Source organism: Leifsonia araucanica (assembly GCF_051161895.1).
GTDB lineage: Bacteria > Actinomycetota > Actinomycetes > Actinomycetales > Microbacteriaceae > Leifsonia.
Genome location: NZ_JBMBTW010000002.1, coordinates 3,543,772 through 3,600,073 on the forward strand (window position 1 = coordinate 3,543,772; position 56,302 = coordinate 3,600,073).

53 protein-coding genes (2 of these 53 running past the window's edge) are annotated in these 56,302 nt (G+C 69.3%); 37 read left to right on the forward strand and 16 right to left on the reverse strand.

Annotated elements, in window-relative coordinates; genetic code table 11:
* Window positions 1–789, reverse strand: the 5' portion of a protein-coding gene (locus tag ACN6M5_RS17115) for an ABC transporter permease (protein WP_434951683.1). The gene continues 765 nt to the left of window position 1, outside the view; the window shows 789 of its 1,554 coding nt (coding positions 1–789); it begins with the start codon at window positions 787–789; the stop codon falls past the left edge of the window.
* 178 nt (window positions 790–967) lie between these two features.
* Here ACN6M5_RS17115 and ACN6M5_RS17120 point away from each other — a divergent pair, with 178 nt between their 5' ends.
* The 7 genes from ACN6M5_RS17120 (at window position 968) to ACN6M5_RS17150 (ending at window position 6,389) form a co-directional block, all read left to right on the forward strand.
* Window positions 968–1,723, forward strand: coding sequence for a response regulator transcription factor (locus ACN6M5_RS17120; protein WP_179150878.1), 756 nt, complete (start codon window positions 968–970; stop codon window positions 1,721–1,723).
* Window positions 1,720–3,282, forward strand: coding sequence for a sensor histidine kinase (locus tag ACN6M5_RS17125; protein ID WP_434951685.1), 1,563 nt, complete (start codon window positions 1,720–1,722; stop codon window positions 3,280–3,282). The genes ACN6M5_RS17120 and ACN6M5_RS17125 overlap by 4 nt, the downstream gene beginning before the upstream one ends.
* Window positions 3,279–4,055, forward strand: a complete 777-nt coding sequence (locus ACN6M5_RS17130) for an alpha/beta fold hydrolase (RefSeq protein ID WP_434951688.1) — start codon at window positions 3,279–3,281, stop codon at window positions 4,053–4,055. Before ACN6M5_RS17125 ends, ACN6M5_RS17130 begins: the two co-directional genes overlap by 4 nt.
* Before the next feature lie 255 nt (window positions 4,056–4,310).
* Window positions 4,311–4,826: a 50S ribosomal protein L10 gene (gene rplJ / locus ACN6M5_RS17135; protein ID WP_085371184.1), complete on the forward strand. Its 516-nt coding sequence runs from the start codon at window positions 4,311–4,313 to the stop codon at window positions 4,824–4,826.
* Window positions 4,827–4,886: 60 nt separating this feature from the next.
* Window positions 4,887–5,273: a 50S ribosomal protein L7/L12 gene (gene rplL / locus ACN6M5_RS17140; protein WP_085371183.1), complete on the forward strand. Its 387-nt coding sequence runs from the start codon at window positions 4,887–4,889 to the stop codon at window positions 5,271–5,273.
* A 232-nt stretch (window positions 5,274–5,505) separates the two neighbouring features.
* A complete protein-coding gene (locus ACN6M5_RS17145; protein ID WP_179150873.1) occupies window positions 5,506–5,649 on the forward strand; it encodes a hypothetical protein in 144 nt (47 codons plus the stop codon).
* Between the two features lie 98 nt (window positions 5,650–5,747).
* Window positions 5,748–6,389, forward strand: a complete 642-nt coding sequence (locus tag ACN6M5_RS17150) for a class I SAM-dependent DNA methyltransferase (RefSeq protein WP_434951691.1) — start codon at window positions 5,748–5,750, stop codon at window positions 6,387–6,389.
* Between the two features lie 47 nt (window positions 6,390–6,436).
* Here ACN6M5_RS17150 and ACN6M5_RS17155 read toward each other — a convergent pair whose 3' ends face one another.
* On the reverse strand, window positions 6,437–7,960 hold the full coding sequence (locus ACN6M5_RS17155; RefSeq protein WP_434951693.1) for an amino acid permease: 1,524 nt from the start codon (window positions 7,958–7,960) through the stop codon (window positions 6,437–6,439).
* Between the two features lie 92 nt (window positions 7,961–8,052).
* Between ACN6M5_RS17155 and ACN6M5_RS17160 the strand changes: the two genes are divergently transcribed.
* Window positions 8,053–8,520 carry a MarR family winged helix-turn-helix transcriptional regulator gene (locus ACN6M5_RS17160; protein ID WP_085370975.1) on the forward strand — a complete coding sequence of 156 codons (468 nt, stop codon included), beginning with the start codon at window positions 8,053–8,055 and terminating at the stop codon, window positions 8,518–8,520.
* Between the two features lie 91 nt (window positions 8,521–8,611).
* Complete coding sequence (locus ACN6M5_RS17165) at window positions 8,612–9,850, forward strand: MFS transporter (RefSeq protein WP_085370976.1); 1,239 nt, start codon at window positions 8,612–8,614, stop codon at window positions 9,848–9,850.
* A 215-nt stretch (window positions 9,851–10,065) separates the two neighbouring features.
* Here the strand turns inward: ACN6M5_RS17165 and ACN6M5_RS17170 are convergent, their stop codons facing one another.
* From ACN6M5_RS17170 to ACN6M5_RS17190, 5 genes are all read right to left on the reverse strand, one after another.
* Complete coding sequence (locus ACN6M5_RS17170; protein ID WP_434951696.1) at window positions 10,066–11,073, reverse strand: LacI family DNA-binding transcriptional regulator; 1,008 nt, start codon at window positions 11,071–11,073, stop codon at window positions 10,066–10,068.
* 15 nt (window positions 11,074–11,088) lie between these two features.
* Complete coding sequence (locus tag ACN6M5_RS17175) at window positions 11,089–11,337, reverse strand: hypothetical protein (RefSeq protein ID WP_085370978.1); 249 nt, start codon at window positions 11,335–11,337, stop codon at window positions 11,089–11,091.
* A 4-nt stretch (window positions 11,338–11,341) separates the two neighbouring features.
* A complete protein-coding gene (locus ACN6M5_RS17180; protein ID WP_434951698.1) occupies window positions 11,342–12,256 on the reverse strand; it encodes a carbohydrate ABC transporter permease in 915 nt (304 codons plus the stop codon).
* Window positions 12,256–13,290: a carbohydrate ABC transporter permease gene (locus tag ACN6M5_RS17185; protein WP_085370980.1), complete on the reverse strand. Its 1,035-nt coding sequence runs from the start codon at window positions 13,288–13,290 to the stop codon at window positions 12,256–12,258. The genes ACN6M5_RS17180 and ACN6M5_RS17185 overlap by 1 nt, the downstream gene beginning before the upstream one ends.
* Window positions 13,291–13,372: 82 nt before the next feature.
* On the reverse strand, window positions 13,373–14,656 hold the full coding sequence (locus tag ACN6M5_RS17190) for an ABC transporter substrate-binding protein (RefSeq protein ID WP_085370981.1): 1,284 nt from the start codon (window positions 14,654–14,656) through the stop codon (window positions 13,373–13,375).
* 136 nt (window positions 14,657–14,792) lie between these two features.
* Between ACN6M5_RS17190 and ACN6M5_RS17195 the strand changes: the two genes are divergently transcribed.
* The gene (locus tag ACN6M5_RS17195) at window positions 14,793–16,679 is read left to right on the forward strand and encodes an ABC transporter ATP-binding protein (protein ID WP_434951701.1); all 1,887 of its coding nucleotides are present in this window, start codon (window positions 14,793–14,795) and stop codon (window positions 16,677–16,679) included.
* Between the two features lie 77 nt (window positions 16,680–16,756).
* Window positions 16,757–18,037, forward strand: coding sequence for an Nramp family divalent metal transporter (locus tag ACN6M5_RS17200; protein ID WP_434951703.1), 1,281 nt, complete (start codon window positions 16,757–16,759; stop codon window positions 18,035–18,037).
* 31 nt (window positions 18,038–18,068) lie between these two features.
* Here the strand turns inward: ACN6M5_RS17200 and ACN6M5_RS17205 are convergent, their stop codons facing one another.
* Complete coding sequence (locus ACN6M5_RS17205) at window positions 18,069–18,737, reverse strand: metal-dependent transcriptional regulator (RefSeq protein ID WP_434951705.1); 669 nt, start codon at window positions 18,735–18,737, stop codon at window positions 18,069–18,071.
* A 49-nt stretch (window positions 18,738–18,786) separates the two neighbouring features.
* Between ACN6M5_RS17205 and ACN6M5_RS17210 the strand changes: the two genes are divergently transcribed.
* The 9 genes from ACN6M5_RS17210 (at window position 18,787) to ACN6M5_RS17250 (ending at window position 26,854) form a co-directional block, all read left to right on the forward strand.
* The gene (locus tag ACN6M5_RS17210) at window positions 18,787–20,151 is read left to right on the forward strand and encodes a cystathionine beta-synthase (RefSeq protein ID WP_434951707.1); all 1,365 of its coding nucleotides are present in this window, start codon (window positions 18,787–18,789) and stop codon (window positions 20,149–20,151) included.
* A gap of 32 nt (window positions 20,152–20,183) precedes the next feature.
* A complete protein-coding gene (locus ACN6M5_RS17215; protein ID WP_085370985.1) occupies window positions 20,184–21,323 on the forward strand; it encodes a cystathionine gamma-synthase in 1,140 nt (379 codons plus the stop codon).
* Between the two features lie 67 nt (window positions 21,324–21,390).
* Window positions 21,391–21,807, forward strand: coding sequence for a VOC family protein (locus ACN6M5_RS17220; RefSeq protein ID WP_434951709.1), 417 nt, complete (start codon window positions 21,391–21,393; stop codon window positions 21,805–21,807).
* Window positions 21,807–22,493, forward strand: coding sequence for an alpha/beta fold hydrolase (locus ACN6M5_RS17225; RefSeq protein WP_434951711.1), 687 nt, complete (start codon window positions 21,807–21,809; stop codon window positions 22,491–22,493). The genes ACN6M5_RS17220 and ACN6M5_RS17225 overlap by 1 nt, the downstream gene beginning before the upstream one ends.
* Window positions 22,494–22,817: 324 nt before the next feature.
* Complete coding sequence (locus tag ACN6M5_RS17230) at window positions 22,818–24,110, forward strand: calcium:cation antiporter family protein (protein WP_434951713.1); 1,293 nt, start codon at window positions 22,818–22,820, stop codon at window positions 24,108–24,110.
* A gap of 83 nt (window positions 24,111–24,193) precedes the next feature.
* Window positions 24,194–25,339, forward strand: coding sequence for a glutamate--cysteine ligase (locus tag ACN6M5_RS17235; RefSeq protein ID WP_434951715.1), 1,146 nt, complete (start codon window positions 24,194–24,196; stop codon window positions 25,337–25,339).
* Between the two features lie 86 nt (window positions 25,340–25,425).
* The gene (locus ACN6M5_RS17240; RefSeq protein WP_085370989.1) at window positions 25,426–25,860 is read left to right on the forward strand and encodes a VOC family protein; all 435 of its coding nucleotides are present in this window, start codon (window positions 25,426–25,428) and stop codon (window positions 25,858–25,860) included.
* A gap of 5 nt (window positions 25,861–25,865) precedes the next feature.
* Window positions 25,866–26,507 carry a winged helix-turn-helix transcriptional regulator gene (locus ACN6M5_RS17245; protein WP_085370990.1) on the forward strand — a complete coding sequence of 214 codons (642 nt, stop codon included), beginning with the start codon at window positions 25,866–25,868 and terminating at the stop codon, window positions 26,505–26,507.
* 68 nt (window positions 26,508–26,575) lie between these two features.
* On the forward strand, window positions 26,576–26,854 hold the full coding sequence (locus tag ACN6M5_RS17250) for a hypothetical protein (protein ID WP_085370991.1): 279 nt from the start codon (window positions 26,576–26,578) through the stop codon (window positions 26,852–26,854).
* 30 nt (window positions 26,855–26,884) lie between these two features.
* Here ACN6M5_RS17250 and ACN6M5_RS17255 read toward each other — a convergent pair whose 3' ends face one another.
* Complete coding sequence (locus ACN6M5_RS17255) at window positions 26,885–27,826, reverse strand: helix-turn-helix domain-containing protein (RefSeq protein WP_434951718.1); 942 nt, start codon at window positions 27,824–27,826, stop codon at window positions 26,885–26,887.
* A 101-nt stretch (window positions 27,827–27,927) separates the two neighbouring features.
* Here ACN6M5_RS17255 and ACN6M5_RS17260 point away from each other — a divergent pair, with 101 nt between their 5' ends.
* Both ACN6M5_RS17260 and ACN6M5_RS17265 read left to right on the forward strand, forming a co-directional pair.
* Window positions 27,928–29,250, forward strand: coding sequence for an APC family permease (locus ACN6M5_RS17260; protein ID WP_085370993.1), 1,323 nt, complete (start codon window positions 27,928–27,930; stop codon window positions 29,248–29,250).
* A gap of 7 nt (window positions 29,251–29,257) precedes the next feature.
* The gene (locus tag ACN6M5_RS17265; protein WP_434951720.1) at window positions 29,258–30,277 is read left to right on the forward strand and encodes a LacI family DNA-binding transcriptional regulator; all 1,020 of its coding nucleotides are present in this window, start codon (window positions 29,258–29,260) and stop codon (window positions 30,275–30,277) included.
* Between the two features lie 5 nt (window positions 30,278–30,282).
* Here ACN6M5_RS17265 and soxR read toward each other — a convergent pair whose 3' ends face one another.
* Window positions 30,283–30,747: a redox-sensitive transcriptional activator SoxR gene (gene soxR, locus ACN6M5_RS17270; RefSeq protein WP_434951722.1), complete on the reverse strand. Its 465-nt coding sequence runs from the start codon at window positions 30,745–30,747 to the stop codon at window positions 30,283–30,285.
* A gap of 36 nt (window positions 30,748–30,783) precedes the next feature.
* On the opposite strand from soxR, the gene ACN6M5_RS17275 reads away from it, so the two are divergent.
* Together ACN6M5_RS17275 and ACN6M5_RS17280 are read left to right on the forward strand one after the other, a co-directional pair.
* Window positions 30,784–32,199, forward strand: coding sequence for an MFS transporter (locus ACN6M5_RS17275; RefSeq protein WP_168688693.1), 1,416 nt, complete (start codon window positions 30,784–30,786; stop codon window positions 32,197–32,199).
* A gap of 184 nt (window positions 32,200–32,383) precedes the next feature.
* Complete coding sequence (locus ACN6M5_RS17280; protein ID WP_256922111.1) at window positions 32,384–32,803, forward strand: DUF5684 domain-containing protein; 420 nt, start codon at window positions 32,384–32,386, stop codon at window positions 32,801–32,803.
* Between the two features lie 87 nt (window positions 32,804–32,890).
* On the opposite strand, the gene ACN6M5_RS17285 is transcribed toward ACN6M5_RS17280, so the two are convergent.
* Window positions 32,891–34,243, reverse strand: a complete 1,353-nt coding sequence (locus tag ACN6M5_RS17285) for an MFS transporter (RefSeq protein WP_434951725.1) — start codon at window positions 34,241–34,243, stop codon at window positions 32,891–32,893.
* Between the two features lie 142 nt (window positions 34,244–34,385).
* Here ACN6M5_RS17285 and ACN6M5_RS17290 point away from each other — a divergent pair, with 142 nt between their 5' ends.
* Window positions 34,386–35,252: a shikimate dehydrogenase gene (locus tag ACN6M5_RS17290; RefSeq protein ID WP_434951727.1), complete on the forward strand. Its 867-nt coding sequence runs from the start codon at window positions 34,386–34,388 to the stop codon at window positions 35,250–35,252.
* On the forward strand, window positions 35,252–37,114 hold the full coding sequence (locus ACN6M5_RS17295) for a bifunctional sugar phosphate isomerase/epimerase/4-hydroxyphenylpyruvate dioxygenase family protein (protein ID WP_434951729.1): 1,863 nt from the start codon (window positions 35,252–35,254) through the stop codon (window positions 37,112–37,114). Before ACN6M5_RS17290 ends, ACN6M5_RS17295 begins: the two co-directional genes overlap by 1 nt.
* Window positions 37,115–37,156: 42 nt before the next feature.
* On the opposite strand, the gene xylB is transcribed toward ACN6M5_RS17295, so the two are convergent.
* The 4 genes from xylB to ACN6M5_RS17315 all read right to left on the reverse strand — a co-directional run bounded on the left by xylB (window position 37,157) and on the right by ACN6M5_RS17315 (window position 42,250).
* Window positions 37,157–38,590, reverse strand: coding sequence for a xylulokinase (xylB, locus tag ACN6M5_RS17300; protein ID WP_434951731.1), 1,434 nt, complete (start codon window positions 38,588–38,590; stop codon window positions 37,157–37,159).
* Window positions 38,591–38,687: 97 nt separating this feature from the next.
* A complete protein-coding gene (gene xylA / locus ACN6M5_RS17305; RefSeq protein WP_085371001.1) occupies window positions 38,688–39,878 on the reverse strand; it encodes a xylose isomerase in 1,191 nt (396 codons plus the stop codon).
* A gap of 11 nt (window positions 39,879–39,889) precedes the next feature.
* Complete coding sequence (locus ACN6M5_RS17310) at window positions 39,890–41,146, reverse strand: endo-1,4-beta-xylanase (RefSeq protein WP_434951734.1); 1,257 nt, start codon at window positions 41,144–41,146, stop codon at window positions 39,890–39,892.
* A gap of 75 nt (window positions 41,147–41,221) precedes the next feature.
* On the reverse strand, window positions 41,222–42,250 hold the full coding sequence (locus tag ACN6M5_RS17315) for a LacI family DNA-binding transcriptional regulator (RefSeq protein ID WP_434951736.1): 1,029 nt from the start codon (window positions 42,248–42,250) through the stop codon (window positions 41,222–41,224).
* 167 nt (window positions 42,251–42,417) lie between these two features.
* Here ACN6M5_RS17315 and ACN6M5_RS17320 point away from each other — a divergent pair, with 167 nt between their 5' ends.
* The 4 genes from ACN6M5_RS17320 to ACN6M5_RS17335 all read left to right on the forward strand — a co-directional run bounded on the left by ACN6M5_RS17320 (window position 42,418) and on the right by ACN6M5_RS17335 (window position 48,167).
* Complete coding sequence (locus ACN6M5_RS17320; RefSeq protein ID WP_434951738.1) at window positions 42,418–43,707, forward strand: ABC transporter substrate-binding protein; 1,290 nt, start codon at window positions 42,418–42,420, stop codon at window positions 43,705–43,707.
* Window positions 43,708–43,716: 9 nt separating this feature from the next.
* Window positions 43,717–44,748, forward strand: a complete 1,032-nt coding sequence (locus ACN6M5_RS17325) for a carbohydrate ABC transporter permease (protein WP_434951740.1) — start codon at window positions 43,717–43,719, stop codon at window positions 44,746–44,748.
* Entirely contained in the window at window positions 44,748–45,644 is an 897-nt protein-coding gene (locus ACN6M5_RS17330; protein WP_434951742.1) for a carbohydrate ABC transporter permease, read from the forward strand. Before ACN6M5_RS17325 ends, ACN6M5_RS17330 begins: the two co-directional genes overlap by 1 nt.
* Window positions 45,645–45,746: 102 nt before the next feature.
* Window positions 45,747–48,167 carry a beta-xylosidase/alpha-l-arabinosidase gene (locus tag ACN6M5_RS17335; RefSeq protein WP_434951744.1) on the forward strand — a complete coding sequence of 807 codons (2,421 nt, stop codon included), beginning with the start codon at window positions 45,747–45,749 and terminating at the stop codon, window positions 48,165–48,167.
* Between the two features lie 13 nt (window positions 48,168–48,180).
* Here the strand turns inward: ACN6M5_RS17335 and ACN6M5_RS17340 are convergent, their stop codons facing one another.
* Window positions 48,181–49,149, reverse strand: a complete 969-nt coding sequence (locus ACN6M5_RS17340) for an acetylxylan esterase (RefSeq protein WP_168688702.1) — start codon at window positions 49,147–49,149, stop codon at window positions 48,181–48,183.
* Between the two features lie 76 nt (window positions 49,150–49,225).
* Here ACN6M5_RS17340 and ACN6M5_RS17345 point away from each other — a divergent pair, with 76 nt between their 5' ends.
* From ACN6M5_RS17345 to ACN6M5_RS17375, 7 genes are all read left to right on the forward strand, one after another.
* A complete protein-coding gene (locus ACN6M5_RS17345; protein ID WP_434951747.1) occupies window positions 49,226–50,233 on the forward strand; it encodes a LacI family DNA-binding transcriptional regulator in 1,008 nt (335 codons plus the stop codon).
* Between the two features lie 104 nt (window positions 50,234–50,337).
* Window positions 50,338–51,561, forward strand: coding sequence for a Gfo/Idh/MocA family protein (locus tag ACN6M5_RS17350; protein WP_434951749.1), 1,224 nt, complete (start codon window positions 50,338–50,340; stop codon window positions 51,559–51,561).
* The gene (locus ACN6M5_RS17355; RefSeq protein WP_434951751.1) at window positions 51,558–52,250 is read left to right on the forward strand and encodes a ThuA domain-containing protein; all 693 of its coding nucleotides are present in this window, start codon (window positions 51,558–51,560) and stop codon (window positions 52,248–52,250) included. Before ACN6M5_RS17350 ends, ACN6M5_RS17355 begins: the two co-directional genes overlap by 4 nt.
* Window positions 52,235–53,332, forward strand: a complete 1,098-nt coding sequence (locus ACN6M5_RS17360; protein ID WP_434951753.1) for a Gfo/Idh/MocA family protein — start codon at window positions 52,235–52,237, stop codon at window positions 53,330–53,332. Before ACN6M5_RS17355 ends, ACN6M5_RS17360 begins: the two co-directional genes overlap by 16 nt.
* Before the next feature lie 40 nt (window positions 53,333–53,372).
* Window positions 53,373–54,545, forward strand: a complete 1,173-nt coding sequence (locus ACN6M5_RS17365) for an ROK family protein (RefSeq protein ID WP_085371013.1) — start codon at window positions 53,373–53,375, stop codon at window positions 54,543–54,545.
* Window positions 54,546–54,714: 169 nt separating this feature from the next.
* Entirely contained in the window at window positions 54,715–55,944 is a 1,230-nt protein-coding gene (locus ACN6M5_RS17370; RefSeq protein WP_434951755.1) for a multidrug effflux MFS transporter, read from the forward strand.
* 124 nt (window positions 55,945–56,068) lie between these two features.
* Window positions 56,069–56,302, forward strand: the beginning of a protein-coding gene (locus tag ACN6M5_RS17375) for a phosphatase PAP2 family protein (protein ID WP_434951757.1). It continues 444 nt past the right edge of the window; the window shows 234 of its 678 coding nt (coding positions 1–234); it begins with the start codon at window positions 56,069–56,071; the stop codon falls past the right edge of the window.

Sequence of the window (56,302 nt, forward strand, 5' to 3'; positions counted from 1 at the left end):
CGTGGTCGAGTCGCTGCCCGTGGCGGCGACGATGCCGACGACCTTGAAGTCCGTGCCGCCGATGGTCACGGTGTCTCCGACCGCCTTGCTGCCGGTTTTGGCGTACGCCTGGTCGAGCACGACCACGTCCTTGCCGGTGTCGGACGCCGTGAACGCGCGCCCGCTGGACAGCGTCACCGAGGAGAGCGGGCCGACCGACTTGCCTGCCGGGTCGAGTCCGAGCACGGAGAAGGAGTCGACGCTGAACGAGCTTCCGCCCGCTCCGTCTGCGCCGCCGGTCGGTGCGGGACTCGGAACGGCCGCTCCTCCGCCTGTGCCGCCGGCCTGCCGCTCCTCGCGCAGCTGCTGGAAGTTGGGGAGCGTGCCGGAGAAGCTCGTGTTGGTGAGCGAGAGCACAGCCGCAGCGGCCGAGACGTTCTGGACCTTCTTGACCGTCGTCAGCGTTGTCGCATCCATCACCGTCGCGCCGCGGGTGGGTTCGAGACGGGAGGTGTTCACCGTGCGGCCTGCTCCGGTGTCCGTTCCCGCGCCCGCGCCGAAGTCGAACCGCGGACCTCCACCCTCGGCCTGGCCGGTGGTGGCGCTCTGCGCGGTGGCCGGCTCGCTGACAGTGATGTCCGTGCCCACGCCGTAGACCGACTGGAGCACGCTCGCCTGCGCGGCCTTCACCCCGGCCGAGACGGAGTTGACGATGATGACGAGCGCGATCGCGAGGGCCATGCCGACCGCGATGATCACTGTCTGTTTGCGGCGATTGATGAGCTCGCGCCGCAGATAAGTCCCGAACATTGTGCTTCCGTCTCTCTCGGGTTGGTCAAGGGGGCGATCTGGACGTTAGGAGCGCGGATTAGGGCACGGCTATGGCATGGCTATGGTTTGGCTGTGGGCCACTGCAGCCCCTCACAGATTTCCCATAGCTTTCGCATAGCCGACATCAAGTGCGCTCCTCATAATGGGAAAGGTGACCATGAACTCGCGTGCCGCCTCCGGCACCACCAGCCAGCCAAGAAGCCTCCTGCGCCGCGCGGACGGCAGCGCGATCCGCGTGCTCGTCGTCGACGACGAGGCCACGCTGACGGACTTGCTCTCGATGGCCCTGCACTACGAGGACTGGGACGTGAAGACCGCATCCAACGGCCAGCAGGCGCTGCAGCTCTCGCGCGAATTCAAGCCGGACGTCGTCGTGCTCGACATCATGCTCCCCGACATCGACGGGCTGCAGGTGCTGTCCAGGATGCGCGCGGACGGCAACGAGGCCCCCGTCCTCTTCCTCACGGCGAAGGACTCGCTGGACGACCGCATCGCCGGGCTCACCGCCGGGGGAGACGACTACGTCACCAAGCCGTTCAGCCTCGAAGAGCTGGTCGCCCGCCTGCGCGGCCTGCTGCGCCGCTCGCGCGCCGCCGTCGCCGACGAGAACGACCCCGTGCTGATCGTCGGCGACCTCGTCCTCGACGAGGACAGCTACGAGGTGCACCGCGACGGCCAGCAGATCCAGCTGACCGCCACCGAGTTCGAGCTGCTGCGGTTCCTGATGCGCAACCCGCGTCGTGTGCTCAGCAAGACCCAGATCCTGGACCGCGTGTGGAGTTACGACTTCGGCGGCTCGTCCAGCGTTGTCGAGCTCTACATCTCCTACCTGCGCAAGAAGATCGACTCCGGTAGGGCGCCGATGATCCACACGGTGCGCGGCGCCGGCTACATGGTCAAGGCGGCGCAATGACGTCAGCCCGCGCGACGGGCACACCGACAGAGTCAGGCGGGCGGTCGCTCTTCTCGCGCATCCGGCCGTTCCGTTCCTGGACCATCCGCAGCCGCGTCGTCCTCGTGGTCGTCGCGATGCTCGCGGTGCTCGGCGCGGTGATCGGCACGATCAGCGTCGTCGCTCTGCAGAGCTACCTGATGACCAGGCTCGACGGGCAGCTGACGAGCGCGGTCGCGCGCGGCCAGAGCGCGGCGGACCGGGCGTACGGCCCGGCCCCGACCGGCCCGGACGCGACGCGGATCGTGAACACCCCCGGCCAGCCGGTCGGGACGTTCGGCGTGGTGCGCAGCGGCAGCATGCTGCTCTACCCGGCCATCCTCGGCACCCGCCCTTCCGGATCGTCGACCGATCCGGCAGCGCCGCAGGTGGTCACCATCGCGACGAGGGACCTCATCTCCATGCCGGCGGACGGCAAGCCGCGCACGGTGGACCTCGGCTCGTCGCTCGGCGAGTACCGGGTGGCCGGCGCCGAGCTCATCAACGGCGACAGCGTCATCATCGGCCTCCCGCTCAGCGAGGTGAACGCCACCGTCTCCCAGCTCACGCTGGTGATCGCGCTGGTCACGCTCGCCGGGCTGATCTTCGCGTTCCTGATCGCGAGCTTCGTCGTGCGGCTGGCGATGCGCCCGCTCGCGCGGGTGGCGGGCACCGCCCAGCAGGTGGCGGAGATGCCCCTCGACCGCGGCGACGTCGCCCTCTCCGTGCGCGTCCCGGAGGCGGACACCGACCCGCACACCGAGGTCGGCACCGTGGGATCCGCCCTCAACCGGATGCTCGGCCACGTCGCCTCCGCGCTGACCGCCCGCCAGGCGAGCGAGCAGAAGGTGCGGCAGTTCGTCGCGGACGCCAGCCACGAGCTGCGCACGCCGCTCGCCTCCATCCGGGGCTACGCGGAGCTGACCAGGCGCTCGCCGCACGAGCTGCCCGCCGACGTCACTCGCTCGCTCGGCCGGATCGAGTCGGAGGCCACCAGGATGACCTCCCTGGTCGAGGACCTGCTGCTGCTCGCCAGGCTCGACGAGGGCCGCGAGCTCGACCGCGATCCGGTGGACCTCTCCATGCTGCTGATCGACGCGCTGAGCGACGCGCACGCCGCAGGGCCGGACCACACCTGGTCGATCGTCCTGCCGGAGGAGCCCGTCGAAGTGATCGGCGACCAGCCGCGCCTGCACCAGGTGGTCACGAACCTGCTGGCGAACGCGCGCGTCCACACGCCGGAGGGGACGAAGGTGGTCGCCGAGCTCGCCGTCGACGAGGCGGCAGACCGCGCCATCATCTCCATCACGGACGACGGCCCCGGCATCCCGGACGAACTGCGGTCGACCCTGTTCGAGCGGTTCGCCCGCGGAGACAGCTCCCGCAACCGTGCCACGGGCTCCACCGGTCTCGGCCTCGCCATCGTGAGCGCGGTGGTGGATGCGCACGGCGGCGAACTGGCCGTGCGCAGCGAGCCGGGAGAGACCGTCTTCTCCGTCTCGCTGCCGCTCGCGCATCCGGACGGCGAGGAGACACCGTGACCCCGGGCATCCTGGCCACCGCCACCTACGGCCGGGTGGATGCGCCACCGCTGCTGTTCATCCGCGCCCTCCCCGCCGAGGTGGACAACCCGCGCGGTGTCGACCGCATCATGGAGCGCCTGATCCTGCGCGGCCCTGCCGGCGTCAGCCGCGTCCACGCCGTCGGACGACCCGCGTATCTGCCCACCGACTTCGACATGCCGGAGATCGCCGACATCTACGCCCGCTATCTGCGCGAGCACTTCGACCGACCCGTCGCGCTGATGGGCCTGTCGACGGGAGCGAGCGTCGCGCTGCAGCTCGCCGCCGATCACCCGACGCTCGTGAAATCGCTCGTCGTCGCCGCAGGTTCCGGACGGCTCAGCGCGCGCGGCAGGGCCATCCAGCGCCGCTACGTCTCGCTGCTCACGGCCGCCGACCGGCGTGCGTACGCCGAGCTGGCCAGCGCCACCATGAACTCGAAGCACTTCGACGGAGTGGTCAGACTCGCCAGCAGGATCGCTCCCAAACCGGACGACCCGGAGAGCCTGATCGCCCTCGTCCGCGCCGAAGACCGCTACGACATGCTCGGACGGGCGCACCGCATCACCGCTCCCACGCTCATCCTCTCCGGTGAGCGCGACGTGTTCTACCCGCCGACGCTCGGACGGGAGACCGCGGAACGCATCCGGCGCGCCAGCCAGATCGTCTACCGCGGCCGTGCGCACGGCGGGGTGCCGCTGCACCCGCACTTCGCGCGGGACATCGCCGGATTCCTCAGCGCGCACGCGTGAGCGGCGGCTTCGCCGGCCGGATTTGCGCGAGCACCGCGCATCCCGTACTCTGTACGAAGCCAAAGACCGCTGGTTGTCGTGCTCGCACGACGAGAAGTTCCACTCAGGTGGGCGCCCGCGCAGGTGTATGAAGCAGTTCTCGCAGGTTCTCCTGCGTCGCCAGCTCCGTGCCTCTGCGCCGGAGCTTTTTTCATGCCGGCGGTCTGGGCGCACATCGCTCCCGCGGTGTGCGACGTAGATATAGAGGAGTAGGCCATGGCGAACAAGGAAGCCACGGTTGCCGAACTCGAGAACCTGTTCACGAGCTCGACCGCCGTTCTGCTGACCGAGTACCGCGGTCTCACTGTTGCTCAGCTCAAGACGCTGCGCAAGTCCATCAGTGAGCACGCGACGTACGCCGTGGTGAAGAACACGCTGACCAAGATCGCTGCCAACAAGGCCGGGATCTCGTCGTTCGATGAGGAGCTCGTTGGCCCCTCCGCGATCGCTTTCGTCCACGGTGACCCTGTCGCCGTCGCGAAGTCGCTGCGTGACTTCACCAAGGCAAACCCTCTCCTGGTGGTCAAGGGCGGTTACTTCGACGGTAACCCGCTGACCGCAGAAGAGGTAGGCAAGCTCGCCGACCTCGAGTCCCGTGAGGTTCTGCTGGCCAAGCTGGCCGGCGCCTTCAAGGCCTCGCTGTTCGGAGCCGCATATCTGTTCAACGCACCGCTGTCGCAGGCCGTTCGCACGGTCGACGCGCTGCGTGAGAAGCAGGAGTCCGCTGCGTAATCCATCCCCCGGGATGCGTTACCAGCGGTGAGTACACGAGAAAAATCTAAGGAGAAAATCATGGCAAAGCTGTCGACTGACGAGCTGCTCGAGGCGTTCAAGGAGCTCACCCTGATCGAGCTCAGCGAGTTCGTGAAGAAGTTCGAGGAGACCTTCGAGGTCACCGCCGCCGCCCCCGTCGCCGTTGCTGCGGCCGGTGCAGGCGCTGCCGCTCCCGCGGAAGAGGTCGAGGAGAAGGACTCCTTCGACGTCGTCCTCGAGGCTGCCGGTGACAAGAAGATCCAGGTCATCAAGGAGGTGCGCGCCCTCACCAGCCTCGGCCTCGGTGAGGCGAAGGCCCTCGTTGACGGCGCTCCGAGCACCGTGCTCGAAGGCGCCAACAAGGAGACCGCAGACAAGGCAAAGGCACAGCTCGAAGAGGCTGGCGCCACCATCACCCTCAAGTAGTCGGCGCCCCATCGGGGCTCTTTCTACCGCAGGCTGACTGCCGTAACGCGACGCGGACTCCTCGCAAGACGAGTATCCGCGTTGTGAAGGGCGTCGCCCCCGCAACGGGGCGACGCCCTTCGTGCGTTTAACGACGCCGATCGACGTGGATGCTCGACCACCCACCGCGTCCGATCGCGCCTGCTTGCGTGCATCGGTGTGCAAGGACGCACAACCGTAAGGAAGAACCACGATGAACCGATCCAGGTGGCGTGCATACGCCGCATACTGGCGCGACCTGACCGTCGCAACCCTGTCGGGTGAGACCAGGGAGAGTTCAGCTCACCCGCCGGATCTCTACCGCAGCACCGCTCTGTACGAGCGGTTCCTGCGGTAGCCCCCGACCCCATGAGAACGCCCCCGGTTACTGTGTCCATCGCAGGTGGCCGGGGGCGTTTCCCTTTTCCCGGTAGACCTTCTCTCTAGACTGCTGGCATGACCGAGCATCCGGATGTGATCGCCACCAGAAACGCGTACGACACGGTCGCCGTCGACTACGCGGCGCTGCTGCGGGACGAGCTGGCGGGGAAGACGCTCGACCGGGCGATGCTGGCCGCATTCGCGGAGCACGTCCTGGCGGACGGCGGGGGAGAGGTGGCCGACCTGGGCTGCGGTCCCGGACGGGTGACGGTGCACCTCGCCGGGCTCGGGCTCGACGCGTTCGGCATCGACCTGTCTCCGGCGATGGTCGAGGTCGCCAGGGAGAGCTATCCGGAGCTGCTGTTCGAGGTGGGCACGATGGCGGCGCTCGACCTCCCGGATGCTGCGCTCGCCGGCGCGGTCGCCTGGTATTCGATCATCCACACGCCGCCCGAGCGGCAGCACATCCTGTTCGCGGAGTTCGCCAGAGTGGTGCGGCCCGGCGGGTGGCTACTGCTGGCGTTCCAGGTGGGCGACGATGTCGTCGCCCTGCGCCATGCGTACGGCCACGACCTGGAACTGGATGCGTACCGCCAGTCGCCCGACCGCATCCGGAGCCTGCTGACCGACGCGGGCTTCACCGAGCACACCCGCCTCGTGCGCGCCCCCGAGCATCCCGAGAAGGTGCCCCAGGCCTACCTGCTGGCCCGCCGCTGACGACGAGACACCAGTAACTGCTGCGCATCCCGGGCGTTTCGCGACAGTTACTGGTATCTCGGCGGCTCTGCGGTGGGGATGGGGCCGGTGGGGGTGAGGTCGGTGGAGGGAAGCGCGCGGGCGGCCCTGGCCGCGGCGACGAGGGCGACGCGGCGGCGCACGCCGAACCAGCCGAGGACGAGGGCGGGGATGACGACTACCACCGCCGTGCCGAAGGTGAACGTGCCGGTGGGGTAGTCGAGCAGGATGAGGACGGCGACCGTTCCGAGGAAGCCGAGCGTGAGGTACGCCGTGAACGGCGCTCCCGGCAGCCGGAACGACGGGCGCCGGACGAGGCCGCCGATGGAGAGCCTGCGCAGCCGGATCTGGCACAGCACGATCACGCCCCAGGCGGTGAGGGTGCCGAGCGCCGTGAGGTTGATGCCGATCTCGAACGCGTCCTCGGGGACGACGGCGTTGAGCCCCACGCCGAGCAGCGCCATCGCGCCGGTGATCAGGATGCCGCCGTACGGCACCCCGTGCCTGCTCAGTTTCGTGGTGGAGACCGGGGCGGTGCCGCGGAGCGCGAGCGACCGCGCGATGCGTCCGGTGGAGTAGAGGCCGGCGTTGAGCGACGAGAGCGCAGCGGTCAGGACGACCATGTTCATCACGACGTCCGCCCCCTCGACCCCGATGGAGGCGAAGAACGTGACGAACGGGCTCGTGCCCTTCTCGAACGCCGTGTACGGCAGGAGCAGCGACAGCAGGGTGATCGAGCCGACGTAGAACAGGGCGATGCGCAGGATGACCGAGTTGATGGCGCGGGGCATCGTCTTCTGCGGGTCGGGGGTCTCTCCCGCCGCCATGCCGACGAGTTCGATCGCCCCGTAGGCGAAGACGACGCCCTGGATGACGAGGACCGCGGGGAGCACGCCGTTCGGGAAGAACCCCCCGCTCTCGGCGAAGAGCGCGAAGCCGGGGGTGCGCCCGTCGATGGGGGTGCCGAAGACGACGAAGAGGATGCCGATGACCAGGAACGAGACGAGGGCGGCCACCTTGATGATGGAGAACCAGAACTCGAGCTCGCCGAACACCTTCACGGACAGCAGGTTGAGCAGCAGCACCACGACCAGGGCGGCGAGGGCGAAGATCCACTGCGGCACGACGGCGAAGAACTCCACGTACGTGCCGAAGAACGAGAGGTAGAGCGCGATGGCTGTGATGTCGACGATGGCGATCATCGCCCAGTAGATCCAGTACGACCATCCGGCAACGAAGGCGAGCTTCTCCCCGAAGAACTCCCTGGCGTACGAGACGAACGAGCCGGAGTCCGGCCGGTGCAGCACCAGTTCGCCGAGCGCACGCAGGATGAAGAACGCGAACAGGCCGCAGATCGCGTAGACGATGAGCAGGCTCGGCCCGGCGGAGGCCAGGCGTCCGCCTGCGCCGAGGAAGAGGCCGGTGCCGATGGCCCCGCCCACCGCGATCATCTGGATGTGTCGGCGCTTGAGGCCCTTCTCGTACGAGCCTGCGTCGTCCTGGGCGGCGAGCAGTTCGGCGGTCTCGTGCGGGGTGCGTCGGGTGCTGGGCATCTGAACATTAAACACGACACTAAAACCTAGCCATTTGAAATACTGAAACGAAATCAGTTGATTTATATAGCGTGGCTATATATAATCGAAGCATGACACACAGCACCCCCAGTGATCTCCGGGAGACCCTCGGCGATCTCGTCGTCGCGAGTCACCGGCTGACACGCCTCGCCGCCCGCGTCACGGGCAACACCGAGTCGCCCGCCACCTGGCGCACGCTCAGCGTCCTGCAGTCCTCCGGCGCCATGCGCCTCGGCGAGCTCGCCGCGCACAGCAGAGTCTCGCAGCCCACCATGACCAAGCTCGTCCGCAATCTGGTCGAGGCGGAGTGGGTCAAGCGCATCGCAGACACCGACGACGCCCGCGCCTGGCAGATCGCCGTCACGCCGAAGGGCGAGAAGGCGCTGCAGAACTGGCGCGACGAACTCTCCGGCGCCCTCGTGCCGATGTTCGACGACCTCACGGACGACGAGCTGGCCGCCCTGCGCGCCACCGTGCGCATCATCGGATCGCGCGTCGGCCTCGCCGCACCGGCCGAGGCGCTCGCCACCGCCCCGTAACGCATCCCTCGCCGCCGTCGGCACCGTCCGCATACCCGGCACCGTCACCACTTCACGCTTCCCCACCGACCAATCGGAGCCCATCACCTCTATGTCCCACGACAAACCAAGCAACCTCCTCAAGCAGCCGAGTGCCGTCTGGGCCGTCGCCTTCGCGTCGGTCATCGCCTTCATGGGCATCGGCCTCGTCGACCCGATCCTCCCCGCCATCGCCAAGAGCCTGGAGGCCACCCCGACGGAGACGGAGATGCTGTTCACCAGCTACCTCCTGATCACCGGGATCGCGATGTTCTTCAGCAGCTGGATCTCCAGCAGGATCGGCGCCAAGAAGACGCTGCTGATCGGCCTGGCGCTCATCGTGCTGTTCGCGCTCGCCGCCGGTCTCTCGCAGAACGTCGAGTCGATCATCGGCTTCCGCGCAGGATGGGGGCTCGGCAACGCGCTCTTCATCTCCACCGCCCTCGCCACCATCGTGGGAGCGGCGGCCGGAGGCACGTCGTCGGCGATCATCCTGTACGAGGCGGCTCTCGGTCTCGGCATCGCGATCGGTCCGCTGCTCGGCGGCCTGCTCGGAAGCTGGAGCTGGCGCGGACCGTTCTTCGGCACGGCGACGCTGATGGCGGTCGGCTTCATCGCCATCGTCCTGATGCTGAAGAAGTCGCCGGAGAAACCGCAGCCCACCAGCATCTCCGCGCCGTTCAAGGCGCTCGCCAAGCCGGCGCTCGGCTTCCTCGCCGCTGCCGCCCTGTTCTACAACATCGGCTTCTTCGTGCTGCTCGCGTACACGCCGTTCGCCCTGGTGCCGCTCGGGATGGGCAGCGCGATCTCGCTGGGACTGGTCTTCTTCGGCTGGGGCGTCGCCCTCGCGATCACCTCGGTCTGGGGCGCACCGCTGCTGACCAGCAGGCTGCCGCGCACCAGGGTGCTCTGGATCGTGATGCCGCTGCTCGCCATCGACCTGGCCGTCGCCGGGCTCCTGATCGGCTCGCTCGTCGGACTGATCGTCTGCGTGATCGTCGGCGGTCTGCTGCTCGGCGTGCTGAACACGGTGCTCACCGAGTGCGTGATGGAGGCGACGGACCTGCCGCGCTCCGTCGCATCCAGTGCGTACTCCGGTGTGCGCTTCCTCGGCGGCGCCATCGCCCCGCCGGCGGCGACCCTCCTGGCCGACACGATCTCGCCGGCCACCCCGTTCTTCGCCGGTGCCGTCTCCGTGCTCGTCGCGGTGATCCTGGTGGTGGTCGGCCACCGTCACCTCAAGCGCGTCGACGGCGTCGAGGAGACGACGATCGAAGAGGCGGAGGCCGTCTCGATCGGAGACGCCGCGTAGCGGGAACGCCCGCGAATTCGAAGAGCCGCCCTGTTCCTAGGCAGGGCGGCTCTTCCCGTTCCCGAGTTAGGAGCTCGAGAACAGGCGACATCGACAGCAGTTGATCGCGCCTACCCGAAAGGCACGATCAGCCGGACGTTCGCTCGGCTATTCTTTCAGATCGCTCAGCCCGCGACCTACTACGTTGTAACGCCGCGCGTGTCGGGGGTGCGCCCTCAGCGCGGCGGGGAGGTGGAACCGCGCAGCTTCAGCGTCGCGGTCGACCGCACGGACCGGCTGCGCGGCTGACCGCCCGCCAGCTCGTCCAGCAGGATGCGCGCGGCGACGGAACCCTGGTCGAACGGGTCCTGCGCCATCGTCGTCAGCTGGAACGACGCGGCGAAATCGTGGTCGTCGATCCCGATCACGGACAGGTCGCCCGGTACGGACAGGCCGTGGTCCGCCGCGGCGAGCATGGCTCCCATCGCCATCTCGTCCGAACCGGCGAAGACCGCCGTCGGCCGGGGGCCCGGCCGGTCGAGCAGGGCGTTCATCGCCGAGCGCCCGAGCGGGAGGGAGAACCCGCCCGGGATGACCCACTCCGGGCGCACGGGGAGGCCCGCATCCCGCATCGCCTGCTGGAAACCGTGCAGGCGGCCGATCGGGACCTGCCTGTTCAGGCCCTCCTCGTCCTCGCCGCCGATGTGCGCGATGTCGGTGTGACCGAGCCCGATCAGGTGCTCCGTCGCGGTGCGCGCCGTCGCGCGCTCGTCGATTCCGACGCTGCGCAGGCCCTTCACCGGGCCGCCGACGACGATGGTCGGATGGCCGAGCGAGGCGAGCTGGTGGCGCTCATCCGGCGTGAAGTCAAGGCAGAGGGCGAGCAGAGCATCCGTCCTCTTGCGCAGGATGCTGCGGTGGAAGACCCGCTCCCTGTCGCCGCGGTGGCCGCCCAGGTTGAACAGGATCATGTCGTAGCTGGCGGAGCGCAGCTCGGCGTCCACGCCCTCCAGCACGGAGGTGTAGAACCAGCGGCTCACGGACGGCACGACGACGCCCATCGCCAGCGTGCGCCCGCTCGCCAGCCCGGAAGCGCTCGACGACGCGACGTAGCCCAGCTCGTCCGCTGCCCTCCGCACCGCGGCACGCGTCTTGTCCGACACGTTCGGCAGCCCCCGGAGCGCGCGCGAAACCGTCGCGGTCGAGACGCCCGTCGCGCGCGCGACCTCGTCGATCCCTGCCATGCCGTTCCCCGTCGGTCAGGAGCCCTGGTGGGGCTGAGTGACGCGCTCCCCGTCCTCCGCCGGCAGGCGCGAGGCGACGATGCGCCGCCGCGCCTGCCAGAGGAGCACGAGGATGAGGACGAGAGCCAGCAGCGTCAGCGCCCAGCCGAGGGCGTCGACACCGGTCAGCTCGCAGACGATCGTGACGATCAGGAACGCGAACGCGAAGAACCCGGCGATGCCGATACCGACATCGACCAGTTCGAGCGAATCGTCCCAGCGCATGTGATCAGCCTTTCACACCACCGGCGGTGAGCCCGGCGACGATACGGCGCTGGAAGATCAGCACCAGGATGACCAGAGGGACCGTCACGATCGTTCCGGCCGCCATGACGGCGGTGTACGGCTCCTGGTGCGGCTGGCTGCCGGCGAAGGAGGCGATGGCGACGGTGACGGGCTGCGTGGCGTCACTCGACAGCTGGCTGGAGATCAGGTACTCGTTCCACGAGGAGATGAACGCCAGGATCGCTGTCGTGAAGACGGCGGGAGCCGCCAGCGGGAGGATGATCTTCCGGAAGGCCTGAGCCTGCGTGCACCCGTCGATCCTCGCCGCCTCCTCGAGGTCCCACGGCATCTCGCGGAAGAACGAGGTGAGCGTGTAGACCGTGAGCGGCAGCACGAACGAGATGCTCGGGATGATTAGAGCCTGGTACGTGCCCATCCAGCCGATGTTCGTGAACAGCTGGAACAGCGGCGTGATGAGCGCGACGCCCGGGAACATGGATGCGCCGAGGATGAGCCCGAGCACGATGCCCTTGAACTTGAAGTCCAGGCGGGCGAGTGCGTACGCGGCGAACGTTCCGACCAGCAGGGCGATGATCGTGACGCAGGCTCCGATGAACAGCGAGTTCAGGAGCGCCTGGCCGAGATGGTTGCCGAGCTTGGTGGAGAACGCCGTCGCGTAGTTGTCCCAGGTGAAGTGGGTGAACCACGGCGTGGTGTCGAACGTGTATCCGACATCGCGGAACGAGGTCACGACCATCCAGTAGAACGGGAGGAGGCACCACAGCACGATGATGATCGCGCTGACGCCGGTGCGGATGCCCGCGTTGCGCTGGCGCGACTTCGCCTTGGACCTCTGCTTGGTGCGGGGGAGTGCTTTCGCCTCCGCTGTGGCCGCTGCCGGCCCTGCGACGGTGGTCATCACTTCGCTCCCTTCTGCTGGGCTTCCTGCGTTCTGACCACGTTGGTCCCGAGGAACCTGACGAAGATGAACGCGACGAGGAAGATGAGGATGAACGTGATCGTCGACAGGGCGGAGGCGCTGTTGAAGCCCTGCCTGATCTGATCGACCACGAGGATCGAGAGGGTGGTCGTGGCATTACCGGTGCCACCACCTCCGCCGGTGAGGATCGCTGGCAGGTCGTAGATGCGGAGGGCGTCGAGCACGCGGAACAGCACGGCCACGAGGAGCGCGGGCTTCACCAGCGGCATCGTGACACGCCAGAACCGCTGCCAGGTGGTGGCGCCGTCGACCTTGGCGGCCTCGTACACCTCCTCCGGGATGATCTGCAGTCCGGCCAGGATGAGCAGCGCCATGAACGGCGTGGTCTTCCAGGTGTCGGCGATGATCACCGCGAACCGGGATGCCCATTCGTCGCTCGTCCAGAGGATGTGCGCTCCGAGCACGGCGTTGGCGATTCCGGCGACCGAGAAGATGAAGTACCAGAGCTTCGCGGTGACGGCGGTGGGGATGGCCCACGGCACCAGGATGGCGGCACGGACGAGGCCGCGGCCGCGGAACGTGCGGTTCATGATGAAGGCGAACCACATCCCGAGCACCGTCTCCAGGACCACCGTGGTGACGGTGAAGAAGAAGGTGACGAAGACGGCGTTCCAGAACTGCGATCCCAGGTTGCCCGGCGGGCAGGTGATGGTCTCGCCGTTCGGGCCTGCGCACTGCTGGAACAGCCAGTGCGCGTAGTTCTGGAAGCCGGCGAAGCCGCCCTGGACGAACAGGCCGGTCGCCGGGTCGAGTCCGGCGTCCTTCTGGAACGACATGATGATCGCGCTGACCACCGGGTAGCCGATGACGATCGCGAGCAGGACGAGGGTGGGGAGGATGAGGTAGAGCGCCCAGCGACTCTGCTGACGGCGGTTCTTCTTCACCCCAGCGCGCACTTGCGGCGACTTGGGGCTGCGGGTTCCTGGCGGGGCGACGACGTTCGACGTTGACATGTGAGGCCTCCGAGACGATTTCAGGGGAAGAGGGACCGGGCGGCGGGAGAGTTCCCGCCGCCCGGTGGCCGCATCCGGTCGGTTATCCGGCGCTCGCGGTCTTGATGGCCGCAGCCATGTCCTTCAGCGCCTGGTCGACCGACTTGTCACCCTTCAGCGCTGCGTAGGAGTTGTCCTGCACCGCCTTGGTGATGGCCGGGTAGAACGGCGAGACGGGACGCGGGACCGCGTTCTCGATCGACGTCTTCAGGGTCGACAGGTACGGCAGCTGGGTGTTCAGGCCGGCGTCGTCGTACAGCGACGACAGCACGGGTGCCAGCGAGCCCTGGGTCACGAAGAACTTCTGGGTCTCTTCGCTCTGCAGGAACTTCAGGAACGAGAACGCCGTCGCCTTGTGCTTCGAGTAGACGCTGATCGCCGCGTTGTGGCCGCCCAGGCTGGACACGCCGGGCTTGTCGGCGGTGACGCCGGGAAGCGGAGCGATGCCGAAGGTGTCCTTCACGGTCGAGCTTCCGTCGGTCTTGGCCAGGTTGTAGACGTACGGCCAGTTGCGCAGGAAGAGGAGCTTGCCTGCCTCGAACGCCTGGCGTCCCTGCTCCTCCTGGTACGTGATGGCCTCTGCCGGGATCTGCCCGTTCTTGAAGCCGTCCGTCAGCCGGGTGAGACCGGCGTTGGCTTCGGAGCTGTCCACGGTGACCGTCTTGCCGTCGTCGCCGACGATGGTGCCGCCGTTGGTGTTGATGGCTTCAGCCACGTTCACCGTGAGGCCCTCGTACTTGGCGAACTGACCGGCGTAGCAGCCGATGCCCTTCGCCTTGGCGATGTCGCAGTCCTTGAGCATCTCGTCCCAGGTCTTCGGCGGGGTCGGCACGAGGTCCTTGCGATAGTAGAGGATGCCACCGTCCGAGGTCTGCGGCGCCGCGTACTGCGTGCCGTTGTACGTGCCGGACTTGACGGTCGGGGCCAGGAGCGCCGAGTTGTCCATCTTGAGGTCGCCGGTCAGCGGCTGCAGCCAGCCCTTGGCCGCGAACTCTCCTGTCCAGACCACGTCGACATCGACCACGTCGTATCCGGAGTCCTTGGCCTGGAAGTGCTGGACCAGGTCGTCGTGCTGCTGGTCTGCCTGGTCGGACTGCTCCTTGAAGGTGACCTTCTCGTCCGGGTGGGCTGCGTTCCACTTGTCGACGAGGGGGCGGACGACGTTGGAGTTGTCCTTGCCCTGAACGTAGGTGATCGGGCCTTTCCCTGTCAGGTTGGCGCTGGCGTCTCCGCCCCCGCTGCCCCCTGAACCACCACCGGTGCATCCCGCCAGCGCGAGGCCGACGACGGCCACTCCGGCGATCACCGAGAGACGTGCTGCTTTCATTTCACTCCTCGTTGAGCTCTTGGTGCGGACGCGGGCGCGCCCGAGACGGACGCTACCCCCGTCGTGGGGTGGAATGCAAGCGTTTACGTCAAGCGCTTGCATCACGGTTGGGTCACGCCGGGGCTACGCTGAAACCATGAGCGGGATGCGCGGCATGGCCGGCGGTGGAGGCGGCGGTCGTGGCCGGGTCAGCGGCGGCGACGCCGAGGCGCAGCGGGCTCTGAACGCGACGGCCCCGAAGATCCCGAACCTGTTCCGCCGCATCACGACGCTGTTCGCGCCACACCGCACGGCGATCATCGTCACGATGGTGCTCGTGCTCATCGGAGCAGCGCTATCGGTCGTTCCTCCTCTTCTCACTCAGAGGGCGTTCGACGAGGGCCTGTTCCCGAAGAGCGGGAAGCCCGACATGGAGGCGCTGATCACGATCGTCGTCGTGATGATCGTGGTGTTCGTCGGCTCGGCGCTGCTCGGCGTCTGGCAGACGTACCTGACCGCCTCGGTGGGCAACAAGGTGATGGGGGCGCTCCGCGTCCGGCTGTTCTCCCACCTCCAGTCGATGGAGCTCAGCTTCTTCACGAAGACCAAGACGGGCATCATCCAGTCGCGGCTGCAGAACGACGTGGGCGGGGTGGCGAACGTCCTCACCAACACCATGTCGAGCATCCTGGGCAACACGGTCACGGTGATCGCGGCGTTCGTGGCGATGATCCTGCTCAACTGGCAGCTGACCATCGTGGCCGTCATCCTGATGCCGATCCTGGTGATCGCGCAGCGCAGGGTCGGCCAGGTGCGCGCGCGGATCGCGACCAAGACGCAGGAGTCGCTGTCGGACATGACGGCGATCACGCAGGAGACCCTGAGCGTGTCCGGCATCCTGCTGTCGAAGAGCTTCAACAGGCAGGCGGCGGAGGTCGGCAGGTACTCCGACGAGAACGCCAACCAGATCCGCCTGCAGGTGTCGCAGTCGATGAGCGGCCAGTGGTTCTTCGCGATGGTGAACATCTTCCTGTCGTCCATCCCCGCCATCGTCTACCTGGTCTCCGGCTGGCTGGTGCTGGGCGGCGCGACCGACATCACGGCCGGGACGATCGTGGCGTTCACCACGGTGCAGGCCAGGCTGCTCTTCCCCCTGCTCGCGCTGATGAGGGTCGCGCTCGACCTCCAGACCTCCGGGGCCCTGTTCGCCCGCATCTTCGAGTACCTCGATCTGAAGCCCGCCATCGCCGACCAGCCGGATGCGGTCCCCGTCGACCCGGCGCGCGACCTCGGCCGCATCGAGTTCGACCACGTCGTGTTCCGCTATCCGGATGCGCGCGACGGAGAGCGGAACACCCTCGACGACGTGTCGTTCGTGATCAGGCCCGGCGAGTTCGCGGCGTTCGTCGGCCCGTCCGGCGCGGGCAAGACCACCGTCTCGTACCTCATCCCGCGCTTCTACGACGCGACGAGCGGGCGCATCCTGTTCGGCGACACGGACATCCGGTCGCTGCAGCAGGACTCTCTGGTGTCGCACATCGGCGTCGTCAGCCAGGAGACCTACCTCTTCCACGCCACCATCGGGGAGAACCTGCGATACGCCCGCCCGGATGCGACGCAGGAGGAGATCGAGGAGGCGACGAGGAAGGCGAACATCCACGACACCATCGCCGGATTCCCCGACGGCTACGACACGGTGGTCGGCGAGCGCGGCTACCGGCTGTCCGGCGGGGAGAAGCAGCGCATCGCCATCGCGCGGGTGCTGCTGAAGGACCCGGAGGTGCTGATCCTCGACGAGGCGACCAGCGCCCTCGACTCCATCTCGGAGCGCGTGGTGCAGCAGGCGCTGGACACCGCATCCCGGGGCAGGACCACCATCGCCATCGCCCACCGGTTGTCGACCATCGTCGCTGCCGACGTCATCTTCGTGATCGACCACGGCCGGCTGGTCGAGCGCGGCACGCACCGGGAGCTGCTGGAGCAGGGCGGCGTATACGCCAGGCTCTACCGCGAGCAGACGGAGGGCGCGCTGCTCGACGACTGACGCCTTCTCGCCACCACGCCGCCACCCTTCACGCCGCCAGTGTTAGGCTGTGCTAACAATCGGGTTAGGGGCGTGGGATGGCGGAGGCCGTGGAGACGACGGAGTCGCGTCCGGCGCGCGCCCGGCGTTCATTCGCCCGGCGCCCATCGTCCCGGCTGTTCCTGCTGCTCGGACCCGCGTTCGTCGCAGCCATCGCGTACGTCGACCCCGGCAACGTCGCCGCCAACCTCACCGCGGGAGCGCAGTACGGCTACCTCCTGGTCTGGGTGCTCGTCGCGGCGAACGTGATCGCCGTGTTCGTGCAGTACCAGTCGGCGAAGCTCGGCATCGTGACCGGCCGCAGCCTGCCCGAACTGCTCGGCTCCCGGCTCGGCACCGGCGGGCGGCGCGCCTTCTGGGTGCAGGCGGAGCTGGTCGCGGCGGCGACCGACCTGGCGGAGGTGATCGGCGGAGCCATCGCGCTCAACCTGCTGTTCGGGCTGCCGCTCCCGCTCGGCGGCCTGGTGGTCGGCGTGGTCGCCATCGGCATCCTCGCCGTGCAGTCGCGCCGAGGCCAGCGCCCGTTCGAGGCGGTCATCCTGGGACTCCTCGGCGTGATCTCCGTCGGCTTCCTCGCCGGGCTGTTCGTGAGCCCGGTGGACTGGGGTGCTGCGGCGGGCGGCCTGGTGCCGCGCTTCGACGGGGCTCCGACGGTGCTGCTGGCGGCGAGCATGCTCGGAGCGACCGTCATGCCGCACGCGATCTACCTGCACTCCGCACTCGCCAGGGACAGGCACGGCCACGCCTCGACCCCGGATGCGCGACGCACCCTCCTCCGCGCGACCCGCGTCGATGTGGTCGCGGCCCTCGTGCTCGCCGGCGCCGTCAACATCGCGATGCTCCTGCTCGCCGCGGCCTCCCTCGGCGGGGCGGACGGAACGGACACGATCGAGGGGGCGCACGCGGCCATCACGGCGGCGCTCGGACCGGTGGTGGGGATCGCGTTCGCGGTCGGGCTGCTGGCGTCCGGGCTCGCATCCACGTCGGTGGGGAGCTACGCGGGGGCGACGATCATGGCGGGGCTGCTGACGGTGCGCATCCCGTTGCTGACGCGGCGCATCGTCACGCTCATCCCGGCCATCGTGATCCTGGCGCTCGGCGTCGAGCCGACCTGGGCGCTCGTGATCAGCCAGGTGTTCCTGAGCCTCGGCATCCCGTTCGCGATGATCCCGCTGCTGCGGCTGACCGCGTCGAAGGACGTGATGGGCGACCGCGCGGACAGCGTGTGGATGCGCGTGGCCGGGATCGGGATCGCGGCGCTCGTCGTCGTGCTCAACGTCGCGCTGGTGGTGCTGACGGTGGCGCAGTGGGTCGGCTGATGCCGCCCGGCCGCTGAATCAGGCCGCTGAGTCAGGCTTCTGTCACCCACACCGCGCCGGCGGCCGTCTCGCCCAGCACGACCTCCGCGCCTGCCAGCCGCACGGTGATGTCCCCGGCGAACTGGCGGTGCTCGTCGACGCTCAGCTCGGCGTCCGGCACGATGCCGCGGTCGGCCAGGTAGCGGAGGATCGCCGGGTCCGCGTCCGAGATGCGCGACACCGTCAGGGGGACGCCGGTGTGCGCGGCGAGCATGGGCGTCGCGTCCGGTCTGTGCGCGATGCCGTCCGCGCTCGGGATGGGGTCGCCGTGCGGATCGCGGGACGGGTAGCCGAGCCTGCGGTCGATGCGCTCGACCAGCTCGTCGGAGACGGCGTGCTCCAGCACCTCCGCCTCGTCGTGCACCTCGTCCCAGCCGTAGCCGAGCTCCTCCACCAGGAACGTCTCGATGAGCCGGTGCCTGCGCACCATCGCGACCGCGTGGCGGCGGCCCGCGTCCGTCAGCTCGATGCCGCCGTAGGGCTCGTGCACGAGCATCCCCTGGTCGGCGAGACGGCGGATGCCGTCGGAGATGGTGGCGGCGCGGACGCCGAGGCGTTCGGCGAGCTGCTTGACCGTGATGGGCGTCTCCGCCCATTCGGTCGCGGACCAGATGACTTTGAGGTAATCCTGGGCCACGGTCGAGAGGTCGGACACTGGCATGTCGTAATTCTACGGGCGGTGCGCACGCGGCACTGTTACGGTTGGTCGCGTGAATTACGCAGAGACCATCATCGACTTGGTCGGCGACACTCCGCTCGTGAAGCTCAACAGGCTGACCGACGGAATCGCGGCGACGGTGCTCGTCAAACTCGAGTACCTGAACCCCGGAGGTTCGTCGAAGGACCGCATTGCAACCCGCATCATCGACGCTGCGGAGAAAGAGGGGCTCCTGAAGCCCGGCGGGACGATTGTCGAACCGACGAGCGGCAACACCGGCGTCGGGCTCGCGCTCGTCGCCCAGCAGCGCGGATACAAGTGCGTCTTCGTGCTGCCGGACAAGGTGGGGGAGGACAAGCGCAACGTCCTCACCGCATACGGAGCGGAGATCGTGGTCACGCCGACCTCGGTGGCGCCGGAGCATCCCGACTCCTACTACAGCGTCTCCGACCGGCTGGCGGCCGAGATCCCCGGGGCGTTCAAGCCCAACCAGTACTTCAACCCGAACGGGCCGCGCAGCCACTACGAGACCACCGGGCCGGAGATCTGGCGCGACACCGACCAGAAGGTGACCCACGTGGTCATCGGCGTCGGCACCGGCGGCACGATCAGCGGCACGGGGAAGTTTCTCAAGGAGGCGTCCGACGGCGCCGTGCGCGTGATCGGCGCAGACCCGGAGGGCTCGGTCTACTCCGGCGGCACCGGACGCCCGTACCTCGTCGAGGGTGTCGGAGAGGACTTCTGGCCGGGCGCATACGACCCGACCGTGGTGGACGAGGTCATCGCGATCTCCGATGCGGAGTCGTTCCACGTCACCCGGCGGCTCGCCCGCGAGGAGGGCATCCTGGTCGGCGGTTCGAGCGGCATGGCCGTCGCAGCGGCGCTCAAGGCCGCGAAAGACCTGTCGGCGGACGACATCGTCGTGGTCATCCTCCCGGACGGCGGACGCGGCTACCTCGCCAAGATCTTCAACGACAAGTGGATGCGGTCCTACGGCTTCAGCGACGTCCCGGACGAGGCGACGGTGCACGACGTCATCAAGACGAAGAGCGGCGCACTGCCCGACCTGGTGCACACGCACCCCTCGGAGACCGTGCGCGACGCCATCCAGATCATGAACACGTACGGCGTCTCGCAGTTGCCGGTCCTCACGGCGGAGCCGCCCGTGGTGATGGGCGAGGTGGCGGGAGCACTCGACGAGACCTCGCTGGTCGACGCCGTGTTCAGCGGTCGCGCCCAGATGACCGACGACGTCGGCGCGCACATCGGCGCTCCGTTCCAGCTGATCGGCATCAACGAGCCGGTCAGCGCGGCGCGCGCGGCCCTCGCCACCGCGAACGCCCTCCTGGTCACGGAAGACGGCAAACCCGTCGCCGTGCTCACCAGGCAGGACCTCCTCAACTTCCTCAGCGAATGACAACCGACTCCAGAAAGACAGCAGACAGACCCATGAAGTTCGCAACCAACGCCATCCACGTCGGCCAGGAGTTCGACCCGACGACGGGCGCGATCATCCCGCCGATCTACCAGACGTCGACGTTCGTCCAGGACGGTGTCGGCGGCCTGCGCGGCGGCTACGAGTACAGCAGGGGCGGCAACCCGACGCGCACCTCGCTGGAGACGCTGCTCGCCGCGCTGGAGGGTGGAGTGAGCGCGCTGTCGTTCGCGTCCGGACTCGCGGCGGAGGACGCGCTGCTGCGCGCCGTCTTGAAGCCGGGCGACCACGTCGTGCTCGGCAACGACGTCTACGGGGGAACCCACCGGCTGATCAACCGCATCCACGGTGCGTGGGACATCCGCAACACCACGGTCGACCTCACCGACCTGGATGCGGTCCGCACCGCGCTGCAGGCCGACGGCACGAAGGTGCTCTGGATCGAGACGCCGAGCAACCCGCTGATGAAGGTGAGCGACATCGCCGCCCTGGCCGAGCTCGGCCACGCGGTCGGAGCGCTCGTGGTCGTGGACAACACGTTCGCGTCCCCTGCGCTGCAGCAGCCGCTGTCGCTCGGGGCCGACGTGGTCGCGCACTCGACCACCAAGTACCTCGGCGGCCACTCCGACGTGCTCGGCGGGGCGCTCGTCTTCGCCGACGAGGAGCTCGCGGGCCGGGTGCAGTTCATCCAGTTCGCGGCCGGCGCCGTGTCGTCCCCGATGGATGCGTGGCTCACCACGCGCGGCATCAAGACCCTCGCTGTGCGCATGCAGCGCCACACCGAGAACGCGCAGGCCATCGCGGAGGCCCTGGTCGGCCGCGACGGCATCGACGCCGTCTACTACCCCGGCCTGCCCAGCCACCCCGGCCACGAGCTGGCCGCGCGCCAGATGAGCGGCTTCGGCGGGATGCTCTCCGTCGCCCTCAGCGGCGGTGCAGCGGCGGCGCGCAGCTTCGCGGAGTCGACGGAGGTGTTCCAGCTCGCGGAGTCCCTCGGCGGCGTCGAGTCCCTGATCGGCTACCCGAGCGAGATGACGCACGCCTCGGTGCGCGGCACGGAACTCGAGGTGCCGGACAACGTCATCCGGCTCTCCGTCGGCATCGAGGACGTCTCCGACCTGCTCGCCGACATCGACCAGGCGCTGTCCCGCTAGGCGGTGGCGCCCGCTCGGCGGCTGCGCCCGCTCGCCGCATGTCGGCGGCGGGCGCTAGCGTCGAGCCATGGAACAGCGAGTGAGTTTGATCACGTTGGGTGTTGCCGACCTGGAGCGGGCGCGGCGCTTCTACGAGGAGGGCTTGGGCTGGACACCGACGCAGGCGCTCGACGGCGTCTGCTTCTACCAGCTGCCGGGGATCGCGCTCGGCCTGTTCGGCAGGGATGACCTCGCCGAGGACGCGAAGCATCCGATCGACGGCACGTTCAGCGGCATCACCATCGCCATCAACCAGCCGTCCGAGGAGGCCGTCGACCGGGTGTTCGCCGAGGCGGAGGCCGCGGGGGCGAGCATCCTGAAGCCGGCGGAGCGCGTGTTCTGGGGCGGATACTCCGGATACTTCGCCGACCTCGACGGTCACGTCTGGGAGGTCGCGTACAACCCGGACTGGACCGTCAACGACGACGGAACGCTCACCATCTGATGCGGTACGTGCTTCTGCCGGGGGCGGGTGGGGCCGCATTCGTCTGGCATCGCGTGGTGGAGCAGCTGACCGCCAGGGGGCTGGATGCGGTGGCCGTCGAGTTCGTGACCGGTGACGGCCACGGGCTCGCCGACTACGCGGACGCAGCCGTCGCCGCGGCTGAGGGCGCCGACGATGTCGTGCTGGTTGCACAGTCGATGGGCGGCTTCACCGCTGCCGTCGCCGCGCAGCGCCTGCCGGTGAGCGGGATCGTGTTCCTCAACGCGATGATCCCCGTGCCCGGCGAGTCGGCCGGAGGCTGGTGGGAGGCGGTCGGTCACGATGCCGCGATGCGCGAGAACGACATCGCGGCAGGGCGCGACCCCGACGCCGAGTTCGACATCGACCTCTACTTCTTCCACGACGTGCCGGAGGAGGAACGCGACGCGCTCGAACAGCAGGAGGGCGACGCGGACTCCGAGGCGATGTTCGCCGAGCCGTGCGACTTCCCCGGCTGGCCGGATGTGCCGCTCACGGTGATCGCCGGCGACGACGACCGGCTGTTCCCCGCCGCGTTCCAGGAGCGCGTCGCCCGCGAGCGCCTCTCCGTGGATGCGCACCGCGTGCCCGGCGGTCATCTCGCCGCGCTGTCGCATCCAGAGCCGATCGTCGAGCTTCTCCTGACGGCGGGCCGAACGGCGGAATGAGGCCGGCCCGCGCGCGCATGTCAGGCGGGCCTAAACGCTGGGAGAGTGCCCGGCCGGCCCCTCGCGGGGCGCGCATCCCGGGCAGGATGGAAGGCATCGAAGGGGAGTAGTTCCCACCGCCCGAACCGCCGGTTGCGATCCGTCGCACGGTGCGGGGATGGCGACGCGGTTCGTCGACATACTGGCTGGTCACGGAGACCGGCCCGGCGCACCACCCGCACAGTGCAGCCTGCGTGCGGGCGAACCTTCGGTCGGCCATTCCCGGCGACCGAGTCACCCCTGTGCATTCTTTCGGTCGCCGCCTGTGATCGAAAGGGTCTCCCCGTGTCGAATCCGCACCCTCCCACCGCGTCCGTCTGGCGCCGTCTCGTCCTCCCGCTCGGGGTCGTGGCGCTGATCGCCGCCCAGGGCGTCGCCCTGACGCTGAGCGGCGTGCACGTTCCCCCGCTCATCGGGGTGCTGTCGTTCGGCGTCGCGATCGTCGCCGCGGCCTTCGCTCTCGCCTGGGCCGGGGAGGCGGCCGAGGTCGACATCTCAGGCGGTCTCGCCGTCGGACTGCTAGCGATCATCGCGATCCTGCCCGAGTACGCGATCGACCTCTATTTCGCGTTCAGCGCGGGCTCTGACCCGTCTCAAGCTCCGTACGCCGCCGCCAATATGACCGGCTCCAACCGGTTGCTGCTCGGATTCGGCTGGCCGTTCATCCTGCTGGTGGCGTTCCTCGCGTTCCTGGCAGCGCGTCGCCGCCGGACGCCCGCCGATCCGGATGTGCAGGCGAAGCCGTTCGCGATCCGGCTGCCGCACGGCAACCGCGTCGAGCTCGGGCTGCTGCTTGTCGCGTCGGTGCTCACCCTGGTCATCCCGCTGACCGGGCAGATCCACGTCGTGCTCGGTGTCCTGCTGCTCGCGCTCTTCGCCTACTACCTGTGGCGGGTGTCGACCGGCGAGAGCGACGAGCCGGAGCTCGTCGGTGTCGCGCACAGCATCGGCACACTGCCGACCCGTGCCCGCCGGGCGACGGTCGTGACGATCTTCGTGCTCGCCGCCGTCATCATCCTGCTGCTCGCCGAGCCGTTCGCCACCAGCCTGGTGGAGGGAGGGCGGGCGCTCGGGATCGACGACTTCCTGCTCGTGCAGTGGCTCGCACCGCTCGCCTCCGAGGCTCCGGAGTTCGTGATCGCTGTGCTCTTCGCGCTGCGCGGCAAGGCGGCGATGGGCATCGGCATCCTGCTCGCCAGCAAGGTCAACCAGTGGACGGCGCTGGTCGGGACGCTGCCCATCGCCCACCTCATCGGCGGCGGAGGGATGGCCCTGCCGATGGATGCGCGGCAGGTGGAGGAGTTCACGCTGACCGCGACCCAGACCATCCTGGGCGTCGCCATGCTGCTCACGCTCCGGTTCAGCGGGCGCTGGGCCGTCGCCCTGTTCGTGCTGTTCGCCGCGACGTTCGTGTTCACGTCGACCGAGGCGCGACTGATCGTCTCCGCCGTGTACGCCGTGCTCGCCATCGCCCTGTTCGTCGTGCGGAGGCGGACGCTGCTGCCGACCATCACCGCCCCCTTCCGGTTCGCGAAGCGGGAGGAGCCCGCCGCCCTGGAACCGGAGCGCTCCGCCTAGCTCTGCGTCGTCCGGTTACGTCACAACCTGGAGGTTCCCGCTAGGGGCTGGCCACGGCAGGTGCTGGCGCGGATAGTTGGTCTATGAGGACTTTCGGGGTGGAGGAAGAACTGCTGCTCGTCGACGAGCGCACCGGCGCTCCGATGGCCGTCGCCCCGCAGGCGCTCGCCGCGGCCGAGGCCGACGACGCGCGCGCGAGGAACGGGGCGGAGGAGCCCGGTCCCCAGCTCTCGGCCGAGATCCACCAGGAGATGATCGAGACGCAGACCAGGCCGGTCACCTCCACGGACGAGCTGCTGACCGACATCGTCGCGGGCAGGGAGCGGGCAGACAGGCTGGCCCGCACACTCGGCGCGCGCGCGGTCGCGGTGGGGATGTCGCCGCTGCCGGTCCAGCCGCATCCCACGCAGAAGGACCGCTACGACGAGATGATGCGCCGCTACGGCGCCACCGCACAGACGACGCTCGTCTGCGGCTGCCACGTGCACGTCGGCATCGAGTCGCGCGAGGAGGGCGTCGCCATCCTGGACAGGATCAGGACCTGGCTGCCGCTGCTGCTCGCCCTGAGCGCAAACTCGCCGTTCGCCGGAGGCGGGGACACCGGATATGCGAGCTTCCGTTTCCTCGCCTGGCACCAGTGGCAGAGCGCAGGGCCGACGGACGTGTTCGGTTCGGTGGAGGAGTACGACAGATTCGAACGGCTGCTCGTCGACACCGAGGTGATCATGGACTACGGCATGGTCTACCTCGATGCCCGCCTGTCGCACAAGCAGCCGACGATCGAGGTGCGCATCGCCGACGTCTGCCTGGATGCGCGGGATGCCGTCGTCCTGGCCGCGATCGTCCGCGCCCTGGTCGACACCGCGGCGGCGGACTGGCACGCCGGGGAGCGGCCGTCCGATCTGCCGGCCGCCGCACTGCGCCTGGCCGGGTGGCAGGCGGCGCTGACCGGTGTGCACGGCCGGCTGCCGCATCCCCAGCACGGGGCGGGCGCAGACATCACGGACGCACTGGATGCGCTGGTCGTCCACATCCGGAGGGCGCTGGAGGCCAACGGCGACGCCGCTCTCGTGCACGACGGGCTGGCGAGAATCGTGGCGTCCGGGGGAGGGGCCGGCAGGCAGCGCGCGGCGTTCGCGGTGCGCGGCAGCCTCGAGGATGTGGTGCAGGCAGCGGTGGATGCGACGCACGAGCTGAGTCCGTCCGGCGACGATCTGCCCGTCTCCTGACGGGGTATTGTCCGAGGTATTGACTCCTCACTTGTTTTTTGCAAGTGTTAACGCGTCCACAGACGGACCGACCTGAGGAGACCACAATGACCGCGATGTTCGTCAACCTGCCGGTGACCGACCTGGAACGCGCGAAGGCGTTCTACACGGCGGTCGGGTTCACCATCAATCCGCTCTTCACCGACCACAACGCGGCCTGCGTCGTCGTCGAGGAGGACCACAGCTACTTCATGATCCTGGTGCGCGAGTACTTCCAGACCTTCACCGACCTGCCGATCGGCGACCCCGCTGTGAACCCGTCCGTGTCGACCGCGATCTTCCTCGACAGCCGCGAGGACGTGGACAAGACCATCGCGGACGGCATCGCCGCCGGCGGCTCCGAGGCACGTCCCGCCTCCGACTACGGCTTCATGTACCAGCGCCAGCTCAACGACCCGGACGGCAACCTCCTCGAATTCGGCTGGATGGACCCGGTCGCCGCCGAGCAGGGACCGGCCGCCGCCGCGAACCAGCAGGCCTGAGGGCGATGGCAGCACGCGACTACGGGCAGTACTCCGGCTTCTCGCAGGCTCTCGAGCTGGTGGGGGAGCGGTGGGCGATGCTCATCGTCCGCGACCTGCTCGTGGGGCCGCGCCGGTACGGGGAGCTCGCGGCCGGGCTTCCGCGCATCCCGAGCAACATCCTCGCCGCGCGGCTGAAGGAGCTGCAGGCGGCCGGGGTGCTGCATCGCGTTCCGCACTCGCGGGTGATCGTCTACGAGCTGACGCCGTACGGCCGGGAGCTCGAACCGGTGGTGCTCGCGCTCGGTGCGTGGGGATTCAAGACCCTGAGCGAGCCGAGGGAGGAGCAGATCATCACGCCGGACTCGATGACGATGGATCTGCGGACCGCGTTCCGCCCGCAGGTCGCCGCCGCCCTGCCGACCACGGCGTACGGTGCGCGGTTCGGGGAGGCCGAGCTGCACATCCGGGTGGACGGCACGACGCTGGATGTGACGCGCGGCGACGGACCGGTCGACCTCGCCTTCTCCACCGGCCCGGACATCCGGAGGCTGATCTCCGGCGAACTCGCCCCGGAGCGGGCGATCGAGACGGGCGTCGTGGAGGTGCTGCGGGGGCGCGGAGACCTGCTCGACCGCTTCGCGAGCACCTTCCACCTGGCCGCCTGAACGGAATCGCGTGACCCTGTGCGCCTGACCGCTACCGTGCGGGCGGGATAGCGCATACTCTTCCGAACATGACCGGGAACCAGCTCGACCACCAGCACGCGGTCTACAGCTATGGCACGACGCCGCTCACGCTCATGTACAGCCCGACGGCAACGGCCGCGTGGGAGGTCTACTACGGCGGGGAGTACCTCGGGCTGATCGAGGAGGTGCGGACCGCCGGCGAGGCGTGGCCGATGTTCGTGGCCAGGCTGCCCGGCGAGGAGGAGGACGCCGGGACCGCCGGGGCCGCGCCATCCAGGGACTGGCGGCTCGCGGTCGAGGTGCTGGCGGTGCACGCCGGGCTCTGAGCGGGCCGCGCGGGCGGGCGCGGGGTCGCGTCAGCAGCCGAGCGTCTGCTCCGGACTCGTGCCGAACCGGAAGCGGTAGTGCGCCTCGAAGGCGTCGACATCGACGAATCCCCATCGCGCCGCCACCGCAGCCACCCCGCCGTGCACGTCGGTCTTCCCCTCGCGCAGGTCGCGGTGGGCGGCGGAGAGCCGCACGCTGTGCAGGTACTGGTCTGCGGTGTACGGCAGGTGCATGTCGAACGCCCTGTCGAGTTCGGGCACGGTGGTGCCCGCCGCGGTGGCGATGTCGTCGACGGTGATGGGCAGCGACGCGTGGTCGTCGATGTAGCTGACGGCCCTCTTGAAGGCGACAGCCCGGGATGCGACGGTCGTGCGCCGCGCCTGGTGATCGCCGGTCAGTGGGAACGCCTCGATGGTCGCGATGGCCAGCTGGCGATAGATGGATGCGCGGACCAGGTCGTTCTCGAACGCCTCCGTCAGCGCGGTCTGCCTGGCCAGTCTCGCAACCGCGAGCCAGTGCTCGCCCAGCGCCCTGGTGACGGGGAGCGCCGAATCGAAGCGCATGGTCACTCCGTCGCCGAACTGCGCTGCGGCCGTCGCGGCCAGGCTCTCGACGGTGATGCTCACCGCGCTCACGTCCGCGTGGGAGACCGAGGCGTCGAGCCGCCGGCCGGGCTGGAAGATCGCGGGACTCTGACTGAGGTCCCCCTCTTCGCCACCCGTCCGCCAGAGGTAGCTGCCGACGACGGACGCGACCGTGAAGAACGGCAGCTCGGCCGCGCACTCCACGTCGCCGTCGAACAGGTGGCGGGCGACGACGAAACGATTCTCGCCGTGTACCTCCTCGGCGTAGCGGAGGCCGTTGGTGTGCGGGTCCGTGCCGAGCACGATCGAGGCGTACGTGGCCTGCAGTTTCGCCTCGGCCGTGTCGACGTCGCGCGTGACAGTGGAGTCGTGAAACGTCTCAGACACCTGTGTCTCCTTGCACGTGCGGTCCTGCGGTCGAAATGCAAGCATACGTCTCCGTGCGGCGACATTCTGCCGATGTCGGCGGCCACCGCCATGATGGAGGAATGACGGACAGCGGGCCATCGATCGCGCGCGCCCGCGGCGCGACACCGGATGCACCGCCTGGCGCCACACACGGGCATCTCGGCGTCGCAGGGGGCACCGCCCTCTACGTCGCCGCCGTGCTCGGCACGGGCATCCTGGTGCTGCCGGCGCTCGCCGCGTCGGTCGCCGGCCCTGGCTCGATCATCGCCGTCGCGGCGCTCGCCGTCATCTCCATCCCGCTGGCGGCGACGTTCGCCGCTCTCGCCAGGCGGCATCCGGATGCGGGTGGTGTCGCCACGTTCGCCCGCCGCGCGTTCGGGCCGACCGCCGCCCGCGTCATCAGCTACTGGTTCTTCTTCGGCACGCCGATCGGTGCGCCCATCGCGGCCCTGATGACGGCGAGATACGTGGTCGCCGTGATCGGCGGGGATGCGCTGACCACCGTGCTGATCGCCATCGGACTGATGGTGATCCCGGTGATCGTCACGGCGTTCGGCGTGCGATTTGCAGGCTGGTTGCAGCTCGTCCTGTCCGCTGCCCTGGTGGCCGTGCTCGTGTTCGTGCTCGCGGCCGCCGTCCCGCACTCCGATCCGGCCAACCTGCAGCCGCTGCTCCCGCACGGCTGGGAGGGCGTCGGGCTCGCGATGAGCCTCTACATCTGGGCGTTCGCCGGGTGGGAGGCCGTGGCGGGGATCGGCGGCGAGTTCCGAAACCCGCGGCGGGACATTCCGCGGGCGACAGCGCTGGCGCTGGTGATCGTGTCCGCGGCATACCTGGCCATCCAGACGGTGACGGTGCTCGTGCTCGGCGACGCGGCTTCGACGAGTGCCGTGCCTCTTCTCGACCTCGTGACGGTGTCGTCCGGCCCGGGCGGCGGGGTGGTGGTGGCCGTGATCGCCGCCATCGTGGTCACCGGGGTGTTCAACGCCTACCTCGCCGCGTTCAGCAAGCTGGGCGCCGCGATGGGCAGAGACGGCGACCTGCCGCGCTGGTTCGGCAGGGGAGCCGAGAACGGCGGGATCGCCCGGCGCGGCCTGCTCCTATCCGCGGTGATCATGGCCGCGTACTCCGCACTGGTCCTCGCGAGCGGCGACCTGCAGCCGTTCATCCTGGTGCACACCAGCATCGCGGCGGCCGTGTACGCGCTCGGCGTCGCGTCGGCGCTCGTGCTGCTGCCGCGCTGGTCGCTCGGCTGGTGGATGTCCCTCGCCTCCTGCGTCTTCGCCGCCGGTCTCCTCCTGCTCGCCGGCTGGCACCTCGTCTTCCCGCTCGTCCTCGCCGTCGCCGCCCTCCTCATCCGCCCCCGCCGCGGGAGCGGGAGCGCGCGTGGGCGGAGCGCATAATGAGGGGATGACGCACGACGACGCTGCGAGCCGGGCCGCCAGCATGCGCGATGTCGCGCGGGTGGCGGGGGTCTCGCACCAGACGGTGTCGCGCGTCCTGAACGGGCACCCGAGCATCCGGGACTCGACGCGCGAGCGGGTCGTGCGGGCGATGGACGAACTGCACTACCGGCCCAACCGCGCCGCACGGGCGCTCGTCACCGCCCGGTCGAACACGATCGGCGTGCTCGCCGCCTCCGCCGCCGCGCTCTACGGGCCGGTGTCGAGCATGGGCGCGATCCAGTCCGCCGGGCGCGAGGCCGGGTACTACGTGGCGGTCGCGCAGCTCGCCGACCTCACCGAGGAGAGCATCGCCGACGGGATCGACCATCTGCTCGCCCAGGCGGTGGAGGGGATCGTCGTGATCGCGCCGCAGGAGCGGGTGCTCGACCTCATCGCCTCCACCGGGCTGGATGTGCCGTACGTGACCATGCAGGCGGGCGACCAGTATGCGGAGAGAGAACTCTCTGTCGACCAGCTCGCCGGGGCCCGCGCTGCAACCCGCCACCTGATCGACCTCGGCCACCGCAGGATCGTGCACGTCTCCGGGCCGCTCGGCTGGATCGAGGCGCAGGCCAGGCTGCGCGGCTACCAGGACGAGCTGCGCGCATCCGGCCTCGACGTGCTTTCCCCGATCCGCGGCGACTGGACGGCGCAGTCCGGCTACGCGGCAGGGGAGGAGCTGCTCGCCGACCCGGCCATCACGGGCGTGTTCGCCTCCAACGACCAGCTGGCCCTCGGCATCATGCACGTCGCCCGCGACCAGGGCAGAGACATCCCGGGCGACCTGAGCGTGGTCGGTTTCGACGACATCCCGGAGGCCGCCCACTTCTGCCCTCCGCTCACGACGGTCAGGCAGGATTTCGCCGAGCTCGGCCGCCGCTGCGTCGCCCGGCTGGTGGCCGAGATCGAGTCGACCGCCGAGCCGCACCCCGGCAACGTGCAGCCCGCGCTGATCGTGCGCGCGTCCACGGCGCCGCCGCGCTGAACGCGTCAGTCCTCCTCCTCGGTCGCGCCGTCCAGCCACCTCCGTGGCCCAGGCCCGCTGCCGCCGAGCTCGTCCGATGGGTTCTGCAGCGCGCAGGTGCGCAGGCTGAGGCACCCGCATCCCATGCACCCGGTGAGGTCGTCGCGCAGATGCTCCAGGTCTCTGATCCGTTCGTCGAGCGCATCCCGCCACAGCCGGGAGAGCCGTGCCCAGTCCTTCTTCGTCGGCGTCCTGCCCTCCGGCAGCGAGTCGAGCGCGAGGCGGATCTCGGCGAGCGGCACGCCCACCCGCTGCGACACCCGGATGAACGCCACCCGCCGCAGCACATCGCGCCGGTATCGCCGCTGGTTGCCCGCCGTCCGCTCGCTGCTGATCAGGCCCTGCCGCTCGTAGAAGTGCAGGGCGGAGACGGCGACGCCGCTGCGGGAAGCGATGTCGCCGACGCTGAGGATCGGTTCGGAAGGAGTCATTGACCTCAACCGTAGTTGAGGTCCTAGGCTCGCACCATGACCACTGACGACCGCGAACGCACAAGCACGCCCCTGCAGCAGGGAGCCGCGGTCGCCGACCTCCCGCCACCCGGCGGCGTCCTGAGCGCCCGCTATCGCTGGGTCAGCATCGGGATGTGCGCGCTCATCATGCTCGCGGCGTTCGAGGCGCTCGCGGTCACCACGATCATGCCGACCGTGAGCCGCGAACTCGACGGCGCGAGCCTCTACGCGTTCGCCTTCGCCGGACCGCTCGCCGTGAGCGTCGTCGGCATGGTGCTCGCCGGGGCGTGGTGCGACAGGGGAAGTCCCCGCAACGCGCTGTTCGCCTCGGTCGGGATGTTCGTGGCCGGGCTGCTCGTGGTGGGCACCGCCCAGAACATGGGCGTCTTCGTCGCCGGCCGGCTCATCCATGGGTTCGGCGGCGGCGCACTGACGGTGGCGCTGTACGTGATCGTCGCGCGGGTGTACCCGCCGAACCTGCACGCCAAGATCTTCGCCGGGTTCGCGGCGGCCTGGGTGATCCCGTCGCTCGTCGGTCCGCTGATCGCTGGAGCGCTCGCTGAGTCGGTCGGCTGGCGCTGGGTGTTCCTCGGCGTCGTGGGGCTGGCCGTGCTCGCCATGCTGATGGTCGTGCCCGCCATGCGCGGCGTGCACCGGCCGGACGAGGGGGAGGAGCGCCCGCCGCTCGACCTGCGGCGCATCGGCTGGGCGGTGCTGGTCGCCGTCGCGGTGCTCGCGCTCAACCTGACCGCCGAGGCCCGCGGGCCCGTGCAGTGGATCGCACCTGTCTTCGCTGTCGCTGTCGCGATCGTCGCCATCCGGCCGCTGCTGCCGCCGCGCGCCCTGCGCGCCGCCCGGGGGCTGCCGAGCGTGATCCTCGTGCGTGCGCTCGTCGCCGCGACGTTCTTCGCTGCCGAGGTCTACGTGCCGCTGCTGCTGGTGACCGAGTTCGGCCTCACCGCGGCCCTGTCCGGCCTCGCGCTGACGGCGGCCGGGGTGAGCTGGGCGGCGGCGTCGTGGGTGCAGGGCCGGTTCCCCGCCATCGGCAACCGGCTGGCGGCCCGCCTCGGCTCGATCGGGCTGAGCGTCGCGATCGCCTCACTGCTGCTGACCGCGCTGCTGCACCTGTCTCCGGTGGTCGTGGTGGTCGGCTGGGCGTTCGCCGGTGCCGGCATGGGGATCCTCTACCCGCGCCTCGGCGTGCTGACGCTCGAGTACTCCACCACGGAGAACCAGGGCTTCAACAGTTCTGCGCTCTCCATCGCGGACGCGATCGGCTCCGCGATCTCGCTCGCCGCGACCGCGATCGTGTTCGCCGCGCTCTCCGGGCTGGGCGGCGCGTGGCCGTTCGTCGGGGCGTTCGCCTTCACGGGCATCCTGTGCCTGGCGTCGTGGGTCGCCGGGCCGCGCATCCTGGTGTCGCGCCGCTGACGCGCGCCCTCACAGACTCGTCGCGGCGGCGCCGGACGGCTCCCGAACCGCGGGGCCGAGCGACAGCCGTCCGCCGCCGCGACGATACGCGGTCGCCGTCCGTGCGACACGCCCGGTTCACCTGGCGTCCCCCTGTTGAAACGCTGAATGGATACTGTCATTTCCGTTCAGAGAGAGGACACCCATGTTCCCCATCGCCCTGGCCGCCGACGGCCTGATCGCCACCGAGACCACCGCATACAACCCGGTGCCGTCCATCATCGGCGGCCTCATCGGATACATCCTTGTCGTCATCGCCCTGTGGCCCGTCTTCACCAAGGCGGGCAAGCCGGGCTGGGGCGCGCTCATCCCGATCTACAACACCTACCTGCTGGTGAAGATCGGTGGATTCCACGGTGCGCTGGTGATCCTGTACTTCATCCCGATCGTCAACATCATCGTCGCGATCATCGTCGCGCTCGGCGTCGGCCGCGCGTTCGGCAAGGGGGCCGCCTTCAGCATCTTCCTGCTCTGGCTGTTCGCGATCATCGGCTACTTCATCGTCGGCTACGGCAGCTCGCAGTACGTCGGCCCCGGCGGACGTCGCGAGGCGGTCACCGCGTAAGCACGCGAGAACGAAACGGAGAAGGTGCGGTCGGGAGTCCCGGCCGCACCTTTCTCGTTCGTGCCGCTTCTGTTTCGGGCCGCCAGGTCAGCGCATCGCGACCGGCTCCGGCGCATCGACGGCACGGGATGCGCCATCCAGCCCCAGCCGGTCGGTCGGCACGTGCGCCGTCTCGCGCGCCGTGAGCGCCGCGACGGAGGCCAGCACGGCGATGCCCGCCGTGAAGAGCGAGATGACCACCCAGCCGTTCTCGCCGGTGCCGCCGAGTGCGGTGACGATGCTCGGGGTGAACCCGGCGGCCAGGAAGCCGAGCTGGGTGCCGATCGCGACGCCGGAGAACCGGACGCGCCGCGAGAACATCTCGTTGTAGAACGCCGGCCAGACCGCGTTCGACGCCGCGTACCCGCAGGAGAACGTCGCGACCGAGAGCGCGAAGACGATGAGCATGTTCGGCTGCGACATCGACACCAGATAGAACGGCATGAGCGCGGCGCTCGCCAGCGCACCGTAGACGAACACGGGCTTGCGGCCGATCCGGTCGGCGAGCATCCCGAACAGCGGCTGGGTCGCGATGGCGACCGCGTTGGCCGCGACGACGAGCCAGAGGGTGAGTTCCTTGTCGACGCCGACGCTGATCCCGTATGCGATGGCCAGGCTGCCGAACACGGTCGACACGGCGGCGATGGTCGCGCAGAGCACGACGCGGAGCACATCCCGCCAGTGGTCGCGCAGCAGGTCGGCCACCGGCAGCTTGGCCAGTTCGCCGTTGTTCTTCGCGCTCTCGAACTCCGGGGACTCCGGCAGCGAGCGGCGCACCACGAACGCGATCACGACCACGAGCGCCGACAGCCAGAACGGGATGCGCCAGCCGATCGAATACGTGAACTCGTCCGGCGCGGCCAGGATCGGGATGAACGCGAGCGCTGCCAGAATCTGGCCGCCCTGCGTGCCGGTGAGCGTCCAGGAGGTGAAGAACGCCCTGCGGTTCTCCGGCGCGTGCTCGAGCGTCATCGAGCTGGCGCCCGCCTGCTCGCCGGCGGCGGAGAGGCCCTGCATCAGCCGGCAGAGCACCAGGAGCACCGGGGCGAACCAGCCGATGGCCGAGAAGGTCGGCAGGCAGCCGATGATGAAGGTCGACATGCCCATCAGGACGAGGGTGAAGACGAGCACCTTCTGGCGCCCGATCCTGTCGCCGAAGTGGCCGAGGAAGATGGCGCCGATGGGGCGCGCGATGTACGCGAACCCGAACGTCGCGAACGACATCACCTGCGCGTTCGTGTCGGCGTCCGGAAAGAAGACGTGCGGGAAGATCAGCGCCGCCGCCGTTCCGAAGATGAAGAAGTCGTAGTACTCGACCGCGGAGCCGAGGAAGCTGGCCACGGCCGCACGCCGCGGCGTCTTGCTGGGGGAGGTGCTGGGGGGAGGGGCGGTTGTCGTCATTGAATCGTCCTCGCGTACGTCAGAGTGAATGCTTCACACAACTTAAATGCTGCATGAATCATACGGTACGTTAGAAAGGTGACGGGGTCGGTGTCAACTGAATCCCAACATCCAATTTCTGCAGCGAGGAGGCGCAACGAGCGTGGTAGGCGAGTCGTATCTCGTGGGACTGATCGGCGACGGCGTTCTCCCGTCGCTCACCCCACCCATGCACGAAGCGGAGGGCGACGCACACGGGATGCGCTACCTCTACCGCCCGCTGGACTTGGCCGTCCTGGGCAGGCGCGCCGACGAGGTCGGGGCGATCATCGCGGAGGGCAGGGCGCTCGGCTTCTCCGCCTTCAACGTCACCCACCCGTGCAAGCGGGAGGTGCTCTCCGCCCTGGATGAGGTCGATCCGGTGGCCGCAGGGGTGGGTGCAGCGAACACGGTGCTCATCGTCGACGGGAAGCTGGTCGGCCACAACACGGACGTCACCGGGTTCGCGTCGGCGCTCGCCGCCGGTCTGCCGGGAGCGGACCTCGGCTCTGTGGTGCTGATCGGCGCGGGAGGTGCAGGCGGGGCCGTCGCCCACGCGCTGCTCGGTGCCGGGGTCGCGCGTCTCGCGATCGTGGACGTCGTCCCCGCCTCCGCGGCCAGGCTCGCCGCGGACACCGCCGCCGCCTTCCCGGCGGCACGGGTCTCCTCAGCGGCCCCCGCCGACCTCGCGGCCCTCCTCGCCGACGCGGACGGCCTCGTCAACGCGAGCTTCGTCGGCATGCACTCGCACCCGGGCATCCCGGTGGACGCGACGCTCCTGCATCCCGGTCTCTGGGTGGCGGACATCGTCTACCGGCCCGTGGTCACCGAGCTCGTCGCCGCGGCACGCGCAGCGGGGTGCCGCGTGCTCGACGGCGGGCAGATGGCCGTCGGCCAGGCGGCGGACGCCTTCCGCCTCATCACCGGCCGCGAGCCGGACAGGGCCAGGATGCACGCCCACTTCCTCGACCTCGTGGCGCAGGGCCGCTGATGCAAACCTCCATCGCCACGGTCTGCCTCTCCGGCACCATCGTCGACAAGCTGCACGCGGCGGCCGACGCCGGTTTCGACGCGGTGGAGATCTTCGAACCGGACCTGGTGGTGGCCCAGCAGTCGCCGGAGGAGCTGCGCGCGCTGAGCGACAGGCTCGGGCTCGAGCTGTCGCTGTACCAGCCGTTCCGGGATGCGGAGGGCGTCAGCGACGACGCCTTCCGTGCCGTGCTCCACCGCGCGGAGGCCAAGTTCGAGCTGATGGAGCGGCTCGGCATCGACACGGTGCTCGTGTGCAGCAACGTGGCCACAGCGACCGTCGACGACGACGCCGTCTCCGCCTCCCAGCTGGCGCGGCTGGCGGACAGGGCGGCGGCGCGCGGGATGCGCATCGCGTACGAGGCCCTCGCCTGGGGCCGCTTCGTGGACGACTACCGCCGCTCCTGGCGGATCGTGGAACTGGCAGGACACGAGGCGCTCGGCGTCTGCCTGGACAGCTTCCACATCCTGTCGCGCGGGCACGACCCGGCCGGGATCGAGGGCATCCCCGGCGAGAAGGTGTTCTTCGTGCAGCTGGCCGACGCCCCACTGCTGTCGCTGGATGTGCTCTCCTGGAGCCGTCACCACCGTCTCTTCCCCGGCGAGGGCGGCTTCGACCTGCCCGCGTTCCTCGCGCACGTCGTGCGCGGCGGCTATCGCGGTCCCCTGTCGCTCGAAGTGTTCAACGACACCTTCCGCCAGACCGACGCGTGGCGCACGGCCCGGCACGCGCACCGGTCGCTGCGCGTGCTCGAAGACGCGACGGCGCGGCTGCTGGCGAGCGCGCCCGGCGGCGCGGCCGATTCCGCCGCGGCCGATCCCGCAGCGCAGGACCTCGCCACCGTCACCGCCGTGCCGGAGCCGCGCGGCTTCGACTTCGTGGAGATCAAGGCCGAGAACACCGACGCCGTCGCCGCCCTGCTGGACCAGCTGGGGTTCGCGTTCGCCGGGCAGCACAGGACGAAGGAGGTGCGCCTCTGGTCACAGGGCGGTGCCAGGGTGATCCTCAACGAGCAGCAGGCGCGCGGCCGTGAGCCGTCCATCGCCGCGGTGGGTCTCGACGTCGCAGACCCGGCGGCGGCAGCGTCGCGGGCGGCGGCGCTGAGCGTTCCTCGCGCGTTCCGCCGCACGAGCGCCCAGGATCAGGACCTCCCCGCCGTGGTCGCCCCGGACGGCACCGAGATCTTCTGGTCGACCCGGACGCCCGGATCGGCGGCTCCGGACTGGGTGGCCGAGTTCACCGGGGGCTTCGGTGCCGGAGACGCGGCCATCCGCGGAATCGACCACGTCAACCTCGCCCAGTCCGCCGCCGATTTCGACGAGGCCGTGCTGTTCTACGGAAGCCTGCTCGCGCTGCGGCCGTCGGCCACGACCGAGGTGGCCGGCCCTGTCGGGCTGGTCCGCAGCCAGGTGGTCCGCTCGCGCGACGGCGGCGTGCGGTTCGCGCTCAACGTCGCTCCGTCGCTGTCCGAGCGCGACGCGACCCCGGATGCGCAGCCCTTCGCCCAGCACGTCGCCATCTCCTGCTCGGACGTGCTCGGCCTGGCCAGGCGAGCGCGGGAGCGGGGCCTGCGGTTCCTGCCCGTCCCGGCCAACTACTACGAGGATCTCGCCGCACGCTTCGACCTCGGCGCGGAGAGGGTCGCCGAACTGCGCTCGCTCGACCTGCTCTACGACCGCGACGCAGACGGCGAGTTCGTGCACTTCTACACGCCGACGCTCGGCAGCGTCTTCATCGAGCTGGTCCAGCGGGTCGGCGGATACGACGGCTACGGCGCTGGCAACGCCCCGGTGCGGATGGCCGCACAGCACGCCGCGGCCTGAGCGCGGTCGCGCATTCGCCACCGCGCCCGGACCACCCGGCGCTCAGGCTCCCGCGGTCGCGCGTGCGTACTGCTCGCGGATCACCGGGCGGGTGTCGACCGCGAGCGCCGGTGCAGCATCCACCGTCCACTCCGGCCGTTCGCCCGTCAGCGCCCACGCGGCCTGCACCGCCGCGCCGTTCGCCACGTACTCGCCCGGCGCAGGCACCACGACGGGAGCGTCGAACACCTGCGCGGCGATGGCGGCGACCGCACGGTTCTGCGCGGCCCCGCCGATCAGGAGCACGCGCTTCTCGCGCACGCCCACCGTGCGCACGGCGTCGAGGCCGTCCGCGAGCCCGCAGAGCATCCCTTCGATGGCGGCGCGGGCGAACGTGGACGGGCGGGTGCTGGCGATGGTGAGCCCGTGGATGCTCGCCGTGGCGTCCGGCAGGTTCGGGGTGCGCTCTCCCTCGAAGTACGGCACGAGGACGACGCCTTCCGCGCCGGGCTCGGCGGACAGCGCAAGGTCGGCCAGTTCGTCGAAGTCGACGGAGAGCAGGCCGGAGATGGAGCTGAGCACGCGGGCCGCGTTGAGCGTCGCGATCAGCGGCAGACTGAGCCCGCTGGCGTCTGCGAAGCCTGCGACCGTTCCGCTCTCGTCGGACACGGGGGCATCGGTCACCGCGAACACCGTTCCGCTGGTTCCGATGGAGACGACCACATCGCCGTCAGCGGCACCGAGCCCGAGCGCTGCGCCCGCGTTGTCGCCGGCGCCGGGTCCCACCAGGACGCCGGACGGGGTGCGTCCGGCCGACTCCGCCGGCCCGAGCACCCGCGGGAGCACGATGCCGTCGCCGGCCGTGCCTGCCTCCCGGGCCGCGCGGCCGAAGGCGCGCGAAAACAGGTCGAGATCGTACGCCCCGGATGCGGCGCCCCAGTATGCGGTGCCGCTCGCGTCCGAGCGATCGGTCGTCAGCGCGTCGAGGTCGGGGCCCAGCTCGCTCTCGCCCTCCGGGCCGTAGCCGAGCAGACGCCAGGTGAGCCAGTCGTGGGGGAGCGCGACCGCTGCCACGCGTTCCGCGTTCGCCGGCTCCGCGTCGCGCAGCCAGCGCAGCTTGGTCGCCGTGAAGGAGGCGACGGGGACGACGCCGACGCGGGCAGCGTATTCGGCGGCTCCGACCTCGTCGATGAGGTCGCGGGCGGCCTGGGCGGAGCGGGTGTCGTTCCAGAGCAGGGCGTCGCGGACGACCCGGCCCTGCGCATCCAGTGTCACCATGCCGTGCTGCTGCCCGGCGATGGACACCGCTGCCACGTCGTCGAGTCCGCCGGCCTCCTCGATGGCCTGCTGCAGGGCGGCCCACCAGGCGGCGGGATCGACCTCGGTGCCATCGGGATGCGCGGCACGCCCGTACCGCACGACGGCTCCCGTTTCGAGGTCGCGCACGACCACCTTGCAGCTCTGCGTCGATGAGTCGACTCCGGCGACCAGCGTCATCCGCTCTGTCCTTTCCGATGAATGGGGGAGAGGGGCGCCCGGTTCGCGGGCGCCCCTCGAGGTGTTTCAGGTGTGGTTCAGTCGCTTTTCAGCGGGTTCAGCGAGCGCCGAGCAGGTGCTCGAGCGCCAGCTGCTGCAGCCGCACGAAGCCGAAGCCCTTGCCGCCGAAGTACGCGTCGGCGTCGAAGTCCTCGTACGAGGCGCGGTCGGCCAGCAGGTCGTCGTAGCTCTCGCCGTCGGCCAGCGTGGTCTGCGCGAGCTGGGTGACGCGCGACGCCTCGAGCGCCTCCTGCACCTCGGGGTCGGCGCGGAACGCCTGCGCGCGCTCCTTGAGGAGCAGGTAGGTGCGCATGTTCGCCGCTGCGGAGTCCCAGACGCCGGTGATGTCCTCGGTGCGCGACGGCTTGTAGTCGAAGTGGCGGGGGCCGTCGTACGACGGGCCGCCGTTCGGGCCGCCGTTCTCGAGCAGGTCGACGAGGGCGAACGCGTTCTGCAGGTCGCCGTGACCGAAGACCAGGTCCTGGTCGTACTTGATGCCGCGCTGACCGTTGAGGTCGATGTGGAACAGCTTGCCCTGGTAGAGCGCCTGGGCGATGCCTGCGGCGAAGTTCAGGCCGGCCATCTGCTCGTGTCCGACCTCCGGGTTCACGCCGACCAGCTCGGGGCGCTCCAGCGTCTCGATGAACGCCATCGCGTGGCCGACCGTCGGGAGGAGGATGTCGCCGCGGGGCTCGTTCGGCTTCGGCTCGATGGCGAAGCGGATGTCGTATCCCTTGTCGGTGACATACTGGCCGAGCAGGTTGACGGCCTCGCGGTAGCGCTCCAGCGCGGCGCGGATGTCCTTGGCGGAGTCGTACTCCGCACCCTCGCGGCCACCCCACATGACGAACGTCTTGGCGCCGAGCTCGGCGGCCAGGTCGAGGTTGCGGAGCACCTTGCGCAGCGCGAAGCGGCGAACGGCGCGGTCGTTGGAGGTGAAGCCGCCGTCTTTGAAGACCGGCGCGCTGAACAGGTTGGTGGTCACCATCGGGACGATCACGCCGGTGTCGGCGAGCGCGCCCTTGAGGCGGTCGATCTGCTTCTGGCGTTCGGCGTCGGTGGAGCCGAAGGCGAAGAGGTCGTCGTCGTGGAAGGTCAGACCGTATGCGCCGAGCTCGTTGAGCTTGGTGACGGCCTCGACGACGTCGAGCTGCGGGCGGGTGGGGCCGCCGAACGGGTCGGTGCCGTTGTATCCGATGGTCCAGAGTCCGAACGAGAACTTGTCCTCGCGCGTGGGTGTGGCAGTCATAGCAGTTTCCTTCAATTGTTCGATGGGATGGAGATCTGAATGCGATCGGTGGTTCGGTCGATGGTGATCGGGGTGGCCGTGTCGCCGACACGGACCAGGTAGTCGCCGCTGAAGCCGGAGACGGCGACGCGTCCGTTCTCGTCGGCGATGGTGGTGGTGGGGCTCAGCCACCACTCGTCGGCGATGAGCCTGCGCAGCGCCTCGTACGACGGCTTGGGCGTCCCGTCCGCGCGGACCAGGCCGATCGGCGCGCCGAGCCACGCACCGGCGTCGGTGAGACCCCAGTACGTGATCGCTTCGACGGAGGGATGCGCGACCAGCGACCGGTAGTGCCGCACCAGTTCGTCGGCCTGCCGCTCTTCGCCCTCCGGCGTCGACGGCCACTCGCGGATCTGGTAGTCGTTGAGGTCGACGATGTCGGCCGGCATGAGGTGCCCGGACACCAGCGAGGTCTCCGTCAGGTGCAGGGGAAGGCCGTAGCGGGCGAACCGGTCGACCGTCGCGAGCACGGCGTCCTCGCCCCAGTAGCCCTGGTGCATGTGGGTCTGCAGGCCGACGGCGTCGATCGGGATGCCGGCCTCCAGCACGCCCTCGATCAGGCACTCGTACGCGGTCGACAGGTCGAAGTCGTTGAGCAGCAGCTTCACGTTCGGGTTGGCGGCGCGGGCCTCCTCGAACGCCATCCGGATCATGGCGATGCGTCCCTTGGCGCGGGCGAGCGGGGTGATCGCGTTGTCGCCGTTGTCGAACACCGGCATGATGACGACCTCGTTGATGGCGTCCCAGGTGTCGATCAGGCCATCGAAGTCGTGCACCTCGCGGCGGATGCGCTCGCGCTGCAGTCGCTCGACCTCGTCGAGCGGCAGGCTGAGCAGCCAGTCCGGCTGGACGGTGTGCCAGACCAGCGGGTGGCCCTTGAGCGCGACGCCGCGGTCGCGGAACCAGCGGGCGGTGCGCTGCAGCCTGGCGGTGTCCGGCTCTCCGCGGCGCGGCTCGAAGCGGCCCCAGTAGAACGGGAGCGTCGCGGTGTTGAACACGCCGGTGTACAGCTCGGCGAGACGTTCGTCCGCCTCGTTCCCCTCCCCGTTCGCCAGGCCGATGAAGTCGAAGCCGATGTTGCCGAAGCCGAACGCGTGCCTGGTCTGCTCGACGGTGACCTCGGCGCCGGCCAGCGGTTCTCCTCGCGCATCCAGGACCGTGACGACGGCCTCGTGGATGCGGTGGGCCGGCGCCGTGGTCGACGGCTCGGCTGCGGAATAGATCGACACTGATTCACTCTCGGAGGGGAATTGTTGTTTCTAAGAACATATCAGCGAGAGCGGCCGATGGGAAATGCGAATTTCTCAGACGGTCGGGGCGGGACCCGTGCTCGCCCGGACGACCAGCTCGGCAGGGAGGTGCACGCCGGAGGCGACGGGCTGCCCGTCCAGGAGGGCGAGCAGCATCTGCAGCGCACGCTCTCCGAGTTCGTGCAGCGGCTGCGCGACGGTGGTCAGCGGCGGGGTGGAGTTCGCCGCATCCGGGATGTCGTCGAAGCCGACGATCGAGAGATCCTCCGGCACCCGCAGACCCAGCTCCCTGGCGACGGTGAGCACGCCGATCGCCGAGGTGTCGTTGGCGGCGAAGACCGCCGTCGGCCGGTCCGGCCTGTCCAGCAGCTCGCGCGCCACGACGGCGGACTGTGCCGCGGAGTACTCGCCGTACAGCACCAGACCCTGGTCGAACGGGATGCCCGCCTCCTGGAGCGCCTGGCGGTAGCCGTCCTCGCGGAGCTGGGCGGAGGCCAGATCCCGTCGGCCACGGATGTGCGCGATCCTGGTGTGCCCCAGCCCGATCAGGTGGCGGACGGCGACGAGCGCGCCTCCCACGTTGTCCGAGTCGATCGTCGCCGGGCCGCCCTGCCCGGTGTGCGGGTCGATCGCCACGACCGGGATGGACGAGCTCGGGATGAGCGTGGTGGGCGTCACGATGATCGCCCCGTCGATGAGCGTGCCGGCCAGGCGGGACAGCGACTTGCGCTCCCACCCGACGCTGCTCACGCCGGAGACGAGCCCGGTGTACGCGAGCAGCTCGTATCCCGTGCCGGTGGCGGCGACCGAGATGCCCTTCAGCAGCTCGACGGAGAACGGCTCGAACTCGGCGACGAGGATGCCGATGACGTTGGTGCTGCGCCTGCGCAGGCTGCTCGCGACGAGCGACGTCTCGTAGCCGAGCTCGTTCACCACCTCCATCACGCGCTGCGAGGTGGTGGCCGCGACGCCGTAGCGTTCGTTGACCACCTTGGAGACGGTGGACACCGAGACCCCTGCCGCACGGGCGACGTCGTTGATCGTCACCCTGCCGAAGGCGGCGGGGTCGAGTTCCGTGGACATAGTGGACACAGTACCGTGCGCCCAGCGGTTTTCCAGGTTTGCAGCGACATTTCGATAACGTTGTCGAAAACGTTATCGACATCGTTTGACAAATCACAGGATGGGATGCGAAGCTCTCGGCGGGCGGACGAATGTGCGTCAATGAGGACAACCAAGGAGTTTCCACAATGAAGAGGAAAATTCGAGCGGCGGGCTTGCTCGCACTCGTCGCGAGCACAGCCCTTCTCGCAACGGCGTGTAGTGGCGACGGCGGCAACTCTGCTGACGGCAAGGTCACGATGACCTTCTGGCACAACTCCACCACCGGACCGGGCAAGGCGTACTGGCAGCAGACGGTCGCGGACTTCGAGAAGGCCAACCCCAACGTCACGATCAAGATCCAGTCCATCCAGAACGAAGACATGGACGGCAAGCTGCAGACCGCGCTGAACTCCGGCGACGGCCCCGACATCTTCATGGCACGCGGTGGCGGAAAGCTCGCCGACGTCGTCGCAGCAGGTCAGGCGATGGACATCAGCGACAAGATCGACTCCGCGACCAAGTCGGCGGTCAGCGAGGGCGTCCTGAACTCGTTCGCCGTCGACGGCAAGATCTACGGCATGCCGACCGCTGTGCTCCCCGGCGGCATCTACTACAGCCAGGACCTCTACAAGGCAGCGGGCGTCACCTCGACGCCGACCACCATCCCCGAGCTCGAGGCGACGGTCGAGGCCGTCAAGAAGACCGGCGTTCAGCCGATCGCTCTCGGTGGCAAGGACGCATGGCCCGCAGCGCACTGGTACTACTTCTTCGCCCTCCGCGAGTGCTCGCAGGACACGATGAACAAGGCGGCCAAGTCGCGCAGCTTCGACGACAACTGCTGGCTCAAGGCCGGTGAGGACCTCCAGTCCTTCGCCGCGACGAAGCCGTTCAACGACGGCTTCCTGACCACCACAGCACAGCAGGGCGCAGGCAGCTCCGCCGGTCTCGTCGCCAACCACAAGGCGTCGATGGAACTGATGGGCGCCTGGGACCCGGGAGTGATCGCATCCCTCACCCCCGACCAGAAGCCGCTGGCCGACCTCAGCTGGTTCCCGTTCCCCGCGATCGACGGCGGCAAGGGCAAGGCTGACGCGATGATGGGTGGCGTCGACGGCTTCACCTGTGCAGCGAAGGCTCCGAAGGAGTGCCCGGAGTTCCTCAACTTCTTCATGCAGAAGAAGTACCAGGAAGGTTACGCGACCGCGTTCCAGACCCTCCCTGCGAGCAAGGACGCCCAGGATGTCGTCACCGACCCTGCACTGAAGTCGATCCTCGAGGCATACAACAAGGCACCGTACGTGTCCGTCTGGCTCGACACCCTCTACGGCCAGAGCGTCGGTAACGCCCTGAACGCCGGGGTCGTCGACATGCTCGCAGGCAAGGGCAGCCCGGAGGCGATCGTCAAGGCCGTCAACGACGCCGGAGCCAAGGGGTAGTTCTCGATCATGAGTGAGTCCCTCGGTGCAAAGTCGGTCATCGACGAGCAACCAGCTCCGAGCGTTCGCACAAGCGGGGGTGACGCCGTCGTGGCGTCACCCCCTGTGCGGTCGCGTCCCCCGCGACGCCGCAGAGGCGGTGGCTGGCGTCAGCGAGCCGAGATCGCCCTGCTGGCCGGTCCCGCGATCATCATGTTCCTGGCGTTCGTCATCTTCCCGGTGGTGCTCGCCGCGTACTACGGCTTCTTCAAGTGGAAGGGCTACGGAGCCCCGACGGACTTCGTGGGGCTCAACAACTACCTGATCATCTTCCAGGACAAGACGTTCCAGGACGCCTTGACGCACAACGGGATCATCCTGGTGCTGTCCCTGGTCATGCAGGGGCCGGTGGCGATCGTCCTCGCCCTGCTCCTCAACCAGAAGATCCGCGGGCGCACCATCATCCGCGTCCTGATCTTCGTGCCGTACGTGATCTCCGAGGTCATCGTCGGAACCGGCTTCAGCCTGATGCTGCAGAGCGCAGGCGCGGTCAACGACCTGCTGCAGAGCATCGGCCTCGGTGCGTTCAAGCAAGACTGGCTGTCCGACCCGAACATCGCGATCTGGTCGCTGATGTTCATCATCTCGTGGAAGTACATCGGCTTCGCCGTGATCCTCTTCCTCGCCGGAATGCAGAGCATCCCGGAGGAGCTGTTCGAGGCGGCGGCCATCGACGGGGCGAGCTACTGGCAGATCCAGCGGCGCATCACGCTTCCGCTGCTCGGCCCGACCATCCGGATCTGGGCGTTCCTGTCGATCATCGGATCCCTGCAGCTGTTCGACCTCGTCTACATCATCTGGGGTCAGTACGTCGCTGCGACGGCCGGGACGTCGACGATGGCGACATACATGGTCGTCAACGGCCGCGGCTCGGGCAACTACGGCTTCGGCAACGCCGTCGCGGTCGTGATGTTCATCATCTCGCTCGTGATCGCCCTGATCTACCAGCGTTTCGTGCTTCGTCGCGACATGGTCGGCGCCATTACGGAGGGTAAGAAGTAATGTCAGCTACGACAGCCGGAACGGTTCAGCCGGTGAGCAGGGAGCAGCGCGGCCGCAGGCAGCGGCTCTCCAAGAACGGTGAGAAGTGGGGCAGCCCCGTCACCTATTTCATCGCGCTGATCTTCATCGCCGTGTGCCTCGCCCCGATCCTCTACACGATCGTCGGCGGCTTCCGCACCAACTCGCAGATCACCACGTCGCCGGCCGGCCTTCCCAACCCCTGGGTGATGGTCAACTACGCCGACGTCCTCACCAGCTCGACCTTCTGGCTGGAGGTCGGCAACTCGGCCATCGTCGGCATCCTGACCACGGTCGGCGTCGTCGCCCTCGGGCTGATGGTCAGCTACGTGCTCGCCCGCTACCAGTTCCGCGGTCGCGGGGCGATCTACTCGCTGTTCGCGGCCGGGCTCATGTTCCCGCTGACCGTGGCGATCACCCCGCTCTACATCCTGGTGAAGGACCTCGGGCTCACCAACAGCCTGGCGGGCGTCATCCTGCCGCAGATCGCGTTCTCCCTGCCGACGACGGTGATCATCCTGGTGCCGTTCATCCGGGCGATCCCGGTCGAACTGGAGGAGGCCGCGGCGCTCGACGGCACCAGCCGTCTCGGGTTCTTCTTCCGGATGGTGATGCCGCTGTCGATCCCGGGTGTCGTGACCACGGGCATCCTTGCGTTCATCGCGAGCTGGAACAGCTATCTGCTGCCGTTGTTCATCCTGAACGACCCGTCCACCTTCACCCTGCCCCTCGGAGTCCAGGCGTTCGCGTCGCAGTACTCCGTCGACACGGCGAAGGTCCTGGCGTTCACGTCGCTCTCGATGATCCCCGCTCTGATCTTCTTCACGATCTTCCAGAAGCGGATCGTCGGCGGCCTGACCGGCGCGGTCAAGGGCTGACCGCGGCCGCCGTCCGTTTCTCGTCCCACTGCATTCAGCTCTCTTTTGTGATTGGTTCCTGTGAAGAAAAGCACTGAGTCCGCGACAGTTCCTCCCGCGGCCATGCCAGACGTGTCGGAGCGTGTTCGCGCGCTCCACGCCCGGATGACCCTCGAAGAGAAGCTCGCGCAGATCGTCGGGTACTGGCTCGATCAGAACGGCCTCGTGGCCCCGATGCAGGGCGAGATGGCCGCTGCTCAGGATGCGAAAGGCAGCCTGGCCGATGTCACCCGGCACGGCATCGGGCACTACACGAGGGTGTACGGCACCCGTCCTGTCGAGCCCGCCGAGCGCGCAGCCTGGCTGTGGAACGAGCAGCGGAGGCTGAAGCGGGAGACCAGGCTGGGCATCCCGGCCCTGGTGCACGAGGAGTGCCTGACCGGGCTGGCGACGTGGAAGGCGGCGACCTTCCCGACGCCGCTCGCGTGGGGTGCGTCGTTCGACCCGGAGCTCGTGGAGGAGGTCGGCGCCGCGATCGGCGACTCGATGAAGCAGCTCGGCATCCACCAGGGCCTCGCCCCGGTGCTCGATGTGATCCGCGACCCTCGCTGGGGCCGGGTCGACGAGTGCATCGCCGAGGACCCGTACCTCGTCGGCACGGTTGGGACCGCATACGTGCGGGGTCTGCAGGAGTCGGGCGTGCACGCAACGCTCAAGCACTTCCTCGGATACTCGTCCTCGCGGGCCGGCCGCAACCACGCGCCCGTGCACGCCGGTCCGCGGGAGATCGCCGACGTGTTCCTGCCCCCGTTCGAGATGGCCATCCTGGATGGCGGCGCCCGCTCGGTGATGAACTCGTACACCGAGATCGACGGTGTCCCCGTCGCCGCGGACCCCGGCCTGCTCACCGGCACGCTGCGCGAGAAGCTGGGCTTCGACGGCGTGGTGGTCGCCGACTACTTCGCCGTGGCGTTCCTGGAGGTCATGCACGCCGTGGCCGCCGACCGCGGCGAGGCGGCAGCCTTGGCGCTCGAGGCCGGCATCGACATCGAGCTGCCGACCGGAGACGCGTACCTGCAGCCGCTGGCCGACCGCATCCGGTCGGGGGAGTTCGACGCGGCGTACGTTGACCGCGCCGTGCTCCGCGCGCTCGCCCAGAAGGAGGAGCTCGGCCTGCTCGACGCCGACGCGTTCGAGGACGAGCCGCCCGCCGAGGTCGACCTCGACTCTCCGCGGCACCGCGAGCTGGCCAGGCGCCTGGCGGAGGAGTCGGTCGTGCTGCTGTCGAACGACGGCGTGCTGCCGCTCGGATCACGCACGACGCCCGTGTCGACCGTCGCCGTGATCGGCCCGAACGCCGACCGTGCAGAGGCGCTGCAGGGCTGCTACTCGTTCGCCAACCACGTGCTGGCCGGACACCCTGGCCTCCCGCTCGGGTTCGAGATCCCGACGGTGCTCGAAGCGCTGCCCACCGCGTTCGCGGACGCAGGGCTGCCCCTTCCGGAGTTCGTGCACGCCGAAGGCTGCACCGTGGAGGGCGACGACGAGTCCGGCTTCGCTGCGGCAGTGGATGCGGCGACCGGCGCCGATCTCGCGGTGGTCGTCGTCGGCGACCAGGCCGGCCTGTTCGGCCGCGGAACGGTCGGCGAGGGCAACGACTCCGAATCGCTCGAGCTGCCCGGTGCCCAGCGGCGCCTGGTCGACGCGGTGATCGCCACGGGCACGCCGGTGGTCATGGTGCTGCTCACCGGCCGTCCGTACGCCATCGACTGGGCGCTGAACGGAGACGCAGCCCCGAGCGCCGTGCTCCAGGCCTTCTTCCCCGGCGAGGGCGGCGGCCCGGCCATCGCCGACATCCTGACCGGACGGGTGAACCCCTCGGGCCGTCTCCCCGTCTCGATGCCGCGCTCGGCCGGCGCGCAGCCATACTCCTACCTGCACCCGATCCTGGGCGGCCCGTCCGATGTGACGGCCACCGACTCCACTCCCGTGCTCCCGTTCGGCTTCGGCCTGACGTACACCTCGTTCGCGTACTCCGACTTCGAGGTCGACGCGGACGCATCCACCGACGGGGCGTTCGCCGCGACGCTGACCGTGACCAACACCGGCTCCGTGCGCGGCACGGACACGGTGCAGCTCTACGGGCACGACGTCACGGCAACGGTCACGCGCCCGGTCGCTCAGCTGCTCGGATACACCAGGGTCGACCTGGAGGCCGGCGAATCCGTGCGGGTGACCTTCGACGTCCCGGCGACCAGGCTCGCGTTCAGCGACCGCAGGATGGTCAGGGTCGTCGAGCCCGGCGACGTGGAGGTGTGGGCGGCGACGCACGCGGCGGCATCCACCGGCCTTCGCGGAGACGAGGTCACCGGCGGTGCGATCGTCAACGAGAAGCAGGCAGACGTGCGCCACATCGCCGGAACGGCGACCAGGCGGGCCATCGTGACCCTGACCGGCGACGTGCACGAGGTGACCGCCGCCGACCGGCGCACGGTCGGAGTGCTGCTGTCCGAGCGGGCAGAGGAGATGGTGGACGCGGTCTAGAACCGCTCGCGGTCTAGAACCGCTCGGCCAGCCACCTCGCCTGCTTCTGCCACTGCACGGCGGAGCCGCCTTCGTGGTCGTTGAACGGGTAGACCTCGATCGTCGTGTCCTCCGCCGCAAGGTGGTTGAACGCGGCCATCGTGGTGGACGGAGGCACGACGCGGTCCATCAGCGCCACCGAGAACAGCGACGGCACCTGGATGCGGCGGGCGAAGTTCACGCCGTCGAAGTACGAGAGGGTGCGGAAGACCGCATCCACCTGGTCGCGGTGCACGGCCAGGTAGGTGGCCAGCTCCAGGTACGGGCCGCCGATCGCGACCTCTGCTCCGCGGCGGAAGGCGCTGAGGAAGGCCACATCCGGCAGCAGGGCGCGCACGCCGTCGGCCAGCGCTGCGGCTGCGATGGCGATGCCGCCGCCCTGGCTCCCGCCCGTCACGGCGATCCTGTCCGCGTCGACGAACGGGAAGGCGCGCGTCGCATCCACCGCCCGCACGGCGTCGGTGAAGACGCGGCGGTAGTAGTACTCGCGCGGGTCGTGGATGCCGCGGGTCATGTATCCGGGGGTCGCCGGGCCTGAGCCGTGCGGGTCCGGGGTGTCGCCTCCCGTGCCCCAGTTGCTGCCCTGCCCGCGCGTGTCGACGAAGACGTGCACGTAGCCGGCGAGCGCCCAGAGCACGTTCTCTCCCGGGAGTCCCCGCCCTCCTCCGTAGCCCTGGAACTGGACGACGGCGGGCAGCGGACCCTGTGCATCCCTCGGCCGGGAGACCCACGCGCGCACCGGCTCCCCGTTGAAGCCGGGGAAGGTCAGGTCGTCGACGATCAGTTGCGTGATCGGGGTGTCCGCCGGGGTGAGCGTGACCTCTCCGCCGGCGGAACGCGCTTCGGCGAGCGTCTCCGTCCAGAATGCGTCGAAGTCGTCCGGCTCGTCCACCTCGGGGCGGAAAGCGAGCAGTTCGGCGGGGGACAAGTCGGTGAAAGCCATCGCTGAGCGGATCCTCCTGGGAAGTTTTCGCCGGATCGGGCGAAAGGGATGGGCCACATTGTGGCACAGTGTGAGCATGTCCGATCGAACCAGGCCGACCCTGGAGGCGATAGCGCAGCAGGCGTCCGTGTCGCTGTCGACCGCATCCAAGGTCCTCAACGGGCGCCCCGGCGTCTCCACGGCCACCCGGCAGCGCGTCGAAGAACTGCTGCGCGATTCCGGGTACGCCCGGCGCGGTCTCGACCCCGAGCGCGGTGGGCTGGTCGAGCTGGTCGTCGACAACCTGCAGAGCGAGTGGTCGGTGGAGATCATCCGCGGCGTCGAACGGATCACCCGCGAATCCGGGTTCGTCCTGGCGCTGTCCGCCCTCGGCGACCACCACCGCCCGCACGAGGAGTGGATCACCGGGGTGCTGCAGCGCAAGCCGGTCGCGGTGATCCTGCAGTTCTCCGACCTGACCGTCGAGCACCGCAGGCAGCTGCGCACGAGGAACATCCCGTTCGTCGTCGTCGACCCCGCCGGCGATCCGCCCGCTGACGTCCCCGCCGTCGGAGCGACCAACTGGGCGGGCGGGGTCGCGGCGACGCGCCACCTGATCGCGCTCGGCCACACGAAGATCGGGGTGATCTCCGGCCCCGCCGACCTGATGTGCTCCCGCGCCCGGGTGGCCGGGTATCAGTCTGCGCTCGCCGAGGCCGGCATCCCGATCGTGGAGGAGTTCTCGGCGGGCGGCGCCTTCGAGCAGCTGGTCGGCGAGCGGGAGGGCAGGCGGCTGCTCAGCCTGCCGGATCGTCCGACCGCGATCGTCGCAGGCAACGACCTGCAGGCCCTCGGCGTCTACGACGCCGCGGCGGCGCTCGGCCTCGACGTTCCGGGCGACCTGTCCGTCGTCGGCTTCGACGACGTGCGGCCGGCGCTGTGGGCCAGGCCGCCGCTGACCACCGTGCGGCAACCGCTGCAGGAGATGGCGGAGGAGGCCACCAGGATGGCGCTGCGCCTGCGCTCCGGGGAGATCGACAACGCCCGCCTGGAGCTCGCGACCTCGCTCGTCGTGCGGCACTCCACGGCCGCTCCCGCCGCTTGACGCGACGTTCTTGCGCGAAAGTTTTCCAATGAACTGCCGAAACTTGTGACCGTCGTCGCCCCGGCAATAGCGTCGTACGGCGGAACGACGCGAAGGAGCGAGAGATGACGGATGCTGCCAGGCAGCTACGCGTGGCGATGGTCGGCTACGGGTTCATGGGAGCCGCGCACTCACAGGGCTGGCGGGTCGCCCCTCGGTTCTTCCCTCTCGCCGCAGAACCGGTGATGAGCACCATCGTCGGCCGGGACAGTGCCCGCGTCGAGGCGGCGCGCGACCGCTTCGGCTGGCAGCGCGCCGAGACCGACTGGCGCCGCGTCATCGACGATCCGGAGATCGACATCGTCGACATCTGCTCGCCCGGAGCATCCCACGCCGAGATCGCCATCGCGGCACTGGATGCCGGCAAGCACGTGCTGTGCGAGAAGCCGCTCGCCAACACGGTCGAGGAGGCGGAGGCGATGGTCGCCGCCGCCGAACGTGCAGCGGCGCGCGGCGTGCGCTCGATGGTCGGATTCAGCTACCGGCGCGTTCCGGCCATCGGCTTCGCCAAGCGCCTCGTGGAGGAGGGCAGGCTCGGCACGATCCGTCAGGTGCGGGCGCTCTACCTGCAGGACTGGCTGACCGACGAGGACGGCCCGATGACCTGGCGTCTCGACAAGGACGCGGCGGGCTCCGGCTCGCTCGGAGACATCGGCGCACACGCCATCGACCTCGTGGAGCACATCACCGGCTCCCGCCTCGACAGCGTCTCCGGCACCCTCGCGACGTTCGTCGAGGAGCGCCCGCTGCTCGGCGAGACGGTCGGGCTCTCCGGCACCGCGTCGTCCGAGCGCGGACGGGTGACCGTCGACGACGCGGCGTGGTTCACGGCGCGGCTCGGCGGGGGAGGAGCAGCATCCGGGGCCATCGGCGCGTTCGAGGCCACGCGCTATGCGACAGGACGCAAGAACGCGCTGCGGATCGAGCTGAGCGGATCGCGCGGCGCCATCGCGTTCGACCTCGAAGCGATGAACGAAATCCAGTTCTACGACGCGACCCTCCCCGCCGGGGAGCAGGGATTCACCAGGATCATCGTGACGGAGCCCGAGCATCCGTACATGGCCAACTGGTGGCCGACCGGGCACGCCATCGGCTACGAGCACGCCTTCAGCCACCAGATCAAGGACTTCGTCGACGACATCACGGACGGCCGCGACCCGCAGCCGTCGTTCGCCGACGGTCTGCACGTGCAGCGAGTCCTCGCCGCCGTCGAGCGCAGTGCCGCGACAGGCAGCGCGTGGACGGCGACAGAACAGACGACGGCAGAATCGACAGGACAGGAAGCATGACCAGGAAAGCACTCGTCGTCCGCGGCGGCTGGGACGGGCACATGCCCGTCGAGACCACCGACCTCTTCATCCCGCACCTCGAAGCGAACGACTTCGAGGTGCGCATCGAGGACGGTCCGGCCATCTACACCGACGAGGCGTACCTGGACACGGTGGATCTGATCCTTCAGATCAACACCATGAACTCCATCACCAGCGAGGAGTTCGCCGGGCTGCAGCGCGCCGTCCTCAACGGGACGGGCATGGCGGGCTGGCACGGCGGCATCGCGGACGCATACCGAGACAACGCCGACTACCTGCACATGATCGGCGGCCAGTTCGCCCACCACGCGGGCAAAGACCCCGCCGAGCGCACCGGCGAGCAGTCGGACAACTACATCCCGTATACGGTGCACATCACCGACTACGGCCGCACGCACCCGATCACGCAGGGCATCGACGACTTCGACCTCGTCAGCGAGCAGTACTGGGTGCTGAGCGACGAGTACAACGACGTCCTGGCCACCACGACGCAGTCCGTACGGCCGTGGGATGCGTGGAACCGCCCCGTCACAGCGCCGGCCATCTGGACCCGCCAGTGGGGCAAGGGACGCATCTTCGTCTCCGCTCCCGGCCACCGGCTCGAGATCGTGGAGAGCCAGCCCGTCCGCACCATCATCGAGAGGGGACTCCTGTGGGCAGCCCGTTGAACGTCGGCGTCGTCGGGGTCGGCAACATCAGCCGCCAGTACTTCGAGCAGTTCCCGCACCTCCCGAACCTCGCGCTGACCGCTGTCGCCGACCTCGATCTCGACCGCGCATCCGTGGTCGCGGCCGAGCAGGGAGTCGACGCGCTCACCGTTGATGCGCTGATCGACGACCCGCGCATCGACGCGGTCCTCAACCTCACCATCCCCGCCGCGCACACCGAGATCGCGCTCAGGGCACTGGATGCGGGCAAGCACGTCTACGGCGAGAAGCCGCTGGCCCTCGCGACGGCCGACGCGCTTCCCGTCCTGCAGCGCGCAGCCGAGAAGGGACTGCGTGTCGGAAGCGCCCCCGACACCGTGCTCGGCACCGGCATCCAGACCGCGCGCGCTCTGCTCGACGACGGCAGGATCGGGCGCCCGGTCGGCGCCGCCGTCTCGTGGACGGCCCCTGGTCACGAGCTGTGGCACCCCGCTCCGGCGTTCTACTACCAGCCGGGCGGCGGCCCGCTGTTCGACATGGGGCCCTACTACCTGACCAGCCTCGTCCACTTCTTCGGACCCGTCGTGCGGGTCTCCGGCGCCGTCGGCCGCTCAGAGAGGGAGCGCACCGTCGCCACGGGGCCGCTCGCCGGAACCCCCATCCCGGTGGATGTCGACACGCACGTGACCGCGATCCTGGAACACGCGAACGGCGTCATCTCCACGGTGACGGTGTCGTTCGAGGTGTGGGAGTCCCGCGCTCCGCTGTTCGAGGTGTTCGGCACCGCCGGCAGCATCGCCGTGCCCGACCCGAACGCCTTCTCGGAGATCGCATCCATCGCCACCGCGGACGACCGCACCTGGCGCGAGGTGCCTGCGTCGGCCGGGTATGCGGGTGCCGGGCGCGGCGTCGGGCTCGCCGACCTCGCCCGCGCGGTCGAGACGGGGCGGCCGCACCGCGCATCCGGAGAGCTGGCGTTCCACGTGCTCGAGATCATGGAGTCGATCATCGCCGCAGGACGCGCCCACGAGGTGGTCACGCTCACGTCGACGGTGGAGCGACCGGAGCCCGTCCTGTTCGGAGCGCGACCCGAGAGCTGGTGAACCGTCCGGCCCGGCGCGAAACGGTACAGTACACAGGACCATGAACACCACCGGGACGAACCTCGACACCGTGCGCCGGAACAACCTCGCCACCGTGCTCGGGCTCGTCCACCGGGGTGGGCCGGCCGCCCGCTCCTCTCTGACGCACGCGACCGGGCTGAACCGGTCGACCGTCGGGGCGCTCGTCGCGGAGCTCGTCGAGCTCGGGCTCGTCACGGAGCGTGAGCCGGAGACGAGCAACAGGGTCGGCAGGCCGTCTCCCGTCGTCGTCGCGGACAGCCGCGTCGTCGCCGTCGCCGTCAACCCGGAGATCGACGCGGTGACGGTCGGCATCGTCGGACTCGACGGTGTCGTGCACCGCCGCGTCCGGTTCCCGCTCGACCACGTGCCGGGAGCCGAGGAGGCGGCGACCGTCGCAGCGGCGGTCATCGACGGGCTCCGCCCCGACCTGTCCGCTGCGACCAGAGTGGTCGGCATCGGGGTCGCCGTGCCTGGACTGGTGCGGGAGAGCGACGGCGTCGTCCGGCTCGCCCCCCACCTGGAATGGCGCGACGAACCCTTCGCCGCCGAGCTCGCGGAGGCGACAGGCCTCAGCGTCAGCGCGGCCAACGACGCCAACCTCGGGGCGAACGCCGAGCGGCTGTTCGGCGCAGGGCGTGGAGCGAGCGACCTGGTCTACCTGAACGGTGGAGCATCCGGAATCGGCGCAGGCGTCATCGTCGGCGGCGTCTCGCTCACCGGCGTCTCGGGATACGCGGGGGAGCTCGGCCACACGCTCGTCAACACGAACGGGATCCGCTGCCACTGCGGCGCCGTCGGCTGCCTGGAGACCGAGGTAAACCAGCGAGCACTCCTCGCCGCCCTCGGGCTGGAGACGGCGGACGGCGAAGAGCTGGACGGGGCGCTCGCCGCCGCCGTCGAGCGCGGAGACACGGCCGTGCTGGCGGAGATCGAGCGGCAGCTCGGCTTCCTCGCCATCGCCCTGCGCAACGCGACCAACGTGTTCAACCCGGAGCTGGTGGTGCTCGGCGGCTTCCTCGGCGCGCTGTTCGCCGTCGCGCCGGAGCGGCTGATCCTGCTCGTCTCGCGAGAGGCGCTCGCCGCATCGGGGGAGCACCTTCGCATCGCGCGGGCAGAGCTCGGGGCGAACATCCTGATGATCGGCGCCGCCGAACTCGCCTTCGCGCCGCTGCTGGCCGCTCCCGCCGACTGACGCCCCCCCCGAAACCGGGGGATGTGCACGGTAACATTCGCGTCCGGTATCCGATAGGATTACCAGGCAACGACGGTCGAATCGATTCGAACGAGCGAGCAGAATCCCACCCCTCCCACCAACCGCGGCCACGGTCGCGGTGTTCGTCTTCTCTCCACAAGGAACTTTCGTGACCACCGTCGTGCATCCCGGAGACTCCCTCTCCGGCCGCCAGCGCCTCGCATACATCCTCATCCTCGGTGCGCTCACGGCGCTCGGTCCGTTCACCATCGACACGTACCTGCCCGCGCTGCCGACGCTGCAGGAAGACTTCAATGTCTCGACGGCCGCCATCCAGCTGACCCTCACGGCCACCACCATCGGATTCGGCGTCGGGCAGCTCCTCGTCGGCCCGTGGAGCGACAAGATCGGCCGCCGCCTCCCGCTCATCCTGTCGACCTGCGTGCACATCCTCGCCTGCCTCGGCGCGGCCGTCGCTCCGAACGTCGAGCTGCTCGGCCTCGCCCGCGCCATGCAGGGCATCGGCGCGGCCGCCGGCGGTGTCGTCGCGATGGCGATGGTGCGCGACCTCTTCGGCGGGCGCCCGCTGGTCAGGATGCTCAGCCGCCTCGCGCTCGTCAACGGCCTGGCCCCCGTGCTCGCCCCGGTGATCGGATCCTGGCTGCTGCTCGTCATGCCCTGGCGCGGCATCTTCGTCGTGCTCGCCTGCTACGGCCTCTTCGTCGTCATCTGCGTCTCGCTCTGGATCGTCGAGACGCTGCCCAAAGCCCGCCGTCACGACGCGGGTCACTCCACGATGCGACAGCGCTACAAGGCCGTGCTGAGCGACCGGATCTTCGTCGGCATCGCCATCGTCGGCGCAGCCAACTTCACCGGCCTGTTCTCCTATCTCTCGTCGAGTTCATTCGTGTTCCAGGAGATCTACAAATTCAACGCGCAGGAGTACGGCCTGCTGTTCGCGGTGAACTCCATCGGAATCATCATCGGTGTGCAATCGGCAGCGCGCATCACCAAGTACGTCGGACCGCAGTGGATCCTCGCCGTCTCTACGGTCGTGATGTTCGTCTCCAGTGTGCTCATCGTGATCCTCGACCAGGCGCACGTCGGCCTGTGGGGCACGGCGATCCCGCTGTGGTTCTTCATCGCGGCCTGTGGGTTCGGCTTCCCCTGCGTCCAGGTGCTCGCGCTCAACGCGCACGGGCACGAGGCCGGCACCGCCGCATCCCTCCTCGGCGCGCTCAACTTCGGCACAGCGGGCATCGTCTCGCCGATCGTCGGCATCCTCGGCGTCGGAAGCGCCACCCCGATGGGCTTCGTCATGGCCATCTGCGCCCTCGTCTCCATCGCCGCGCTCTGGCTGATCGTCCGGCCCCGCACCGTGCCGGCCCTCGCCCACTGACCCGCGCCGCCCGTCCCCGTCCCCTGATCATCGAGTCCGAACTTATTCACACGACACGCCGGTGGCACCCGTGAATACCTTCGGACTCGATTGATGCGCGCCGAGGAATGAGTACGTTGGTGCAATGGGAACGGCGCACGAGCAGGTCAGGCAGGCTGCGAAGGTCAGCAGGCGCTGGCCGGTGATCTCGGCGTCGGTCGCCGTCGGGCTCGTCGTCGTGCTCGGCGCGATCATCGCCTTCCGCCCGAAGGAGCCGTTCTCGATCGACCTCGAGTGGATGGGCGAGATCGTCGAGCACCGCTCGCCGTTCTGGCTGGGGCCGGCCCTGTTCTTCAACTACGCGGGCGGCGGGATCATC

Bases quoted from the DNA above. Each gene is read 5' to 3' on its own strand.
- ACN6M5_RS17120 (WP_179150878.1), top strand. From the start codon at position 968: ATGAACTCGCGTGCCGCCTCCGGCACCACCAGCCAGCCAAGAAGCCTC.
- ACN6M5_RS17125 (WP_434951685.1), top strand. From the start codon at position 1,720: ATGACGTCAGCCCGCGCGACGGGCACACCGACAGAGTCAGGCGGGCGG.
- rplJ (WP_085371184.1), top strand. From the start codon at position 4,311: ATGGCGAACAAGGAAGCCACGGTTGCCGAACTCGAGAACCTGTTCACG.
- rplL (WP_085371183.1), top strand. From the start codon at position 4,887: ATGGCAAAGCTGTCGACTGACGAGCTGCTCGAGGCGTTCAAGGAGCTC.
- ACN6M5_RS17145 (WP_179150873.1), top strand. From the start codon at position 5,506: ATGAACCGATCCAGGTGGCGTGCATACGCCGCATACTGGCGCGACCTG.
- ACN6M5_RS17150 (WP_434951691.1), top strand. From the start codon at position 5,748: ATGACCGAGCATCCGGATGTGATCGCCACCAGAAACGCGTACGACACG.
- ACN6M5_RS17155 (WP_434951693.1), bottom strand. From the start codon at position 7,960: ATGCCCAGCACCCGACGCACCCCGCACGAGACCGCCGAACTGCTCGCC.
- ACN6M5_RS17160 (WP_085370975.1), top strand. From the start codon at position 8,053: ATGACACACAGCACCCCCAGTGATCTCCGGGAGACCCTCGGCGATCTC.
- ACN6M5_RS17165 (WP_085370976.1), top strand. From the start codon at position 8,612: ATGTCCCACGACAAACCAAGCAACCTCCTCAAGCAGCCGAGTGCCGTC.
- ACN6M5_RS17170 (WP_434951696.1), bottom strand. From the start codon at position 11,073: ATGGCAGGGATCGACGAGGTCGCGCGCGCGACGGGCGTCTCGACCGCG.
- ACN6M5_RS17175 (WP_085370978.1), bottom strand. From the start codon at position 11,337: ATGCGCTGGGACGATTCGCTCGAACTGGTCGATGTCGGTATCGGCATC.
- ACN6M5_RS17180 (WP_434951698.1), bottom strand. From the start codon at position 12,256: ATGACCACCGTCGCAGGGCCGGCAGCGGCCACAGCGGAGGCGAAAGCA.
- ACN6M5_RS17185 (WP_085370980.1), bottom strand. From the start codon at position 13,290: ATGTCAACGTCGAACGTCGTCGCCCCGCCAGGAACCCGCAGCCCCAAG.
- ACN6M5_RS17190 (WP_085370981.1), bottom strand. From the start codon at position 14,656: ATGAAAGCAGCACGTCTCTCGGTGATCGCCGGAGTGGCCGTCGTCGGC.
- ACN6M5_RS17195 (WP_434951701.1), top strand. From the start codon at position 14,793: ATGAGCGGGATGCGCGGCATGGCCGGCGGTGGAGGCGGCGGTCGTGGC.
- ACN6M5_RS17200 (WP_434951703.1), top strand. From the start codon at position 16,757: ATGGCGGAGGCCGTGGAGACGACGGAGTCGCGTCCGGCGCGCGCCCGG.
- ACN6M5_RS17205 (WP_434951705.1), bottom strand. From the start codon at position 18,737: ATGCCAGTGTCCGACCTCTCGACCGTGGCCCAGGATTACCTCAAAGTC.
- ACN6M5_RS17215 (WP_085370985.1), top strand. From the start codon at position 20,184: ATGAAGTTCGCAACCAACGCCATCCACGTCGGCCAGGAGTTCGACCCG.
- ACN6M5_RS17220 (WP_434951709.1), top strand. From the start codon at position 21,391: ATGGAACAGCGAGTGAGTTTGATCACGTTGGGTGTTGCCGACCTGGAG.
- ACN6M5_RS17225 (WP_434951711.1), top strand. From the start codon at position 21,807: ATGCGGTACGTGCTTCTGCCGGGGGCGGGTGGGGCCGCATTCGTCTGG.
- ACN6M5_RS17235 (WP_434951715.1), top strand. From the start codon at position 24,194: ATGAGGACTTTCGGGGTGGAGGAAGAACTGCTGCTCGTCGACGAGCGC.
- ACN6M5_RS17240 (WP_085370989.1), top strand. From the start codon at position 25,426: ATGACCGCGATGTTCGTCAACCTGCCGGTGACCGACCTGGAACGCGCG.
- ACN6M5_RS17245 (WP_085370990.1), top strand. From the start codon at position 25,866: ATGGCAGCACGCGACTACGGGCAGTACTCCGGCTTCTCGCAGGCTCTC.
- ACN6M5_RS17250 (WP_085370991.1), top strand. From the start codon at position 26,576: ATGACCGGGAACCAGCTCGACCACCAGCACGCGGTCTACAGCTATGGC.
- ACN6M5_RS17260 (WP_085370993.1), top strand. From the start codon at position 27,928: ATGACGGACAGCGGGCCATCGATCGCGCGCGCCCGCGGCGCGACACCG.
- ACN6M5_RS17265 (WP_434951720.1), top strand. From the start codon at position 29,258: ATGACGCACGACGACGCTGCGAGCCGGGCCGCCAGCATGCGCGATGTC.
- soxR (WP_434951722.1), bottom strand. From the start codon at position 30,747: ATGACTCCTTCCGAACCGATCCTCAGCGTCGGCGACATCGCTTCCCGC.
- ACN6M5_RS17275 (WP_168688693.1), top strand. From the start codon at position 30,784: ATGACCACTGACGACCGCGAACGCACAAGCACGCCCCTGCAGCAGGGA.
- ACN6M5_RS17280 (WP_256922111.1), top strand. From the start codon at position 32,384: ATGTTCCCCATCGCCCTGGCCGCCGACGGCCTGATCGCCACCGAGACC.
- ACN6M5_RS17285 (WP_434951725.1), bottom strand. From the start codon at position 34,243: ATGACGACAACCGCCCCTCCCCCCAGCACCTCCCCCAGCAAGACGCCG.
- ACN6M5_RS17295 (WP_434951729.1), top strand. From the start codon at position 35,252: ATGCAAACCTCCATCGCCACGGTCTGCCTCTCCGGCACCATCGTCGAC.
- xylB (WP_434951731.1), bottom strand. From the start codon at position 38,590: ATGACGCTGGTCGCCGGAGTCGACTCATCGACGCAGAGCTGCAAGGTG.
- xylA (WP_085371001.1), bottom strand. From the start codon at position 39,878: ATGACTGCCACACCCACGCGCGAGGACAAGTTCTCGTTCGGACTCTGG.
- ACN6M5_RS17315 (WP_434951736.1), bottom strand. From the start codon at position 42,250: ATGTCCACGGAACTCGACCCCGCCGCCTTCGGCAGGGTGACGATCAAC.
- ACN6M5_RS17320 (WP_434951738.1), top strand. From the start codon at position 42,418: ATGAAGAGGAAAATTCGAGCGGCGGGCTTGCTCGCACTCGTCGCGAGC.
- ACN6M5_RS17325 (WP_434951740.1), top strand. From the start codon at position 43,717: ATGAGTGAGTCCCTCGGTGCAAAGTCGGTCATCGACGAGCAACCAGCT.
- ACN6M5_RS17330 (WP_434951742.1), top strand. From the start codon at position 44,748: ATGTCAGCTACGACAGCCGGAACGGTTCAGCCGGTGAGCAGGGAGCAG.
- ACN6M5_RS17335 (WP_434951744.1), top strand. From the start codon at position 45,747: ATGCCAGACGTGTCGGAGCGTGTTCGCGCGCTCCACGCCCGGATGACC.
- ACN6M5_RS17340 (WP_168688702.1), bottom strand. From the start codon at position 49,149: ATGGCTTTCACCGACTTGTCCCCCGCCGAACTGCTCGCTTTCCGCCCC.
- ACN6M5_RS17345 (WP_434951747.1), top strand. From the start codon at position 49,226: ATGTCCGATCGAACCAGGCCGACCCTGGAGGCGATAGCGCAGCAGGCG.
- ACN6M5_RS17350 (WP_434951749.1), top strand. From the start codon at position 50,338: ATGACGGATGCTGCCAGGCAGCTACGCGTGGCGATGGTCGGCTACGGG.
- ACN6M5_RS17355 (WP_434951751.1), top strand. From the start codon at position 51,558: ATGACCAGGAAAGCACTCGTCGTCCGCGGCGGCTGGGACGGGCACATG.
- ACN6M5_RS17365 (WP_085371013.1), top strand. From the start codon at position 53,373: ATGAACACCACCGGGACGAACCTCGACACCGTGCGCCGGAACAACCTC.